Source organism: Psychrobacter arcticus 273-4 (assembly GCF_000012305.1).
Taxonomy (GTDB): domain Bacteria; phylum Pseudomonadota; class Gammaproteobacteria; order Pseudomonadales; family Moraxellaceae; genus Psychrobacter; species Psychrobacter arcticus.
Genome location: NC_007204.1, coordinates 2,076,170 through 2,133,840, shown reverse-complemented (window position 1 = coordinate 2,133,840; position 57,671 = coordinate 2,076,170). Strand labels below are relative to the sequence as shown.

The following is a 57,671-nucleotide window of genomic DNA, read 5'->3' as shown; positions in this document are numbered from 1 at the left end:
CAAGGCTATCTGTCGCCAAAATGGCATTGGGCAGCATTTTTTGTGACCTTTCCATGGCTGCTCTATCGTAAGCGTTATATGGATGCACTCGTCTACAGCGTGGCAGGATGGTCTTTTATTCAGCTTAATGTCGCGCTGGTCTTGGTAGCGGTTGAATTCTTAGCAATGCCTTATATTGACCATGCTTATCAGATGCTGATACGCGTTGGTATTGCCGCGCTGATTTGGTTGTTTTGGTCTTTTATGGTAGCACGCTGGACGGACGCTTATTACTACCGGATGGCGCGGCGTGAGATTGCCGACGCGATTAATGACTATCCACAAGATGAGCGCTTGCAACAAACGCATTTGCGCCAAGAGGGTGGGGTGAGCTTATTTGGGTTGGGGTGGGGTTTTGCATTTTTTGCCTTTACATTAATGGTAATCAAAGTGCAGTTTTTACCCATTATTGCCAAACCAAAAGAAAATGAGGTACTGTTTGATGCTTATGATACCGTCAAAACCACGCAAAACCATGTGGCGCTAGCGTATCGGCAGACAGGACAATGTCCGCTGGTCCTGCCTGTCGATAGCGGCACTGAACAAGTGCGTATTGAGATCGATCGTAGCGCAGCTGGTGTTGCAGAAACCGATTGCGCAGTGATTGCGACCATTCAAAATGTTAAGTTCCCTATACGCTACCTCAATGCTCAAACACTGGTCTTTTATCATCTGCCAAACAGTGATGATTGGAACTGCATAAGCTCACTCAATAAAAAACAAGCACCGGAAAATTGTAGCCCTAATTAGGTGGCTACAAGGATTAAGAATTCATTCTGACCAGGGTTTTTACAATATAGTCGGTGAAAAGTAATATCGATACAACACCTACTACTGGTGCAAATTTTTCTTGCTTGCTGTGCCTACGCAGACAGAGGCTGCAAAAAATTTACACCAGCAATACGGTAGCGACTTTAAAGTATTTCAACGATAGATACATTAATGTTTAGACTCAGTCGTACTATTATTTTCATCATCGACTGGTATGGCTTGACTTTTTAGCACTTCATAAAAATCGCTCAAGTCCATTTTACGAGCTTTGCCAATATCTTCATCAAATAAGCTTTCAAGCTCTGCCATTGCTGATTGAGCCGATTCAATCATACTGGCCTCATCATCATAAATGGCTTGTTGGCGTTCAATCAAATCATCATCGTAATCACGGAAGGTTTGTACCGTTTCACGTGCTTTTTCTGCTGAGATACCGAGCAGTTGTAACGATTCCCGCGACATATCTAGCGATGACAAATAGGTCTCACGCCAAATGTGACGAACCCCAACCTCACGTAATCGGTAGTAATGCTGACGATCACGTGCCCGTGCCAAGATAATCAAATCTGGATAGTTTTTACGTAAATACTGAGCCGTGGTGATAGAGCGTTCTAAATCATCGATGGCAAGGATAAAGATCCGTGCTTTTTTGATACCTGCTGCACGTAGGATTTCAGGGTTTTTTGGATCACCATAATAGACTTGGTTACCGAATTTACGGACAAAGTCAACGCGGTTTGCTGAGCGTTCAATCGCGGTAAACTCAATATTATGCATACGTAGCACACGACCGATAATCTGACCGACTCGCCCAAAGCCAGCAATAATCACCTGATGCTCGTGGTCTGGAATCGTATCGTATTCGCGACTTGGTTTGCTTTTGGCAAATAATGGCTCGCCGACTTTTTCTAACAATAAGAACGCCAAAGGAGTGAGTGCCATAGAGATGGTGACGATCAGGTTTAGCGTATTGGCAAGTTCAGGTTGTAAGACATTTTGGGCGCTTGCCACACTGAACAAGACAAAAGCAAACTCACCACCTTGGGCCAGTGTCACTCCCAACCTGATACTGGTCGGCCAACGATTACCAAAGAGTTTTGCAATCGCTGTAATTACCCCGAACTTGATAAACATCAATGCCATCGCACAGCCGATGATAAAGATGGGCTTTGCTAATATCAAATTCACATCGGTCAGCATACCGACCGACATAAAAAACAGACCTAAAAGTAGCCCTTTAAAAGGCTCAATACTGGCTTCAAGCTCATGGCGATATTCAGAATCCGCCAACAATACGCCGGTTAAAAATGCACCCAACGCCATTGAAAGACCGATTTGACCCATCAAAATCGACACGCCCATCACGATAAATAGCGCCACTGCCGTTAGTAATTCGGACGCGCCACTTGAGGCGACAAATTTAAAAAATGGACGAACGACATAGCGACTGGCAAAAATAAGCCCAGCAAAAACCGCAAAAACTTTACCAAAATAAATCAAATCATAGCTTTGTTCACGCACCCCTGATAAAAATGGAATGACCGCTAATAAAGGGATAACCGCAATGTCTTGGAATAATAAAATCGTAAAGGCTTCGCGGCCATGAGTGCTCGACAGCTGCTGTTTTTCAGTCAGGATTTGCAGAACAAAGGCAGTGGATGAGAGCGCAAGACCGAAGCCAACGATAAAAGCGGTATCGAGCTGCAAGCCAAAAATCTGATGTAACAGCCCCATCAATAAGACACCAGTCAGACCAACTTGCAAACCGCCAAGGACGAATATTGAGCGCCTGAGTGCCCAGAGCCTTGATGGCTGCAGCTCAAGCCCGATAATGAATAGCAGCATCACCACGCCAAACTCAGAAAAATGCAATAAGCTCTCAGCATCGCCTGCCACGTCCAGCACACTTGGACCCAGTATCAATCCTGTGATGAGATAACCTAAAACCGTCGCAATACCAAAACGTTTACCAAGGGGTACAAAGAGCAGGGCTGCTCCCAAGAAAATTGTCGCTTGTAACATCAAATTTGGTGAGCCGGCGGCGGCAGCGAACATCTGGAATCCTTAGCAATGATAATAAATGGGCAGTACAACAGCAGTATTAAAAATACAAAACAATTTCATAATGATTATTTTTTACGATAAATCTTCCATATGCCATTATCTGCCAGCGGATTGTTATAAGCATCGTTACGGCGCTTACGCGGTGTCTGCCGACTGTCTACGATTTTAAAATCGGGTAGGGCGTGAACGATGAGACCAGTGCGATAAAATCGTATCCGTTCAGGCTCCAGCATCTCACCCTTATTATTTCGGCAAAATACATAAGCACGCAAATCAATAAACTCACGGTGAGCGACCAAACGCGTGTCCTCATCATTATCAAATGCGGCTGTCATACGTGCAATGTCATCAGCACTATAATCGCCGCATTTATCCGTAAGTGCACCGACCGAGCCGAAGCTTTTGGATTCTTTGGCGCGGGTTTTGGTCAGATGTAGGCGCTGCACATGATAGATAAACTGCGGTATCTCAAGGCTGGCAGGCAGTGGCAAATAGTCAGGCGGTAGATTGGCAGCAGGATAAAAAGCCATGGCGCGCTCAAGTAAATTGTGCCAACGTTGCTGATAGGCTTGGACTTCTGCTAAGTTACCTTCATAAATAGGCATGTCACGAATTTGACGTAAAATATCAGGCGGAAACTGCGCCTCTCGAAAGCTAGCAATATCTTCTTGCAGCGTCGATAATAAAACTTTGGCGTGTTTTTTGCCGTCCTTTGAAATCGGGTCATCGATATAGCTTGGGGCGACAAATGGCGCCGAGCGTCTAGACATAGCAGAAGGTCATCCATTAGTGATAAATTGGGCGTTTCAGTTTTTAGTATACAGAATTTATATTAAAAATATGACAGCGAGGCTAAATTTATCATTATTTTTAACATGCAATTACATTGATAAAAATCAGTGTGACATAAATTTATTAAGGGTAAAGGTATTTGATGTATAGTCGGTGAAAAGTAATATCGATACAACAGGTACTACTGGTGCAAATTTTTCTTGCTTGCTGTGCCTACGCAGACAGAGGCTGCAAAAAATTTACACCAGTAGTACTGTAGCGACTTTAAAGTATTTCAACTACCAGCCGACAGGATCGATGTCTAAAGTAAGTTTTAGATACTTAGCGCTTGGCAGTGCAAGCACAGGTTGCCACCACTGGCTGAGTACATGGTGCAATTGTCGTCGATCTTTGGCTAAAAGCAACAGCTGCGAATGATAGCGGCTGTTCTTTTTACTCATGGGTGCATCGATAGGACCAAGAATGGCCAGATTATGTCCATTCGGTAAATTAGCAATGGCATCTTTGAGCACTTGCGTAGTGGCGGCGAGGGTTTTACCTTCACAGCGTATCAGCGCCGCGTGGCTATGCGGCGGCAGTCCCATCATTTTACGCTCTTGCAGTAGTTCGCGAGCAAATGACAAGTAACCATCTTTCACCAATTTTAATAATAACGAATTGTCTGGTTGTAACGTTTGAATCAATACCCGTCCGGCTTTATCACCGCGTCCTGCACGCCCTGCTACTTGAATCATCAGTTGCGCGGTATGCTCTGGCGAGCGAAAGTCTGCGGACAAAAAACCGCGATCAGCATTGGGTAAGCACACGAGCGTGACATTGGGAAAATGATGACCTTTGGCAACCATTTGCGTACCGACCAATATGGCAGGTTTGCCTTCATTGATACGCTGATAGATATTTTCCCAGCTGTCTTTACGCCTTGTGGTATCACGATCGATCTGAATAATGGGATAAAGCGCTTTACTGGTTTGTGGATTAGCAAAGATAGCATGCAAATTTTCGCTTAGCCTTGTTGTTCCCATACCTTTGGTATCTAGGTTTTGGCTCGCGCAATCAGGGCACACAGTAGGAATATAGGCTTGCCAGTCGCAATGATGGCATTTTAAATAAGAGTTGCTTGAATAATTGCTACGCTGGGCTTGGCTATTATAATGAACCGTTAAATGCGCATCACAACGCGGACAATCTGCTTGCCAACCACAAGCCTCGCATAATAAAACAGGCGCATAGCCGCGACGGTTTAAGAAGATTAATACCTGATCGCCAGCCTCTAGCGTTTGCTGTATCGCACCGATTAATACATCCGTCAGTCCAGTATCATAGCGCGCGCCATCATCTTGCGTTTGCTGATGGGTGCTTTGCAGGCGTGCATCAATGAGCTGCATGGGCGCAGGCTTAGCATTGCCAGGACGTGTCAGTAATAGGTACTCTACTAATTTTCCCTCATCGACCAATTTTAGATATTCAAGAGAAGGGGTAGCCGTACCAAGTACGACGGGTATCTTGGCTTGTAGTCCGCGATATAGTGCGACATCAGCGGCATGATAACGTAGTGTATCCTGCTGTTTATAGGAGCCATCATGCGCTTCATCAACGACGATAAGCCCTAAATCTGCAAACGGATATAGTACTGCTGAGCGCGTACCGATGATGATTTGTGCATGACCGGTACGACAATCTTGCCATCCTTGTAGGCGGTGGGTGTTATTGATACCTGAATGTAGCAAGACGATATGCGCAGCAAAGCGACTGGCAAAACGTGCGCGCGTCTGCGGTGTTAGTCCAATCTCAGGCACTAAAATTAAAACTTGCTTGCCAGCCTCTAATACTGCCTGCATAGCTTGTAGATAGACTTCAGTCTTGCCACTACCCGTAATACCATTTAATAAAAAGCCTGTGTAGCGTTTGGCTTCATGCGCAGCAACAATCGCTGTAACAGCAATCTGTTGTTCATCATTGAGATCAAGCGGCATTTTTGCCAATTTGACAGGAGCGGCTGCTTGTTTTGGTTGAATATAGCGCTCAATAAGACCTTTGTCTTCCAGCGTTTTTAGAAAAGATCGCTCCATACCTTCTAATAATAGTACATCTTCACTAGCGCCACGCTCGCCATATAGCTTTAGCATATCAAACTGCTGCTTTTGTTTTTTGGCGTTGGCACGAAAATCATCGTCAGTGATATGCGGTAAAATTCGCCAATGAGTAATGAGTAAATCTAGCGGTCTACCTTGACGAACCAACGTGGGCAAGATGACTGCCAATACCTCACCAAGCGGATAATGATAATAACGAGCAAGCCAATAGGCGAGTTTCAACATGCTGTCATCTAAAATCGGCTCAGCATCTAAGCACTTATTAAGGGGTTTAAGCTTATGAAGTGGTACGCTGCTGTCCGCTTGAGCAATATGAGTAACTACGATACCAATTAAGGTCTGACGACCAAATGATACTTCAACACGACTGCCAATTTGCGGTATTTGTGTTGAAGTAGTATTTGGCAAAGCACTCATATCTGCCGGTAGGCTATAGTCAAACACCCGATAAAGGGGCACGGGCAGAGCAACTTGTACCAACATAAAAAGGCTTCGCAATATGATTAGGTTAATGTGAAATGAGAATAAAGAGGCAAAGACGAATAAGCTTAGCATGAGGCTAAGCTTATGGTGATTCAATATATAATATTATTATTCAAGCACTCTTGAATATCAAACTTATTCAATATATAGAATAGACTCAATCTCGACCACACCACCTTTAGGCAATGCCGCTACTTGAACGGCTGCGCGGGCAGGGTAAGGTTCAGTCAAATTAGCCATGAATACTTCGTTTAACGCTGCAAAATCATTTAAATCAGTTAACGATACATTGAATTTCACCACATCGTTTAAGCTGCCACCAGCTGCTTCACAGATAGCTTTGATGTTTTTAAATACTTGTTTTGCTTGTGCATCAAAACCCTCTTTTAGTTCCATGGTTGTAGGGTCAAAACCTAACTGACCTGAAATATAAACAGTATTGCCAACTTTTACCGCTTGCGAGTAAGTGCCAACGGCTGCAGGTGCTTTATCAGTTTGAATGGTTTGACGGGTCATAATATATCCTTATCATATTTTTATGATGTTTGATGTGCTAAAGCTATTTTCTAAAAAATTAATAGAAGTGTTTAGCACGATTGAAAATTTTCTAAATCTCGAAATGATATATGCTTTAAGAGGCATAGATTTTAACAATTAGTATTATAAAAGTATTTACAGCTGATATAAACGCATGATATTGGGGAAACCAAGTAACGAGCGTAGTTCACGAATACCTTGGGCTAAGTGATTGCGGCTACGAACCACAATATGAATGATGGTATCGCTGCCACGTACGTCGACCTTTTCAACCCCTATATTTAACTGCCGTAGATTATAAATAACTTTACTGATTTGCTCATCGCTCATTGCTATAGACAGTTTTAAATAAGCAGGAAAACGAATTTTATTACCGTGATCTTCTGAGTCACTTTGCTTGATCGCTTTATCATTGTGCCAACGTAATTGGATGACTTGATAGGGATTGTCTTTACGAATATCGTCTAGTGAAAAGCACTTATGTCGATGCACGACCAGACCATGACGGGATAAATGTCCAACGATAGGATCACCATAAATCGGGTGACAACAATTGGCAAAATCAAGCTCAACGCCCGAAGCATTGACAATCAGCTGCTGCGGTTGGGTCATATCATCGATACGTTCTTGCGATTGGATATCACAGACTTCATCGCTAAACAAACGCGTCACCACGAGTTGCGGCAATAGCGTACCAGAGCTTATTTGCTCAAATAGCGCTGATTTCTCAGTCAGTCCACGCCATTCCGTTAGATTCTTCCAGTCACTATCGGTTAGGTCATCCAAGCTTTTTTGATAAGTTTTTAGCGCGCGATCTAGTGCTTGTCTACCATGGTGCTGCTTATCAGCCACAGATAAGTCTTTGAACCACCGCAAAATCTCTACACGGGCTTTATTAGTAACCACAAACCCAAGCCATTCTGCTTTTGGCTCAGAATGGCTATTAACCTCGATTTCTACCAACTGTCCATTTTTGACTACAGTCCCAAGCTTGGCAGGCTTTTTATCGATATTAGCACCAACAGCGACATTGCCAACCATCGGACCAACGGCATAAGCAAAGTCTAGCGCAGTCGCTCCTTGTGGTAACTCATAAGCACGACCTTGCGGGCTGTAACAGATAATTTTGCTGGAATGCAGATAGTCCATCAGCTCGTTAATGGTCGAAACCGCGGTGGCAAAGTCAGGGTTGCCCTCGCTTAAACAGTCCTCATCGACCAAATCTTTCATATTGCGCAATGACGCCTGAATGACTGATTGACTGACATCAGAGGCATGCTCTGCACCGATGACCCCAAGCCTTGCCGCACTTTGCATCTGCTTAGTCAAAATCGTCACTTTGACAAAATCATTGTCGCGCTCATAGATAAGGGTAAGCGATTGATTGCCGCCAGGCAAGGGTCTGCGAATATTATCCGCGATATGACTGTCAGCAATTTGATATTTTTTAATGAGATAGTAGGCAAGTTTGTCGCAAGCTTCGATATTATCCAGCACAATCTCAAACGCATAATGGCGTAGTAGCGCATTAATCTCGCCGCGATTACGGAAAAATTGCCGAAAGATGACAACACGATTGTCTAAGACTTTAACCATGCCATCAAGATCTAGATTATTTAGAACAATACTTAAGTAGCGATGAATGGCTTCTCTCTGAAAATTGCGCCCGAGCCCATGTTGTAGCAGTTTATCAGAGATCTTGTTATACATTTCAGAATCAAGGTTGCGATAACAAAGCACCTCAATATAATCAGCGATGTCGTTAAGACCCATGAGCCGTGCAAAGGGCACATAAAAGTCTAATGTCTCTTGCGCGGTAGCACGTTGTTTTTCAGGACGTACTGCATCTAGTGTTGACATATTGTGCAAGCGGTCAGCCAGCTTGATAATCAATACCCGCGGATCGGCGAGGGTAGCCGTCAAGATTTTGTGAAAGGTCGCTGCTTTATTTTCTTGTTTATTATGCGTGGATGATTTTAATTTGGTGACACCATCGACCAGTCTAGAAACCACTTTGCCATAACGCGTCTCAATCTGCTCGTCGCTTACTTCCGTATCTTCAACCGTATCATGCAAAATTGCAGCAATAATGGTATCTCGATCCAAGCGAAAGCCTGCCAGTATCTCAGCGACAGCAATCGGATGCGTGATATAAGGCTCCCCTGACTTGCGCTTGTCTTTAATATGCGCAACATCACCGAACTCACAGGCATCAACAATATCACGGCGTTCAGCGCCCGTGAGATAACCTACTGAACGCAGCAGGTTATATTGAGCATCATCAACTAATGGATGACTGAGTTTGGGCAAGTTTTGAATCATAAAGTCACGATCCTATGTTCTTTTACCTGCTTGAATGATGGTTTAGCAAGGTAAAGAATGGCTGAATAAGTGCTGAGCTATTAATAAAGAACTTAAGAATACAGCTGAAAAATGGGTAGACTAACCTCTAATTAATCGTAAATCGCTGCCAATGTCAACCGCTAAGCAAGTAGATAATGTAAAAAATGGAGAATTCTTACTTAAGGGTAGGTTTTAAGTGCCAAACGGTTACTAAAACAGCAAAGGCATTATCATTACAACCAAAAAACCACAGCCTATGCTGTGGTCTCTATCGTCAGTCAATACTCGTATGCTTGCTAAATTTATACTTTTTACGGTAATTTATTAGAAGCTGTGATCGCCTGACAGTGCTAAATCTAACGAGCTCGTAGCAAAGTTATGCTCTGGCTGATTTAAAATGTCACGGGTAATTTTACCAGCAGCGATTTCACGTAATGCCAATACGGTTGGCTTGTCGTTATCAACATCAACCAACGGCTCAGCGATGCCTTTAGCCAACTGACGTGCGCGCTTGCTTGCGACCAAAACCAACTCAAAGCGATTATCAACATTATCCAAACAATCTTCAATCGTCACTCGTGCCATAAATAGCTACCTCGGTTGTTTTTACTAGTTGCGGACATGGCGCGCTACTCAATAAAAATAATATCAAAAATATAAAGGGGGATAGCCAGACATTATAGCATTTTTTGCCTCTACGCGTAATTGCTTTTTGCTTGTCTGCTGATAACTATTTCCCGGATGAGGCATTAATGCCTATCAACGCTTCATTTACTTGTCTACTATGTTGCTAAGTAGGTTAGTAATCGTGCGCTGATAACGCTGCTGTTGGCGCTTTAGTGTCTGTCTATCAGCAACAATAATCGCTTTAAGCTCAGTTAAAGCAACCTCAAAATTATCGTTAATAATGACATAGTCAAAATTGATGTACTGTGCCATCTCATTGACAGCACCAGCCAAACGCTGCTCTATTACCTCCATACTATCTTGCCCACGCGTCGATAAGCGCTGACGTAAAGTGGCGATGCTTGGCGGTAAAATAAAAATCATAATGGCATCAGTAAAGATTTTTTTGACTTGCAGCGCGCCTTGCCAATCAATCTCCAAAATAACATCGACGCCGGCGTCTAGTTGCGCGCGTACGCTTTGCTCTGAAGTGCCGTAATAATTTCCAAACACTTCGGCATGTTCTAAAAATTGACTTTCGCTGATGGCTGTTACAAAATTATCGACGTCAGTAAAATGATAATGATGACCGTCAATCTCGCCTGGGCGCGGATCGCGGGTGGTGTGTGAGACACTGACCGTCAAGTCATTGGTGGTGGCAAGTAGCTGCTTAACCAGGGAGGTCTTGCCTGTACCGGAAGCGGCAGTGATAATAAATAATGAACCTGTCATACAGTGTGTCCTAGTGAAGTGTGTCCTAGTGAAGTGTGTCTTGATAAATAACTAAAGAGTGTTCGAATCAATATAAAAGGCTGGTAAAAATAAAAAACACCATCATGTATGGTGGTAAAAATATTAATCGATGCCTCATTATAAACTGCTTTAAAAGCAAATTATGCTAAAGTAGGCTATTGATTTAATCTCAACTTTTTCATCAAAGCCTTTGAACCCAAAATTTAAATATAAAGTTTGGGTGCTGTGGTTTTAACACTGTAATTTGGAATCTGTCGCTTTACACTTAAGCTTTCATATAAATTATCTAATGATAGGCCTTCTTATGCAAATTTATCTTGCCAATCCACGTGGGTTTTGTGCTGGTGTGGATCGCGCGATTGCGATTGTCAACGAAGCACTGTTACGTTTTGAGCCACCCATCTATGTCCGTCATGAAGTGGTACACAACAAGTTCGTGGTCTCCGATTTAGCCAATCGTGGCGCTGTGTTTGTCGAAGAATTGCATGAAGTACCAGACGGCTCTATTGTTATTTTTTCAGCTCACGGGGTTTCAAAAGCTGTCGAAGATGAAGCAGAGCGTCGTGATTTGACGGTATTTGATGCCACTTGTCCTTTAGTCACCAAAGTACATATCGAAGTCGCTAAATTTGCGCAGGATGGTATGGATGCGGTATTGATTGGACATGCGGGACATCCTGAAGTAGAAGGCACTATGGGACGCTTTAACCATCGTCATGGCGGACGGATTCATCTGGTCGAAAACGAGAGCGACGTTGAAGCCTTGAGCGTACAAGATGCCGAGCGTTTGGCATTTGTGACTCAAACGACCTTATCGATGGATGATACTGCTCGTGTTATCGATGCGCTGAGAGAAAAGTTCCCGCATATTCAAGGCCCGCGTAAAGACGATATCTGTTATGCCACCCAAAATCGTCAGGATGCGGTGAAGCATTTAGCCAGTCGCTGTGAGGTGGTCTTGGTCGTTGGTTCACCAAACTCATCAAACTCAAATCGTTTGCGGGAATTGGCAGAGCGTATGAATTGCCGCGCTTATTTGATTGATAATGCCACTGAAATGGATATCAATTGGTTCGATGGTATACAAAGCGTGGGTGTGACTGCTGGTGCTTCAGCGCCTGAGGTATTGATTCAAGAGGTACTACAGCAGCTGCAAGATTGGGGTGGTGATTTGCCAAGTGAGCTGTCGGGTATTGAAGAAAATGTCACTTTTAGCTTACCAAAGGCCTTACGAATTCCAATGACGCAAGTGGGTAAATAAAATAAGCGAGCTTTGTATATAGCGCCAGATAGGTAACGTAACATGAAAAAGCAGAAAAAAAGATTTGTCTTGGCAGAAGCCAGTCTTGATGAGATTAACAAGCAATTAAAAATCAATACATTTGCGATTGTCATCCTGATAGGGATGCTGATGTTAAATGCAACCCAGTTTATGAGAGACTATAGTCTGCTATATGGCGCGCTTATTGCCATTATGGTTTTTTTGCTATTTATAATGGCTAAAAGCCGCACGCTGCTGACGGTGCGAAAACAATCCCTTATACAATAAATAAAGACAGCTTACTTCATATATAAAGACAATCTATCATCAGTACCATGTCAGTACCATGTCGTTTTTAAACTTGATTCACTATGTTGAATTTACTGTATAACTTACTCTCAAAATCTTGAATGATCGTAGATGAGAGGACTGCATAAATATTAAGGACATTCATGTCAGCTTATTACACCTTTATAAAACGTGAGCAGCAAGCAGATGGCAGCAGTGTTGCTTATTATCAGCCAACCAAGCACGCACAAGGCGCTTGGAATGCGCATGAGCAACATATGGCGCCAGCAACTGGCTTACTCACTGCTGAGTTACAAAGTTTTGTACCACAAGAAAATATGCGCATTGCTCGTATCAGCTTAGATATTTTAGGACTGATACCGCTCGCTGATTTTACCGTGACCACGCGATGTATTCGTCCGGGTAGAACCATTGAGCTTATCGAAGCGGTGATGAGTAGTCGTGGTCGTGATGCAATCATTGCGCGTGCATGGCGCCTCATTACTCAAGATACCAGCGTCATTGCAGGGCTTGAGGATCAAAAATCTAAGCATAAACCTGAAGAGTTACCCGCTTGGGATGGTATGAAAGGCTGGCCCGGCGGTTTTATCGAAAGTGTACGTTTGGTGGCTGAACCGGATCGTCGTCCTGGTAAAGGTATGGTATGGATGACCAATGATATCGACATGGTAGAAGGTATGCCTACGCATGACATGGTGCATTTGTTGGGCATGGCTGATACCGCCAATGGGGTTGTACCAAGGCTTGGACTAGGTATGGCAAAATTGGAATGGATGTTTCCGAATACTGATTTGCAAATTCATATGCACCGAGCGCCGCAAGGTCGCTGGCTTGGCATTGAAGCGGTGCAGCAGTACGGTGCTGATGGTATAGGGATTAGCAGTGCAATACTCCATGATACGCAAGGAGCTTTTGGTCGCAGTGAGCAAATCTTGACCATTCGTCCGATGCCGCGCTAATGTAAAGATGTATTTAGTCGGTAGATCTTGTCGGAAGTTGCCCTATGAATTAAAGCCATTTGGATGAGTCAACTAATATAAGTATAGTCGGTGCAAAGTAATATCGATACAACACGTACTACTGGTGCAAATTTTTCTTGCTTGCTGTGCCTACGCAGACAGAGGCTGCAAAAAATTTACACCAGTAGTACTGTAGCGACTTTAAAGTATTTCAACTATAGTTCTGAAAAACAATGACACCGCCTTAGAAAACTAGGGCGGTGTTTTTTATTGAATTAAGTTTTTACGCTTGAAATTTTCTTCCGCGCCCCTATTAGTATAAACAGCTTAGCAGTGTTCAAAAATTAGCTCTCTCATATACATTTGAGTAAGTTTCGTTTGATTACCGTTATCTTATAATAAGTTTTTAACATAAATGGAAGGAGTTTTTTATGAGTGAACAGAACCCAACTGATAGCAAAAACCCAGAATTAAAAAAACATACCTTTGAGGCAGAAGTAGCCCAATTATTACATTTGGTGACTCACTCGCTATATTCTAATTCCGATATTTTCGTACGTGAGCTGGTCTCAAATGCTTCTGATGCCTGTGATAAATTGCGCTTTGAAGCCACCAATGATGACAGCTTGTATGAAGATGACGGCGAGCTGCGCATTCGTATTGCGGTCGATGAAGATGCTAAAACCATTACCTTTACCGATAATGGTATTGGTATGAATGAAGCTGATGCGATTGAAAATTTAGGTACGATTGCTAAATCTGGCACCAAAGCCTTTTTGGATAAATTATCCGACTCGCAAAAACAAGACGGTCAGCTGATTGGTCAATTTGGGGTTGGTTTTTATTCCGGCTTTATCGTCGCTGACACCATCAGCGTTGAAACTCGCAAAGCCGGTGATGCCGCAGAAAATGGTGTGCGCTGGGTATCTGATGGCACGGGCAGCTTTACTGTTGAAAACATTAGTAAAACAGAGCGCGGTAGCAGTATCACCTTGCATTTAAAAGAGCAATACTCTGAAGGTGAAGACGGTTATCTTGACCGTAGCAAAATCAAGCGTTTGGTGAATAAATACTCTGACCATATCAGTCTGCCAATTCAGATGCGTAAAGAGATTTGGCAAGAAGATGAGGTTGAAGAGGGTGATGACACACCAGCTAATGGTCAAATGGTATTGACCGACGAGTGGGAAACCATTAATAAAGCCAGTGCCTTATGGACACGTACAGCATCTGACGTTGAAGATGATGAATATGTCGATTTTTATAAAAATATCACCTATGACATGGACGCACCGCTGACGTGGACGCACAACCGTGTCGAAGGTCGCGTGCAGTATACACAACTATTATATATCCCAAAAAAAGCGCCAGTCGATTTATACACGCGTGAGCAGCAGCACGGCCTAAAGCTCTATGTGAAGCGTGTCTTTATCATGGACGACGCTGAGCAACTACTGCCGATGTATCTGCGTTTTGTCAAAGGCGTGATTGATTCAGCAGATTTACCACTCAATGTCAGCCGTGAAATCTTACAAGAATCACGTGACGTCAAATCTATCCGTGATGGTAATGCTCGTCGTATTTTGACCTTGCTAGCAAGCCTTGCCAATAGCGAAGATGCTGATAAGCAAGAAAAATTTGCGCAGTTTTATGCTGAATTTGGTGATGTCATCAAAGAAGGCGTTGGCGAAGATATGGGCAATCAAGAGCGTATTGCCAAATTGCTTCGTTATGCGACTAGTACCCAAGATGGTGAGATGACCAGCTTTGAAGACTATAAAGCTCGCATGAAAGACGGTCAAAAAGCCATTTATTATCTAACGGCTGACAATCTAGCGGCGGCAAAAAACAGCCCACAACTCGAGCTGTTTAAGAAAAAAGGCATTGAAGTTATTTTGATGACCAGTCGCGTTGACGAATGGGCAATGAACTTCTTAACTTCATTTGATGAGACACCACTGCAAAATATCGCTAAAGGTGCGGTAGATTTAGGCGACTTGCAGGATGAAGCCGAAAAAGCTGAGGCTGAAAAGGCGCAAGAAACCATGAAACCAGTCGTTGATAAGCTCAAAGCGGCATTAGGCGATCGTGCCAAAGACGTTAAAGTATCGACGCGTTTGGTCGATAGTCCTGCTTGCTTGGTCGTTGGTGAAGGTGAGCTATCGCCACAGATGATCCAAATGCTTAAGCAAATGGGACAGGATGTACCAGAGAGCAAGCCGACGCTTGAGGTAAACCCTGATCATCCACTCATTAAAAAGCTTGAGAGTAGTGAGCAGTCTGCCGAAGATTTTGATAAATTGGCGCAAGTAATTTTCGACCAAGCATTGCTTGCTGATGGTGGTCAATTAGAAGATCCAGCCGCTTATCTCAGACGTGTTAATGAGTTATTGATGAAATAATGTTTAGTATTCGATAAAAAAGGAGGTCTTAAGTTCAAGACCTCCTTTTTTAATGGGGTTTTTAAGCGAATTTTACAATTCAGCCTTATGCTCTTGACCGACAATCCGTTACAATCGCGATAAATTAGCGAGCTAAACTATTAAGTTATACTGTTTGCTTGTTAAAATCATTTTATCGTCAGTTTACTCTAAAAATAGAATTCTATTTGCCTTACAAATATACATATCTTTACTTCGATATACGGCACTGATTTCAACAAATTTAGTATGAATTTACGTTATTTCTCTCGACTGGCTAGAGGTCTAAGTCTTTGTCACTTGCGTCGTTAAAAACCGTCTCGCTTCAGCGCTTTTCGCTCAATTTCGCTGCCAATATTATTGCAACTTTGTGGATGCTAGTGGGGTCTACGCGGGCATTCTCTTGGGTCAAACCTACCTTTGTTCAATTTGCAGTTTTTGCGTTATTGGCTTTGGGTAGTAACGTCCTATTTTCTTGGCTAGCCGCTCCAGACGGCAGTATTTTCAATGAGCAAGGATTGGTCAGTTATCTAATCTGGCCAATGATTATTTTACTCGGTGGCATCATTTTGGCACGGCGCGCTGGCAATCAAGCACTGGTTTTTGTGCCTGTGGTACTGTGGCTGGTTGCTGATACTTTATCTGCATTACTGCAAAGTTTAGTACAGTTTTTAGGCAGCTATAGCTGGCTGCCTGATTGGAGCTATTCGTTTTTACCGACGCTATTTTTGGTGCTGTTTTTATGGCAGACCTTGGCATTATTATGGATATTTTCTCGTCGCCTGCGCATACCATGGTGGGAGCGGATTATCGTCATCATCGGTGCTGTGGCACTGCTGACGATTTGGCAGCGTAACGTCGCTGACCAGCCCATATTTAAGCAGATACCGGTAGAGCCTGTATTGGAAGACGCTGCATTATATGAGCAGCCGCGTTTACTGCAAGAGGCGCTGGCTCGTATAGACCCTAGTATACCGGGTAAAAGTGATTGGTACTTTATGGGTGTGGCGGGATTCTCTGATCAAAACGTTTTTCGCTCTGAGATTAATAAAGTACGTGAGCTGTTTGATGTGCGTTTTGGTACCAGCGGGCATTCATTGGCACTGATTAATAATAACTATACTTGGTTAGATGAGCCGATTGCCACCAAAACCAGTATTTTGCGCGGTTTAAAAAGAATTGGTCAGCAGATGAATGCTGATGAAGACGTACTGTTTATGACGCTATCCTCGCATGGCGATCAGGACTTTATCCATTTATCCAACCCGCCACTTGCGATGGATAATTTGGATGCGACATGGCTGCGAGAGGCTTTGGACGCGTCAGGTATTCGCTGGCGGGTCATTGTGGTATCGGCGTGTTATTCAGGCTCGTTTATTGATGAATTGGCGTCTCCCACTACAGTGGTGATTACCGCTTCGGCAACGGACAAGATGTCATTTGGCTGTACCAATAGCGCTGAGATGACCTATTTTGGTCAGGCGTTTTTTGCTGAAAGTTTACGGGAAAATACCAGTTTTTCTGCCGCCTTTAAAGACGCCGCTTATCGAGTAAAAGAGCGTGAGCTCTCTATGGGTTTTGAGCCATCAGAGCCGCAAATGGTGATCGGTAGTTTGATGGAAACGGCATTGCCAGCATTTGAGCAAGTGTTATTTGATAAAACACGACCGCCGCTTGCTAGCATTACAGATAATTCGAATGCGACAACGACTATCAATATTTCACCGGATACGGGCGCAGACACCGTTGTAAATGATAAAAACACGACGAACTGATTTTTATCCCATTTTTAATGTGACGTTTTTTTAAATAAGCATCTGTTTTAAACTATTATTATTTTATCTTAGCTAAAAAGGATACTGCTCATGAACAATTCTTATAAACACAGTCTCTCAGCCAGTACACAGCTCACGAAAAAAAGTGTCAATCGCTGTTTTGATGGTGAGCAGCATTATTACAGCCATCAATCAACGTCTACTAAGACACCGATGACCTTTAGTATTTATTTGCCTGATGAAGCACTAGCAGGGCAGCGTTGTCCAGCGATTTTATACTTATCAGGTCTCACCTGTAATGCTGATAATGTCACGCACAAAGCGCATTTTCAACAAAAATGTAGCGAGCTTGGCATGATATTTATCGCGCCGGATACCTCTCCTAGAAGTAGTGAAGGTAATGACGTAGCAAACGATGAACGCTATTTTGTTGGTCAAGGCGCAAGCTACTATGTCGATGCGACGCAAGCACCTTGGGCTGAGCACTTTAATATGCAAAGCTATATTGTCGAGGAGCTATATGACTTATTACGTTCAGAGTTCCCGATTCATAGTATTGGTATCACTGGTCACTCGATGGGTGGTCACGGCGCCTTGTTATTGGGCTTTAAATTCCCAGGTAAGTTTGTGAGTGTTTCAGCTTTATCACCTGTGTGCGCCGCTAGTGAATCAGCATGGGGTCAAGCGGCTTATACAGAGTATTTCGGCGATGATAAAGCCTTATGGTCGCAAGCAGATGCGTCGCAAGTCATTGAACAAGTTGGTCAGCAGTACTCAAGCATCTTGGTTGATCAAGGTGCTGCTGATGAGTTTTTAGCCGATGGTCAATTGCAAACGTCAAAATTACAACAAGCGTGTGCAAATGCTAAGCAGCCATTAACGTTACGATATCAAGCGGGTCACGATCATAGCTATTACTTTATCCAAACCGTGATTAATGAGCATATTGAACATCACTGGCGCATGGCACAGCTCAGCTAAAATTTAGTCTCATATTGTTTATTCGTTATAGCGTTTCAGGTTTAAAGGGTCATATCTATGGCAAGTTATCAAGATTTAAGTACCGTTACTGCCGATGCTCCATCATCAGATGTTAATGCTGTTGCTGCTACATCTACGCTTGCCACCATGCAAGCGGATATGGATACCGCTTTAAAAAATAAACAGCGAGACCATATCAATACTAGTGCAAGCTTAAATGATCCCCAAACTCATGCAGTAAAATCAAGGCCAGTTAGCGCAGCATCTAGCAATGATACGGCTACTCATGCCCTAGATGAGTCGCAAGTGTCGCGGGTGATAGAAATGGCGTGGGAAGATAGGACACCATTTGAGGCGATAGAGCATAGCTATGGTCTCAATGAGTCCGGTGTCATTACACTTATGCGTCAGGCGTTAAAACCGTCCTCTTTTCGCCTATGGCGTCAACGTGTGAGCAATCGCGCTACCAAACATGAAGCGATGCGAGGTTTTACGGTAGGTCGTGCTTATTGCAAAACCCAATATAAACCTCGCTAGTTGGCTGCATGTATCTGTATCTGCTGAGTGCAGCTATAATATTGATAGGCAGTACCCATCATAGATCCTGTTTATCCGTTATAATAGACATACGTATTATTCGTGCTATGTATACCTCTATATATCTATCTATACATCTATTAAATCCTTAGTCAAATACCCATTAGGTAGCTCAATTATGATCAGTCCCTCTAAGCCGTATCTAATCGCCCCTTCTATATTATCTGCTGACTTTGCCAAATTAGGCGAAGAGGTAGAACGTGTATTGGCGTCTGGTGCTGATGTCATCCATTTTGATGTGATGGACAACCATTATGTGCCTAATTTGACATTTGGTAGCATGATTTGTAAGGCGCTGCGTGATTATGGCATTGAGGCACCAATAGATGTGCATTTGATGGTCAGCCCTGTTGATAGCATGATTGAGCAGTTTTTGGAGGCCGGTGCCAGTATTATCACCTTTCATCCAGAAGCAAGCTCGCATATCGATCGCTCTTTGCAGTTGATTAAAGATGGCGGCGCTGAGTGTGGTTTGGTATTGAATCCAGCGACCCCATTACATTATTTAGACTATGTCATGGATAAAGTGGATCAAATCCTACTGATGAGCGTCAATCCGGGCTACGGTGGTCAGTCATTTATTGAAGGTACTCTGGAAAAGGTGCGCCAAGTTCGTCAGCGTATCATTACTAGTGGACGTGAAATCAGGTTAGAGGTCGATGGTGGTATTAAAGCCAGTAATATCCGCGCCATTGCTGAAGCAGGTGCTGATATGTTCGTCGCCGGTTCAGCGATATTTAATCAAGAAGATTACAAAGCAGCAATCGATGCCATGCGTACAGAGCTTGCCTTGGCAAATAGAGAATAACGCCCCATATAGTAAGTTATATACTATTAAAGTTACATACTATTGAGAGCTGCTGTATGACTGATTATATTAAGCGACACCTCAGCTAAAAGTGAGATATGAATATGCAAAACGCAAAATATCAAAATCAAGCTTCGCAACCACGTAGCCTAGTGCCAAAAGGTATCACCATTGGCTTAGCTGTATTCGCCCTTGTTCTAAGTCTAGCAGGTTATGGCTTTCGTTTAATGGTGGGTGATGACACAGAAGAGGTATTGCGCCACGCTGCGGTGATAGTACCAATATTTATGCTTGGTATTCCTTTTTTGTTTTGGGTCGGTTCACGCCTATTTAACAAGGTTAAAGGCATGCATATAGAAAGCTGGAACGCCATTAGTTTGGGATATTTAACCTCTTGTATATCGATGCTGTGGTTAATGGGTACGTATAGTTAATATGACCGATAATAGCGCTAAACTATTATTAGTTTCTTAGCCGTCAGTATTTTCTGGTTTAAAATTTTCTACCTACTAGATTTTAATTGTCACTTTTTGCTCATTAATAAGTCCCGCTTTATCGCGCGACTGGACACTCGCTTGTATGTCAACATCACCAAAAATTACCGATATCATTTTTCCAAAAGACTTACCAAATGGTTTATTTATCGCCCTGATTATCGCCTGTCTGCTGCTAGGGCTGTCTTCACTGCGTCATGGTACGGATTTGCAAGGCTGGCTACACGTCTTTGAAAATTGGCTGCTGATGTTATTGATACTGCCAACCGCGACTGCGACAGTAGCATTACCGTTCAAATATCGTGATCCGACATTAGAGTTAAAGCTGATGTATTACCTTGGCATGTTTGTTGCTTTCTTATTTACCCTAGCAAAATTGCGCTACTGGCGTTAACGAATATCAATTTTCTATAAAACTAAGACCATCGAACGTAGGGTGTGCAAAAGACTTATATGACAGCCCTTGAATTATAGCGCCAAAGCGTCCATTGTATGAATAAGATAGTTTTGCCCGCATGACTGTAAGATTGTGGCTTTATAAGAGTAAGGCAGCGCGTTTTTTACAGGTATAAACGGGATAATAAGGATACAATTAATGCCATACGATATCGATAATGAGATTGAAGTAGATAATGACAGTACCGATCAGTTTGCAGGGTTTGCAAAAGAGACGACCCTTGAGCTGGTTGAAGCAGAGGGTGGTAAATTGCTCTTACGTGATGCTGAACAAGATGACGCACCGCTGATGACCATAGATTTTTCTGATAAGTTAAAAGAGATACTTGGCAGTGATACCCAAGCGATGGGTCAGCATATGATTCATGCAGCGATTCAAGTCATCATGCAGAAGCAGATGAGCCAGTGGCATGCTCATGTCTATGATAAAGAACCAACACACTATAGTTGAAATACTTTAAAGTCGCTACCGTATTGCTGGTGTAAATTTTTTGCAGCCTCTGTCTGCGTAGGCACAGCAAGCAAGAAAAATTTGCACCAGTAGTACGTGTTGTATCGATATTACTTTTCACCGACTATAAATAACAAACAGTCAACATATCGACAATAAAAAAGGGTTTATCAAATCGATAAACCCTTTTTTTTGTTCAAATAAAACCATTTATAAAAATGGGAATTATTTGATTTTTGCTTCTTTAAAGATCACATGCTGGCGTACTTTTGGATCAAATTTTTTGATTTCCATTTTGCCAGGCATAGTGCGCTTGTTTTTGGTAGTGGTATAGTAATACCCAGTACCAGCAGTTGATACTAATTTAATTTTATCTCTCATGATAGCTTTCCTGTAAATGAGCGGTCTTCAATCGATAGGTACGGATCTAAAGGATTAAGTTGCTGTAGATAATAGCCAGCCATAAATATATGAGCTAGTAAATCTTCAACATGACAGCAGCCTAAATAGCGACATTCATCGATAGATTAGGCTGCCAATGTTTACTTAAACTTTTTGACCTTGTGCGCGTAGATCTACTAGCACTTTATCGATACCCAGTTTGTCAATGATGCGCATACCTTTGGTAGACACACGTAGACGTACAAAACGATTTTCAGACTCTACCCAAAAACGATGGTTGTGAAGGTTTGGTAGAAAGCGACGACGGGTTTTGTTGTTTGCGTGCGAAACATTATTACCCACCATAGGGCGCTTTCCAGTCACTTGGCAAACTCTAGACATGGCGAACTCCTAATCTATGAGGTATGAGTTTTTCTCATACCAGTCTGGGCAAGTTGCACGTATTTGCGGCATGGACACAGCAAGCGGCAGCTTTGCACCAAACAAAACTATATGAAGGTTGAGCTGATTTACTGTCATCTAAAGGCAAATAACAGGCAAACCAATTCAGAAAATTTTAAAGCCGACATTTATACCATAAAAGTAATGAATACTCAAATATTTTTGTGATAGTTGTTGGTTTAAAGGGTGGCTATTATACCCTGAAATGAGCGCCCTATGTTATTGATTATTTAATAATAAGGATTCACTTTTTAGTGGTAAGTTATAAAAAGAGTCAGTAAAGTCTCAATCATATATTTAATACAATCTGTTAATCCTACTGGCGTTATTGTAAATCTATATATCATTATCAATCTATTATGATTCTAGGTAATGATTTTGTCTATTTACTTAAATAAATGATTACCGCTGCGGAGTCCAAACATGTCATGTAGTTACAAGTTACGGCTATCTATAATGATTTAACAGTAATTACATCTGATTATTATTTTTCGCTAAAATCTATAGATGTGATATGGTTTAATCCAAATAAAACCGATACAATATTGACAACCATCTTAATTAATGAAATAAACAATGACCTATTCAATAGACTATCGCAAACAGGTACTGTCTAGTATTAATAACGGCATGACAGTGAGAGAAGCGGCTGCTTTTTACGAGCTTAGCACGAGTACCATACACAGCTGGAAGCTAACCTTAGCGCCTAAGAGTGGTAGACATAAAGCGCCAACAAAAATACCTGATGACGCATTGATTGAAGATGTAAAAAGATACCCCGATGCTTATCATTATGAGCGTGCCCGTCGACTAAATTGTAGCAAAACAGGCATTCATCATGCCCTAAAGCGCCTTGGTATCAGTCAAAAAAAAGAGCTTAGTACATCCAAAAGCGTGTCCGATCAAAAGAGACTGAATAAAAAGGCCGCCAGTATTATCATTTAATACCAGCGGACACATTTTTTAATCACGTTGCTGCTGTAAAATCGATTTTACAGCAGCATCTCCAGCACAAACTTGCTACCGACAAAACCAATGGCTAATAAAATAAAAGCATAAATGGTCATGTTGGCAGCACGTTTTCCGCGCCATCCAGCACGCCAATTACCGATGAGTAATGCGCCAAACAGCAGCCATGACAGTAGACTAAAGGCTGTTTTGTGGACAAGATGCTGCGCCATCAAGTCTTCTACGTAGATAAAACCAATCCCCAGTGCGATACTGAGCAGGACAAAGCCGACCAATAGCATATCAAATAACAGGCTCTCCATGCTTTGAAGGGACGGCAGCTTATTTACCCAGAAGCGATGAATCGATTGATGCTTAAGCTCGCGTATCTGTAGGCGTAAAAACAACGCTTGTACCGCTGCCATCAGCAGCACACAATACGCGGCAAGTGATAGTAAGATATGAGCCTCAAGCCCAATGCTAATATCCGTAATCGGACGATAAGGCGCCCGCCCAATATAGCCGATTATCATACCCGTAAGTGCAGTCGGTGCGGCGAGAATACCCAGACTGACGATAGGTCGATATAGAGAGAACATGACGTAGAAAAACAAAAAGAACAAGCTGATCAGGCTGATGATATTAAACAGATTAAAATTTAGCCCATAGAGGGTGACCACGTGCGGATAAAGTAGGGCGGCATGTGCCAACATACCCATAAACAATAAGCCTAAGCTAGTGCCTTTATGGATAGGTTTATTCTGAATCAGCGCCCAACCAATATAGATGCTGACTAAGAGGTAAGCCATCGCAGCAAGTAAGAATGCAAGTTGCAAGATAAAAAACCTCATCTCATAATGCGCGCAAAATACGCGCTTAATTTAATGCTAAAGTGGTATTATTAGAATAATTACCCAATTTATCATAAAATGGCAATCAATTGAGCACCATCTTATGTATTCCTGATAAATGCTTGGCAATGGAGCTTTAGTATTCGCCATCAGATACCAATACCCGAATCGTATTTATCAGCGCGTTAACTTACGAAGCCAATCTCTACTAAGCGCCAAGTTTCATAAAGAATTATTTTAACTGAGAGTTATTTATGTTTGATACTTTAACAGAACGATTATCGTCGAGCCTGCGCAATATCGCAGGTACAGGGCAACTGACCGAAGACAATATTAAAGACACCTTGCGTGAAGTGCGTATGGCGCTATTAGAAGCCGATGTCGCACTGCCGGTCACCCGTGATTTTGTAAAGCGTGTAAAAGAGCAAGCGCTTGGTGCTGAAGTGCTTAAAGAGTTGGCGCCAGGTCAAGCTTTTGTCAAAATTGTCCATGATGAGCTGACTGAAATGATGGGCAGTGCCAATCAGCAATTAGAGATGACGGGTAAGCCGCCTGTTGTTTATCTGCTTGCTGGTCTGCAAGGTGCGGGTAAAACCACTACTGCTGGTAAATTGGCAAAGTTTTTACAAGAGCGCCATAAGAAAAAAGTCATGCTAGTATCTGCTGACGTCTATCGTCCAGCAGCGATTGCCCAGCTTGAGCAAGTCGCTGGGCAAGTAAATGCCAAGTTCGTCAATTCAAGTAGCGACGAAAATCCAATTGATATTGCGCTACGTGCTATCGAAGAAGCCAAAATTCAATATCAAGATATTTTGATTATTGATACGGCGGGTCGTCTAGCTATCGATGAAACCATGATGGACGAAATCAAAGCGTTAACCGCTGCGGTCAATCCTTCTGAGACCTTATTCGTCGTTGATGCAATGACTGGTCAGGATGCAGCAAATACTGCCAAAGCCTTTAACGATGCGCTGCCATTAACGGGCGTTATTTTGACCAAGACCGACGGTGATGCTCGCGGCGGTGCGGCGCTTTCTGTACGTGCTATTACAGGTAAGCCGATTAAATTCTTGGGTCGCGGTGAGAAACTTGATGCATTGGAGTTGTTCCACCCTGAACGTATTGCTCAACGTATTCTTGGTATGGGTGACGTACTGAGTCTGGTTGAAGAAGTTGAGCAAAAGATTGACCGTGATAAAGCCGAAAAAATGGCGAAAAAGATGCAAAAGGGCGGCGAGTTCGACCTTGAGGATCTATTGACCCAGTTCCAGCAAATGAAGAGTATGGGCGGCATGGCAGGCTTCTTGGATAAGATGCCAGGTATGGGCGGCTCGGATATGCAAAAAGCGGTCGAAGATGCTAAGCCTGAAGAAAAAGTGCGTGAGATGGAAGCATTGATTAATTCGATGACGCCATTTGAGCGTAAAAACCCTGATAAAATCAACCCAAGTCGTAAGCGCCGTATCGCTGCAGGCTCAGGTCGTGAGATTCAAGACGTCAATCGTTTGCTTAAGCAGCACAAGCAAATGGCAAAAATGATGAAGATGATTTCTAAGCCTGAAGGCATCAGTAAAATGATGAAATCGATGCAAGGATTAATGGGCGGCGGCGCTGGAGCAGGCGGCAGTGGTCCATTATTCGGTGGTGGCGGTCAGCAACGCGGCGCGAAAGATGTGAATCCACAGCAAATGGTAAAGCAAATGGGTTTGGATCCAAACAACAGGCCAAGCAATGAAGAGATGCAAGAGCTGCAGAATAAAGCGCCAAAAAAGTTTAAAACCCGTTTTTAAACGACTTAGTGTTACTGACTTAGTGCTACTGATAGTATCTTGACAATGAAAACCTCAAAGATTATTTAGCTTTGAGGTTTTTTATGTTTATGCTATTGAGATAAATTCTCATAAAGAATACATGAAAAATATAGAAAGTCGGTAAATTAATCTGTCCTAAATGCTATGATAGGCGCTGTTTTATGATGCCAAAAGAATAAGCCGAGGTAATGATGTTTTTAGCAATGGATACCGTGTTTGATCAGTGCTCGGTTGCAATTTTAGATGCCAGTGGGCAGGTGTTATCGAGTCATACCGAGACAGGTAAGCGCCAGCAGACGCAGCAAATCTTACCGATGATTGATGCGGCTTTGTCTGAAGCGCAGTTGAAACTGGCTGATATACAAGCCCTTATCTTTAACCGAGGTCCTGGCGCCTTTAGTGGTATACGGATTAATACTGCTGTAGTACAAGCGCTATCGGTAGCGCATGATATTCCTTGTGTTGGCGTTTCAAGCTTACAGGCGATTGCGCAAGCGGCGTATCAGCAGCAGCGTTTGAGCGAAGTATATAGTGCTCTGGATGCTCGTATGCAGCAGGTGTATTTTGGGCATTATGCGGTAATAGATAATATGATGCAGCCCGTTAATCAAGACAATGGCGAAGATACTGAGCAGTTACTTGATTATGATAGCCGGACAGCGCTGGATATTTCTATCGTTGGCAATGGTGCCGGTTTATTAAGTCTGTATGACGGTCAAATCATTCATGCTGATATTCATCCTGATGCTACCGTGATAGGGCAGCTCGGCATTGCTCAGTTTATGGCGCATGGTGGCACAGAGGCGGCACAAGCTCTACCAAAATATTTACGCAATCAGGCATGGAAAACGCTCAAAGAGCAAGGTAAGGCTTAGTATAGGCTGCCTATATCAAGTGCTTATAAAGCACTCAAGCTTTGCACGCGCAAGCGATAATAACAGCATTATGAATATAACAATATAAAACAGACGCCTGTACTATTTTTGGCTTTTTGAGGAACAATGTTGTGGATATCATTTTATTAATTCAAGCTGTTATCATGGGTATCGTTGAAGGTATCACTGAGTTTTTGCCCATCTCTAGCACAGGATATTTAATTTTATCCGCTGATTTGATGGGTTTTTGGACCAAAGAAAAAGTCGATTTGTTTGTGGTAGTTGTGCAGTTTGGTGCTATTTTAGCAGTCATTTACGACTACTGGGATCGACTCTGGCAGGCATTGATGGGTCTGCTGACGGGTAAAGCAGAGGGCATGAGTAATCCGCGCCAGCTTGGACTTAGCTTAATTGTCGCCACTATTCCGGTGATGATTGTTGGTTTTACTTTTGCTGATGAGATTAAGGCTTATCTATTTGATCCTATCGTCGTTGCCATTATGCTGATTATCGGTGGTCTGCTGATATTTTATGTTGAAAATCGTCCTAAACCTATTATTGCGCAAGAAGCAGAAGACGTTGGCCTAAAGACAGCATTGATGATAGGTTTGTTCCAATGTTTGGCATTAATACCTGGTACATCGCGTTCAGGTGCGACCATTGTTGGTGCACTGTGGCTTGGCGTCTCACGCAAAGCGTCTGCTGAGTTTTCTTTCTTTTTGGGTATTCCTGTCATCGTAGGTGCGGCGTTATTAGATTTGCTAAAACACAAAGATGTTTTGACCAGTAGCGAAGATTGGTTGGTGCTAGGCATTGGTACCGTCGTGTCATTTATCGTCGCTTTGCTTTGTATTCGCTTATTGGTTGCTTGGGTCAGCCGTCGTGACTTTAAAATCTTTGCATGGCTACGTATTATCACTGGTGTACTGGTATTAATAGCCGCTTGGGGTTTTGGTTATCAAATGGCAGGCTAAGTTTTATAGCGGAATATTTTTATGGTAATTTATGATGTTGTAGATACTAGAAAGGAATAGCAGTCATGATCAATGCGAAGCAAGTACCGACCGCTGATATGAGCTGCCAACTACTTTATATTAGCGAGTCGCAGGCATGTCAAGTCTACAGCCTACAAGCGCTAATAGCTGAGCATGAGTTATCTATTATTTTGAATGTTGAACGATATGTAGATAAGTTAAATCAAAAACGTCGCCAGCAATTAAGTCAAGAATCTACTCAGCCTGTACTCCTATTAGATGATAAAAATAAACTGTCATGGCTTAGTGATGGGTTAAGCATTGCCCCTGAATGGGATAAGTTACAACGAAGAGTGGTAAGTGCAGGGCGTAAGTCTGAGCTGTTATTGCAAGCGACAAAAATGACAGCGGATAGCAAGGTAATTGATGCCACTGCTGGTTTTGGTCATGACAGTTTGATATTAGCCAGTACGGGTGCACAAGTAACCATGCTTGAGCAGCATCCTTTAATGGCGTTGCTGTTGCTTGCAGAGCAGCAGCGTATGAGTACGCTTCCAAATTGGCAAAAGTTGATGTCACGTTTGCATATTATTAATACCGATGCGCTGAGTTATTTTGCAAGATTCAATAACTATTTAGAGGCTGATAACGAGCAAGCCGTTGATGTCGTGTATCTTGATCCTATGTTTCCAGAGGATAGCTATCAAGATAGTAAGACAGGCAAGGGCGCTAAAGTCGGTAAGCATATGCAGGCATTGCATCAATTGGTGTGTCCGCCAACGTTAGATGAAGAGCAGAAATTGTTACAGAGCGCGCAAACGTTCGTCAGTCAACAGGCTCAAAAACAAGGACGTGTAATCGTTAAGCGTCCACAATTTGCGCCCTTACTTGCTCATCTAGAGCCAAGTGAGAGCTGGAGTAATGAAGCGGTGCGCTTTGACGGTTATTTTGTTTAATGATATCAAATAAGACAGCTTATAAATTTAGGAGCAAGGAATGTCTGTGTTAATCGTTTGGGTCATGGGTGCGGCGCTATTACTAATCAATATTATGCTGCGTACCAGAATTTTGAGGCTTGAAGCGCGTTTAAGAGAGCTTAGCAACCCAAAAGAGCAGTTGGTATTTTTACGTCAGCAAGCCGCACAAAGAGAAAAAGTTGCTGCGATTAAAGCTTTACGCAAACAATATCCTGAGCTATCACTTATCGAAGCACATAAGATGTGGCAACAAGTTTAGCGGTTTTTATGCTAACAACCTGCTATCTATAGTCGGTGAAAAGTAATATCGATACAACACGTATTACTGGTGCAAATTTTTCTTGCTTGCTGTGCCTACGCAGACAGAGGCTGCAAAAAATTTACACCAGTAATACGGTAGCGACTTTAAAGTATTTCAACTATATCAAGATTTTATGCCTGATATTTTATACCATGAAACCATTATGCAAAACTCGCTATCAATGATAATTAAAATGCCATGACATTTAACGACAAATTACAAGCCTATATTCAGCTGACACGCTTTGATAAACCGGTCGGTATTGAGCTGCTACTGTGGCCAACATTATGGGGCGTGTTGTTCGCTGCGATGGGGCAAGCTCAGCAACAAGGTGAGGGCGTAACAGCAGGTCTGCCGAGTCTCAGTATCTTTGTTGTTTTTGCCCTTGGTGCGATATTGATGCGGGCGGCAGGCTGTGCGATTAATGACTTTGCCGATCGAAAAGTGGACGGTCACGTTAGCCGAACCAAAGGTCGACCTTTAGCTGATGGACGTCTGTCTGCTAAAGAGGCGATTGCAGCTTTTTTAGTCTTAGTATTATTAAGCGCAAGTTTACTGCTTTTTTTACCCATTCAGGTGTTCTATTGGTCGTTTGCTGCCGTGATACTGGCATTTATTTATCCATTTATGAAACGCTATACACACTTGCCACAAGTATTTTTGGCAGCAGCTTTTGGTTGGGCGATACCGATGGCATATGTGGCGATACAAGGTGCAGCTGATATTTGGTGCTGGTTATTGTTCCTTGCTTATATGTGCTGGACGGTCGCTTATGATACCCAGTATGCGATGGCTGACCGCGATGATGACGTAAAGATTGGGGTCAAATCAACAGCGATACTATTTGGTCGCTATGATGTGATTATCATCTCGTTACTACAGATATTGTTTTTAGTTATCATGGGCGCGGTCATGTGGCATTATTTTGTGCCGACTAGCTTAGGTATTACGCCAGTATTTGGCTTGGCGTTAGTCGCTATGATGTTTGCTAAGCAAAACAGCGCCTGCGCCAGTCGTAATGCTTTAGCTTGTTTCCAAGCATTTTTAGCCAATATATGGGTAGGACGTTATGTCTTTGCTCTCATAGCAATTGCTTGTGTATGGACGACTTTTAATGGATAAGGTCAACACGTTTTCGAGATTAACAACCAAGAAATCATCTGCGCATGATATTCCTAAGATATAGTCGGTGAAAAGTAATATCGATACAACACGTACTACTGGTGAAAATTTTTCTTGCTTGCTGTGCCTACGCAGACAGAGGCTGCAAAAAAATTACACCAGCAATACGGTAGCGACTTTAAAGTATTTCAACTATATGTTGGCACAAATAAAAGATTCTACCGCCGCTTAAGCCCAAATCATCTATTAATGAGTAGGGCGGCTTAGCTCAAAGTTAGAGCGACCTTTTATGTGATTTTTGCACTTTATGTAGCCGTGCCCGATTGGGCGATAGGCGTGCCAACGTAACAGCTGATAACGGTGTAAAACAGCCTAACATCATATCTGCTAACGCTTCGGCACATATCGGTGCCAGCGCATAGCCTTTTGCACCCATCGCTGAGAGTGTCCATAGACGCTGACTTTGCGCAAGCAACCCGACCAGTGGATGATAGTCAATCGTTTGTGTACGAATGCCGGCACGCGAATGCCATGTACTGATATCATTTGGCAATACACTACTCAATTCAGGCATATCTTCAATCAATTTATCATAATTTTGTTGGTTTTCTTCACTTCGGATATCAATATTTGCATCACCATCTACAAAGCTTGCCCCAAGTAAAAACTGTGGCTGGTTCTCGCTAATATGGTTCAGTTGTGCATCACTGCTTTGTCCGATAAATGGCGCACAGTAGCCACTATATTTGAGCGGCAATTTAGGCAGCCTGCTCATTTGCTCCGCAGTTGGCGTAAACCAAGACAGTTGCCCGCGAATCGTACGGCACTTAACGATACGCTGATCTAACTGATGGCTCTCATATGCGGCGCAGATCACCACATGGTCGGTAGTTATAGCGACAGAATTTCTACTAGCACTTTCATTATTTTCGTTGCTTTCAAAACCTGTCAAAATGACGTTATCTTGAGTTTCTTCAATATTGGTAATATTGAGCTGCTGATAGGTGATATTTGGGTGCAAAAGGATAAGAGTTTTTAATGCTTGTGGATTGACCAAACCGGACTGTGGCAGATACAAATTATGGGCTAAGTCTTTATCTTTTAAACCACTTATATCGTGTGCTTTTTCAGTACTGATGGTGGTTGCCATGGTGTCTGGATAGTCTGCAATCTGCTCCGTACCAATATTGGTTTTCACCAATAAATCTAGCGTGCCAGTTTGCTCAAGTATCAATGGCGATTTTTGGATAGCGGCTTGCTGATTAAAATATCGATACAATCGACCACTGTATAAATAGCCAATAGAATGCAGATGCTCGTAGACATGATGAATAGGTGTCATATTCGGAGCAAGTAAGGCGCGCGGATTACCGGATGCACCAGCCAGCGGTGCGTCTTTATCGAGCACCGTCACGCTTATACCACGATTAGCAAGCGTCCACGCAGTCAGCAGTCCTGCCACGCCAGCACCAATAACGACTGTATTATTAGGATAGTTGGACAAAGGCGCCTTATTAGATAAGGCTGAAATAGGCTCATCTAGAGATGACATCTCGCTCATAACGGCCGTAAGCATCTCAGGCTTAGGCCCAAACCCTTTGCTCTTTTTAATGACAAAACCCTGAGACTGCAATCCACGTTTGACGATACCCGCACAGCTATAAGTTGCAGCAGTCGTGTCAGCACGTGACAAGCGCTGTATCTGGCTAAAAATACGCTCTGTCCATAATGTCTCATTGCAAGAATGCGCAAACCCATTTAGAAACCAGGCATTGATGTACGGACGCTGAGTAGTTACTACGCCATCTAAACTTGCTAAGCTATCACTAGCGTCGCCCAGCCAGATATCAAGTGTTAAATTGTCCTCAATAAAATTTAGCCGATGACAACCAGCGATAAGGGGAGGGTAGCTGGCTAACAACTGCTCAATCAACGGTGCCAGTTCAGGTGCACGCTGTGCCCATGGAGCAAGTATCTTTGCTAAGTCGCTAAAAGGCACAGGGTGTTTTTCGGTGGTAATAAAATGCAAACGGGCGTTTGCTAAGTGCGGGTGTGTTAATCGAAGCTGTCGCCATAGCTGCCAAGTCGCGAGTAAATTGAGTCCTGTACCAAAACCCAATTCGCAGATCGTAAAGCATTGCTTAGGGATAAGATTTGCCAATCGCGTGGGCAGCTGATTATGTACCAAAAACACATGGCGCGATTCTGCTAAATCATCTGCTTGCGAAAAATACACGTCGCCAAACTCGCCTGATACCGGCACTTTATTACCAGCGTCATCGGTTTGCCACTCAATGTTAGCGGGGGAAATAACGTGTACTGGTGTCATACTTTTGGTCGTATCCATAGAGATAGGTTTGGACATAAGTATTTATCAAGCAGACAATGGCAGGCAAGTATCAAGTAAGCATTAAATAGACAGACATCAAGTCAATAGATGATATCAATCAATAAAAATACTGCTACCAGCGTTCACGGCGGACAAATACCAGCCATGAGATAAAAATACCGACTAATAAGCTAAGCAAAACGGTAAATGCGCCGTATAAAAACAATTGACCTTTACTCTCATAAACCAAGACATTTGCTTGAGTTTGTAAGTCATTGACTTGGCGCTGCAGCTGGGCATTACGGCTTAGTAATTCTTGATTGGCGGCGGATAAGGCTTTATTTGATGGTTGAAGTTGTGCTGCCAAGGTGTCGTTAATATTGGTCGCAGGCTTTGCTGCGGTAGCCATTTCTATGACCGGAGCGGTTGTTTGAGTTTGAGAGGCATGGTTGGCTGCAATTAGTACAGGTGCAATTCCTGATACAGAATCAGTCTGAGCAGTGACCGTTGGCGCTGCGTGCACCGATACGGCAGCAATTAATAAGACAATTGCAAGCCCAGTGTTAGCAAAACCAGTCTTATGGACAGGCTTTTTTAATGAGAGCAACCGCTGAATCACGATGATGTTACCTCATTCGTTGTACTGACATTCACTGCTGGTAACGCCTGAATAAATGGCTTGATGTCGACATGACTGTAGACACCGTCACGCAAATACGGCTCCGCGCTTGCCCAATCTTGAGCCGCCTCAAGCGAATCGAAATCAGCGATGATAAGGCTGCCTGACATCTCATTTTTGCCGTGCTCGATAGGGGTTGGTCCTGCGATAATCAACCGCTGCTCATGATTCAATAGTTGTAAGCGTTCAACGTGCTCTGGGCGCGTCAGCTGACGTTGGGCGCTACTGCCTGCTACGTCGTGACCAATAATGGCGAATAAGGACATGTTGCTTCCCCAATTAATAATAAAAATAAAGCGTTAGAGTTAATAACTATGTTGCATCACTTTGTCTTATCGGACTTTATAAGGCATCATAGCTATGATAGTTATCATTGGTATTCAGAGATAACAGGGTATCTACTATAAATTATCAGCTGCTAGTTAACTTTTTATTTAGCAGACTTATCAGTTAATGCAGGGTTCAGATGCTTTTTTAATAACAAAAACTGAGCGACCACAAATACCAGCATAAGCGGAATCCAGCCATAAGTTTTAAAGTTAATCCAAGCCTCATCAGACATAGTAAATGCCGTGATATAATGTAGTACAGCCATGATGGCAAAAAACACCGCCCATGCGATGGTCAGTTTTTTCCAACCACTCATCGTGAGTGAGAAGACATCTTTCATTGCCAATTGCATCAGAGGCTTATTGATCGCTGCACTGACCAATAGTGTGAGCGCAAAAATACCGTTAATAATCGGTGATTTCCAGCGTAGGTAAATATCGTCACGTAACAGCAAGGTGCCACCGCAAAAAACGATGGTTAACAATAAAACGACCCATTGTTGTTTATCGAATTTACCTTTTTGACGCACAAAGTGAATCGCATAGACGACGATAGTGGCAACGAGCAATGCGCCGGCTGCCGCCAAAATACCATTGTAACGAGCAGCAATAAAAAATGCGATTAAAGGAATGAAGTCTAATAAGGCTTTCATAGCAAATAAAATATCCAACTAAAACGTATGCGCTAGTTTACACGTCTACTGCGCCAAAAAAAAGCAATCAACGCTATAATCCTCTGATATGACCTACTTTGGCGCTTTTAACCTAATTTTACTCAAGAATATTCAAAACACTAAGGCTCGCTTTATGAAAATCGATTTACATTGCCACAGTACCTGCTCTGATGGCACTTATGCGCCGGCAGAAGTGGTACAGCGCGCCCATACGGCTGGGATTAATGTATTGGCTTTGACCGATCATGATACCTTGCTCGGTATCGATGAGGCACGTGCTGCGGCGGATGCTTGCAATATACAACTGATCAATGGCGTAGAAATCAGCTGTGAACATACCTTGAGCGGCGGCTATGGTAAAAATAAATCCACCAACAAAATCATTCATGTGCTTGGGCTTGATTTTACCGACCGCGAAAAAATGCACGCAACGCTACAGCAATTGCAAGAAAGCCGTGCCACACGTGGTCAACGTATCACAGAAAAACTCAGTACGTTGCTCGGTATCGATTACGATGAGCTGTGGCAAGCTGTTCTTGCTAAAGCTGGTGGCAACCCGCAAGCAGTCGGACGCGCACATATCGGACAGGTTTTATTTGAGCGTGGTGAGGTAAAGACCGTACAAAAAGCCTTTGATAAGTATTTGGCGGATAATAAAGCGGCTTATGTGGCGATTGAGGCACTGACGATGCAGCGCGGCATTGAGCTGATACAGGAGTGCGGTGGCAAAGCTGTGCTAGCACATCCAACGCGTTATCAGCTCTCAGCGACTCACGTCCGTAAGCTTATCGAAGAGTTTGCTCTGCTTGGCGGTGATGCTTGCGAGCTACCTGCCAATAGTGAGCCTGTCAGCACACGTAAAATGGTTGACCGTAGTATTGCTGAGCACAAGCTTGCCGCATCGATAGGGAGTGACTTTCACGGTAGTAATATGCCATGGCGACGCTTGGGCGATGTACCTAAGGTGCATCTTGAGCAGCAAGGTATCTGGCAATCTTTTGCAGCTTTATCTTAAGCAGCTTTATCTTAAGCAGCTTTATCTTAAATAGACACAGGCTACATTTATTGACCGAGGACTCAATTAAATGGATTGATAAACGGATTGATAAATGGGTCAAAGATTGCCACACTCAATGATAGGTTCCGATTTAGTATCACTCACGACACCGGATATAGTTGAAATACTTTAAAGTCGCTACCGTATTGCTGGTGTAAGTTTTTTGCCGCCTCTGTCTGCGTAGGCACAGCAAGCAAGAAAAATTTGCACCAGTAGTACGTGTTGTATCGATATTACTTTTCACCGACTATAGTCAATTCAAAATAAAATCAGCACTTTAATCTTTTAAGTGTTCAATCGGTTATGACCTAGAGTATGACGAGGTAATTAATTCTTGTACCAAACTCGCCAATACACTGGTCGCAAAGCTACCGGTCGTCAAAGTAAAGTTTAATACCAGTATTTGTCCATCTTCTTTATCCTCCCATTCCCAGCTTAATGCCTCAATAGGTAAGCGCAGCGCTCTTCTTTGTGCCTTGATATCACGCTGCTCTAAGCCTACGGCTAGCTGCATCAATAATGGGCTTTGCGCTACGATATCAGTTTCCATGGCTGCCGCTTTGCCGCTAACTTTCTCATTACTCGTGCCCCATAGTACGGCAGTAGGATGAATGTCGCCCGTTTCCAGACGTGCTCGTAAAGTATGGTCTATCTCATCGCTTGCAAATATCGAGCCTGAGCCATCTAGATTGAAGACTTCACCTGCAAGTCCTGTGTTCCAACTGCCATCACGGACACGCGCTGCCAAAATTTCATTGAATATCAAACTGCGTGCTGCCGACAGCTCCATGCTATTTTGCTCTCGCGGCACGCGTTTACGTTTGCCTTTATTAGGCTGCGGACGACTTTCTGGTACGGGACGCGCAAACAATGACAAGGCTTCTCTAATATTATTACCACTGCGACCAAAGCGCTGCGGACCAAAATAATTGGGCACGCCACTTTGACTAATAGTTGTTAAGTGTTGCTCAACAGCTTGCTTAGCAGACATTGGTTGTTCAGACGCTGAAATTTGCAGTGATAAAGAAGCCTCAAAGCTTGCAAACTCAATATCACGCAAGGTGATGATAAATTGATTGGCACGGTGCGTGCCGCGATTGAGCTTTTTATTGTGCCACTGCTGCTCAAGAATAGTGACCGACTCATTGGCGCTAATATCTACGGGCGCAAACTCAGAGTCTGGCAATTGCTTTTTTGGTATGCGCAGGCTAAACCATTGCGTTGTGAGCGCATGACGGTCTTTCAGTCCTGAGAAACCGACATCACGTAATGGAATTTCTGCCCATTCAGACAACAGTTTTGCAAGGTAAGCGGTATTCATCCCTGACTTTTGGATATGTAGCCATAAATGCTCACCTTCGCCCGTGAACTCTAATGGTAGCAACTCATTGACAATAAAATCTGTGGTATGAGTCTTATAAGTGGCTTGCTTTAAAGGCGGCTGCATAGGCTGCGGTAACTTGGCAGTATCAGCGGCAGTGGTAATATCGTGGTCTTGAACTTGAACAGTCATAAAGTAGTCTTTTACATTTTATAGAACATTAATAGAGATTAAAAAGGCAGTAATTACGTTTTGCAACGCGGCAAACATACAAAAGAACAGCATAAGTAAAGGGGGCTTGCTACTATAAATACAGTCACTATAGACAAAGCCGACATTATCCGCGGCGGCATGAAATCGTACAAGCAAGATGACGATAGTATCATTTTAATTACCCGTGATGAGAACGAATTTAGCGCATTTGATGGTAAATGTCCGCATGCATTATCACGCTAGTATTTAGCAGGTGATCGGTATTATTATTAAAGCTGGCGTGGTTATCTAAGCCAACCTTTTATAATATGTCGATAAGGAAAGGACAAAAACCAAATGAATAAAGACCATATGAATAAAAATTCGGTATTTTTACGTCAAGCTGAAGCAGATGATATTGGCGCACTTGAACAGTTATTAAACCGCTGTTACCGACAAACAGAAGGCTGGACCAATGAAGCAGATTTAATCGGTGGTATTCGTATCACTCAAGATGAGCTGGCTAGTACCATCGCTAATCCAAAACACTATCTTTTCGTTTATCCAAAAACGACTACAGGCGAACGCGATGCAGATGAAACCGGTGAGTTACTAGGTTGTATCGCTGTCGATATGAAGGTCAATGCTGACTCAAGTAAAAGCGTCTGTCCTAAAAAAGCCTATATCGGCATGTTTGCGGTACATCCTACGCTACAAGGGCAGGGCGTTGGTAATGTGATATTGCAGGCAGCAGAGACTTTTGCTGAACACCATTTGCAGTCAAGTGCACAAACGCCCGATGAAAATCCTGCTCGTCTGACCATGTCGATATTAAGCCATCGTCCTGAGCTACTGTCTTATTATCAGCGCCGTGGCTATCAGTTAAATGGCAATAAAATGCCGTTTCCAGATGATGGTAATAATGGCGAGCCAAAGCGTCAGGATTTAGAGTTATTAGAGTTAGAAAAAATGGTTAATTAGAAAACGTCATGAGTGTTTAAAGGCTGGTTTTATTGACCCCAAAAATACCTAAAAGTCATGAATAGCCCCATGCTAAGCAGTAAAAATGCTACCACGATAAAGCGCTTAAACCAGTTAAATGCTGGCAAGCGTGTGGCATTATCATTAGAGGTGATATAGGCAAATAAAAATATTAGACTGACAACCAAGGTTATAATGCCAAGCCCGATCGGTAATATAAAAAAATACGCCTGCCACATGATTATCTCGCAACCATCATTATTAAACACATCATAGCAGCATCTGGATTGTGCTGTCTTAATTATCCATATCTTAAGTTTTATAAATATATAGTTGAAATACTTTAAAGTCGCTACAGTATTGCTGGTGTAAATTTTTTGCAGCCTCTGTCTGCGTAGGCACAGCAAGCAAGAAAAATTTGCACCAGTAGTACGTGTTGTATCGATATTACTTTTCACCGACTATAAATAAGCACTTCTACTGGTTGCTGATAATAAAAAAGGATGCCCAAACGGCATCCTTTTTATGTAATAGATAAGGCTATTATTAATATTACCCAGTCTATTACTAGCGCATCGTCACAAACTCTTCTGCGCCAGTTGGATGAATGGCGATGGTATTATCAAAGTCAGCCTTAGTCGCGCCCATTTTTATCGCTACCGCAAAGCCTTGAATCATCTCATCTATGCCAAAGCCAATGCCATGTAGACCGATGACTTTTTCATCATCGCCTAAACAGACCAGTTTCATCATACATTTTTGTCGATGTTGGGTCACCGCACTATACATAGGGGTAAATGTCGAGCTATAACATTTGATATTATCTTTGCCAAATTGATTGACAGCATCAATCTCAGACAAACCAATCGTGCCAATAGCAGGGTGAGTAAAGACAACCGTCGGTATCAACTCATAGTTTAGATGCTCATCAGGCTTATTATTAAACAAACGCTCCGACAAGCGGCGACCTGCGGCGATAGCCACTGGCGTCAAATCAACACTATTCTCGATAATATCGCCGACCGCATAAATCCCTTTAACATTGGTATTTTGGAACTTATCGACTTTAATTTTGCCAAACTCGGTCGTCTCTACACCCGTCACTTGCAAATTGATATTATCAGTAGAAGGCGCGCGACCAATCGCCCAAATCAAACAATCTACCGTATCTAGGCTGCCACTCTCGGTACATAAAGTCAGGCTACCGTCGTCATTTTTAACAACTTCGGTGAGCGTGGTATTAGTATGCAATTGAATACCGTCTTGCTCCATCTCTATCAGCAAAGTTTCAACGATACTGTGGTCAAATGAGCGCAGTGGCGAATGTTGACGTACGTACTGATGGACTTCAGCGCCAAGACTGTTTAACACACCAGCGATTTCAACAGCAATATATCCAGCGCCGACGATAGCGACACGTTTTGGCAACTCATTTAAAGCAAAAAAACCATCAGAATCGATACCGTGTTCTGTGCCTTTGATATCTGGGCGAATAGGGTGACCACCCGTCGCAATCAAGATATGGTCAGCGGTAATAAGTTCGCCATTGACCTCGACCGTATTGGTATCAACAAATTTAGCAAAACCTTTTATCACCTCGACGCCGTTTTTTGCCAAGTTATTGTCATACGAGCGGTGAATGTTTTCGATATATTGTTGGCGACTATTCACCAGTTTTTGAAAGTCAAAGCCTTTAAACTCGACGTCAAAGCCATAATCTGGCGCATATTTATGAATGGCTTCGGCAACTTGCGCGCCGTACCACATCACCTTTTTAGGTACGCAGCCCAAATTCACGCAAGTGCCGCCCAATTGGTTGGCTTCGATAATGGCGCATTTTTTGCCATAGCTTGCGGCGCGGTTGATCGAGGCAATACCGCCGCTACCGCCACCAATGGCGATATAGTCATAATGTTTTGTCATGGTTAAGTCTCTTTAATCAATGCGTGTTGGTGCAATTTTGCAGTCTATTATTTTTTAATTCTGTTATTTTGAACTCTATTGTAATGGGTATGATCATCAATCTTACAAGGTTTTGCTTATAAGGATATGCCAGCTATAGTTGAAATACTTTACAGTCGCTACCGTACTACTGGTGTAAATTTTTTGCAGCCTCTGTCTGCGTAGGCACAGCAAGCAAGAAAAATTTGCACCAGCAATACGTGTTGTATCGATATTACTTTTCACCGACTATAGTATTAGAATATAAAAGAATTTTGGCAGAAATAGACTGACATCTAAGCCCATCTAAACCCCTTAAACTCATCTACACAATGGCACGCCGCCTATAAAATAACAGTCCAGGAATGGACAAGCCCAGCACCAATCCTGAAGTCACAAATAAAGCCTCAAACAAATACACCATCATTTGGCTAAATAATTCGTCTGAAAAGCCAAAATAGCCAATCTGTACCATACTGACCATCGCCTTATAAGCGGCGATACCAGGCATCATACAGATGACACTTGGTGAGATTAATGCTTTGGGCGGTAGGGTATATTTTTTAGAAAAATACACGCCCAAAAAGCTGGCAAGCATCGCCCCAAAAAAGCTGGCAACCACCAGATGGATATGCTGATAGACAAGCGCCGTTTTTAGTCCAAATCCAAACGCGGTCATCAATAAACACGGCAAAATATAGCGTTTGGGAACGCTGAACATCAGCGTCCAACCAAGGGTAATGATACAGGACAGCACCACGGTTTTAATGAACCACATCTCAAAACCCCCAGTGCTGTATGCGAAGTAAGACCAGCGCCATCACGATACCAACGCACGCTGATAAGGTTAGCATATAGGTAAAAACGGCACGGCCAACGCCAATATTGACATAGCCTTTTAAAATATCTGAGAAAGAATTGATCAATGGAAAGCTTGGAACTAGTAAAAGCACGCTTGAGGCAACGGCGATATCAGCATTATTACCAATATCAAAATAGTAGGTCGTTGCCCCAATTAAAGAAGCGATAAAAGCCGTCACAATGACCGCTATAAAGGGATTAAAATGGTGTTTGGACAGGTAAATACGGGTGAACATCGCTACCATACCTGCGATAAAGGTTACGGCGGTAATTGACCAACTGCCACCATTTAGATAAGCAAACGCGGCACAAGATGCGCCAACAAACACGCCTACCAACCATGTTGGATACACCGACTTATTATCTAACTCATCAAACGCAAGGGTGGTGCGGTCAGTTAGCTCAGACTTCAGCTCAGCATTATCTATAGTAGATTCAGTTTTATTAACGATTTGCTGAATTTGTACCAATACATTGACATTGATGCTCTGATTGATCGTGTCTCTGGTGGTGGTGATACAGCGCTCATCACAGATAGTGGTCAAGGTAATGGCGTTAAAATTTAGCGAACATTCTACGCTGTTCATGCCCAAGGCAAGCCCCAAGCGTTTGGATAAGTCCACCACCACGGCAGACTCAGCGCCATATTGCATAAGGAGTAATCCGCAGCGCACGCATAATCGAGTAATGTGCTGTTGCTGTACGTAGCTGATAGAAGTCATTGATTATATACGCATGTTGGCTATTGTGATTTTTATGGATGGTATAACTATAAACACTGTGAGTGGTTATGGGGTATCGATACGGCAAGGTAACGATAGCATAACTTGCCGTGCTTATTTGCTACTATTATAAAGCGTAAACCACTGTAGTAAGGAGAATAAAATGCATATTGCCATCTTAACGCTGACTTTTTCTCTGCCCGGATGTGGCTCATTAAAGGAGAAACGCCAGCGCATGGTCGGCTTGCATGCCCGCTTTGGCAATACGCCAAGCGTCGCGGTCTGTGAAAGCGGTGAGCGTGATCGGCATGATGCCAGCGAATGGACGCTCGTTGTAGTAGGGCTGTCCAAACGTGAGGTCGAGTCGTTGTGTAGTCAAATCGAAGACAAGATAGAGCGTACAGTGGATGCGCGGGTGATGAATGTTGAAAGAGAGTTTGTTTAGTTTGGGCTTTTTGGGGAGCCAATCCCGCTTTTCGCTCATATCTGCTCATTGATACGAGGCGAGGGCTACGGTTTGTCCTGTCTCTTGCTCCGCGTAGCCAAGCCAAAATCTGGTCCTCGCAACTTGTCCAATTGAGCAGAATAACCGCTACAATCGGGGCTAAACCGCGTCTCTAGGCGACTTTCATGAATTGATGATACTGTTTGGTAAGATGCAATGATGCTTATCAGAGATTAATGTTTTTTACATCATCAATTAGCTGAATGATATCATCAGCAGTTTCAGCAACCCACTCTTTGCGACTACTCTCATTCACAATATCGAAAAAATTATCTTTAGGCTTCTTGAAATTAACTGGGCGTTGCGGATAAATAATCCCACCTAGATTTTTCTTCTTATTTTTACCTTCCCAGTTTCTACGTAATGCTATAACTTGATTATTAAATTCTTCCATTTCGCTGGGATATTCTAGTAGACGTAATCCATCTTTCTCTGCTAGTGTTATGCTATAGTACAAACGATTATTTAACTCGATATAACAATAAACGTCTACGTTATCTCTCTCAACTATTTTATAGAAAAGTCCATACGTCTTAGCTTTGCCTTTCTTACCACCTCCTGAATAGTACTGTTCTACTGCTTTTTCTTGGCTATAAGGTAAAAGCTGATTATCACAAAAGGAAAATGCTAGATTTTTTTCTTCAAAATAAGCTAATAGGTCGTTCCACATCTCTTTTTGAATATTTTTTTGAATAGTTTCAAAGTTCTGGCTCAGTTTGTATATAGTTTTAAAGTTATTGCTATCTGCTAGAAAGTCTACATATTCTTGTTTCATTTTTGCATCCCTTGTTTGCCCTGTAATCCTGGCAACGGTATTGATGTACTGCTCAATAGTTTGCTCTATATGCGGATAACCTACTACCTTTGCCTTACATAGCGTCAAAAAGTTAAAAATATCTTCCTTGTAGCTAATTACGCCATAGTCATCATTACTAATATCTCCCTGACCATAAGGCGACACATTATCCCCAAAACGATTTAAATATACTATGTAAATATTTTTATCGTCATAGCCCAATTCTTGGCAAGCTTTATAATATTTAGCCAGTTGACCTTTTTGATCAAAAGCATAAATCTTGTTTTCGACAACAATAACGTTTTTTTTGTTTTTGAGAATGATATCAGCTCTACCATGATCTGAATTACGAAAACTATATTCAATTTCACAACTGTAGTCATCTTTAGAGCTTAATTTTTCTCGATTCCATTCTTGTGTTGCTATGGCGTTATTTAATACTGTTTCAATGAATAACTGTTGAAAGTCTGCTGTTTTATGACTAGCATCTTTATTGAGTAGTTCGGCAAGAAAACGAGAGTGCAAACCAACTTCTTCGCCTATCTTACGTAAGATCGTAAATATATTAAAATCTAGTTTTGTATCATTATGATTCTTTAGAGAGGCTTGTTCCTTATCCTGTAAATTTGAAATATTTTGTTTAAAATTTTCGCCAAGCATAGTCATCTTTCCTAATAATTTTAGTGTATATTATCAAATTGATCTTAACAAGTTAACATATACACTGAGCTATGCTGAAGAAACCGTACAAGTAAACTTGGTAAACTAAGCACAACAACAGGAGTTTACCATGACCAAGAAAATCAGAACCTATAGTGCAGAATTCAAAGCAGAAGCCGTCAAGAAGATAGCGGACAACGATGGGAATATTTCAGCGACTGCAAAGCAGCTTGGTATCGCCATGCAGACCTTATCTAATTGGCACAATAAAGCCAATCAAGGCAAACTTGAGGGAACAGCTCAATATGATCCTGAACTCATAGCAGTGATCGAAGAAAACAAACGCCTCAAACGACAGCTTAAAGTTGCCGAGGAGGAACGAGAGATCCTAAAAAAGGCGACGGCGTACTTTGCAAGGCACAGTTAGTGAGGTACGCCTTTATCAAAGATAACCAGCACTTCTTTAGCATCACCACTATGTGCCGCGTGCTAAGTGTTAAGCCATCAAGCTATTACGACTGGCTAAGTCGTGATCTCAGCGACCAACAGATACATCGCAATCAGTGTGAACTACTGGTTAAAGTCGCTCATACTGAGACCAAGCAGTGCTATGGCGTAGATCGACTGCATGCCCACCTAAGTGCGCAAGGGCACGATATCAGCCAATATATGGTTAGAAGCATCAAAGAAGAACATGGCATCAAATGCCGTCGCCACAAACGCTTTAAAGTCACCACCGACTCCAATCACAACAAGCTGGTCTATCCAAACGTACTGGATCAGAAGTTTGATGCCAGTCGCCCTAACCAAGCGTGGGTCAGTGACATCACCTATATTTGGACGCTTGAGGGCTGGTTGTATTTAGCGGGGGTTAAGGACTTATACACCAAAGAGCTTGTTGGATATGCCATCAATAAGCGCATGACTGCTGATTTGGTTTGCCGTGCACTTAATATGGCAATTAAGAATAAAGGGCCAAGCCAAGGGCTGACTGTGCATTCCGATAGAGGCAGCCAGTATTGTAGCCATGCGTACCATAATATTATCAAGCAGCATCATTTTAAAGGCTCAATGAGTGGCAAAGGTAATTGTTATGACAACGCACCCATAGAAAGCTTCTGGGGCACATTAAAGAATGAGCTGGTATATCATCAAGACTATAAAACAAGGTTTACAGCCATTACCGATATCATTAGATATATCGAGCTGTATTACAATCAGACTAGGATTCAAAAGGGCTTGGGCTATAAATCGCCAAGACAGGTGTGGTTTGACTTTTATCGTCATGCTGCGTAATTAAAATCTCCCAAGTTTAACTGTACGGATTTGACAGCAGGGGTCACACGTTTTTAAAGCCTTTATAGAGTTCATTATTATGAGTCGTTCCTCTAAATATAGTTTAAGTGATTTATCTGAATATAAAGGCCCTAAAGGCTTTATGTTCGTCACTACAGGACAAAAAACAGAAAAAGTAGCCCAAAATATAGGGAAAGATAAGTTTGACAAAGCCTCTGATAACTATTTAGAGCTTGGTTGCGAAGATTTGGATTTCAAAGCAATTAGCTTAGACGTTTTACAGAGTTTGACCGAGGTCGATAGGAATGCACACCTCGAAAGTCAAAAAGTTATAGTTTTTTTAATTGAAAATGAAGCTTCCTTTGATGCTTTGTTTGCCATTCACGATGAAATAGCTTCTATTCAAGCATTAACTTGTGCAATCGTACCTTCAACTATAGATGAAATAAGTGGCTTCAAAACTGAACCAAAAAATATTTTAAAAAGTAAGATTAATACATTGTCACTTATTCCTACTTTTTCTGTACCTTTTATGACATCACAAGCCAAAAATGATTTTTTAAACGACATGCACAGTGAGAGCTATAATTTTTATTATTCCTTTGTAGATTCAGTCATAACGACAGTTTGTACCGTTTATAGGCAGGATGACTCTATGATAGGGTATGACTTTAATGATTGGAAACAAGTATTTAGTAGTAACAGATTACTAAATATACTTCCTAATATGTATGCAAGCGACAAAAATAAGAATAATTTCAAGAGTGATTATTTAGAAGGATTAAGTAAAGTTGGAATTCATCCGACTGATATTAAAGATATAATTTGTGTAATGAGTGCTAGTAGTTCTCTTAGCTTAGAACAAACACTTAAAGTAACCGAAACTATAGGGGATAGTTACGCTATTTTTTGCACTACAACTATGAAGCTTACTCAAGATTCAGCTATATTTGAAGACTCAAGCATGACAAGTGTTAATGTCATAGTGAGTAGGCAATTTAAAGGCAGGTAGTAGCGAAAATCGGGAATGGCTACATCCCATTTGTCTTCAGAAAGTCATAGATTTTTTCTTGCGTCGGGGCAAAGCAGTGATTTTCTTTATTCCTTCTCGCAAACAAAAAAAAGGCCACTCCCTAAAGAGTAGCCTTTCATCAACAATTCACTAATTTTTATTAGCTCACTTCTTTCATCGCTTGCTTAAGCATCGGCTTCAAGAACTCACCAGTATACGAGCCTTTGACTTCTGCCACTTCCTCAGGCGTACCTTCCGCGATAATCAGTCCACCACCTTTACCACCTTCAGGACCCAAATCAATCACCCAATCCGCAGTTTTAATTACGTCAAGATTGTGCTCAATGACCACGATGGTATTCCCTTTATCGCGTAGCGCATGCAGGATATGGAGTAGCTTATCGATATCATGGAAATGCAAACCAGTAGTTGGCTCATCCAAGATATACAGCGTCTGTCCGGTATCACGCTTCGCCAGCTCACGTGCTAATTTAACCCGCTGCGCTTCACCACCTGATAACGTCGGTGCAGACTGACCCAAGCGGATATAGCTTAAACCGACATCCATTAATGCTTGCAAACGACGGTAAATCGCTGGAATGGCAGAGAAAAACTCAGTGGCATCTTCAACGGTCATATCTAGGACGTCGGCGATGTTTTTACCTTTATAGTGAATCTCTAAAGTCTCGCGATTATAGCGCTTGCCTTCACAAGTATCACACGGCACATACATGTCGGGCAAAAAGTGCATCTCGACCTTGATAAGACCATCACCTTGACACATCTCGCAGCGTCCGCCTTTGACGTTGAAGCTAAAGCGACCAGCTTTATAACCACGAGCACGCGCTTCTTGCGTTTGTGCAAACATTTCACGAACAGGCGTAAACACGCCAGTATACGTCGCTGGATTTGAGCGCGGCGTACGACCAATGGGGCTTTGATCGATATCGACCATTTTGTCCAAATGCTCAAGACCGCTGATGCTGTCATGCTTATCCGCGATGAGCGTTGAGGCATTATTTAACTGCGTCGCTGCCAATGGCATTAAGGTACGGTTAATCAAGGTTGATTTACCTGAACCCGATACCCCAGTAATACAAGTCATTATGCCTATTGGCAAGGTCAAGTCAACGTCGTGTAAGTTGTTGCCTGATGCGCCTTTGAGCTCAATAGTCATCGGAACTTGTTTGGGCTTAGCTTTACCTTTGACTTCCATATCGATAGTTTTGGCTTTATGACGAATGGCTGGAATCTCGATTTTCCTCTTACCAGACATATATTGTCCAGTCAGCGATTCTTTATTCGCCATGATGTCATCGACTGTGCCTTGGGCAATAATGTGACCGCCATGTATGCCGGCGCCGACACCGATATCGATGACATGATCCGCTTGGCGAATGGCATCTTCATCGTGCTCAACGACCAGTACGGTATTACCCAAATCACGCAAGCGCGTTAAGGTTTTTAGCAAGCGATCATTATCGCGCTGATGTAGACCGATGGATGGCTCATCGAGTACATACATCACACCCATCAGACCTGCACCAATTTGGCTGGCAAGACGAATACGTTGCGCTTCACCGCCTGATAGCGTTTCAGCAGAGCGCGCAAGCGACAGGTAATCAAGTCCGACACTGACGAGGAAGTTTAGACGCTCATTAATCTCTTTAAAGATTTTTTCTGCAACTTCGCCTTTATGACCACCAATTTTTATTGTTTTATAATATTCAGCGGCATCACCGATAGATAGTTTGACAATTTCAGCAATCGTTTGATCGTCAACGCGGACATTGCGTGAGATCTCATTCAAACGTGCACCATCGCAGACGTTACAAGTAGTATCAGCCAAGTATTTAGCTAACTCGTCACGGACTAGGTTGCTTTGGGTTTTGGCATAACGGCGCTCTAAATAAGGCAGTACACCTTCAAATGGTACGGTTGTATTGGTTTTTCGACCGCGCTCATCAGTAAAGTTAAAGGTGAGCTTTTCTTTACCAGAACCCTGCATGATGATATCTTGCTGCGCTTTTGGCAGCTCTTGCCACGGTGCATCCATATCGATTTTAAAATGATTGCAGACGGTAGAGAGCAGACCAAAGTAATAGGCATGACGCTTATCCCAACCATTAATCGCACCTTGATTGAGCGATTTTTCATGATGGGTGATCAGCTTTTCAGCAGAAAAATACTGACGTTTACCGAGACCATCACAACTTGGGCAAGCACCGTACGGGTTGTTAAAACTGAACATGCGCGGCTCAAGCTCAGACACTGCGCGATCACAAACAGGACAAGAGTGCTTGGCTGACATCACTTGGTTTTCATCACCGCCTTCTTTTGGGTTGCCATCCATAAAATGTAGCGTGACCAGCCCTTGACCCAAGCGCAGTGCTGTCTCCAAGCTTTCAGCGACACGATTACCCAAGTCATCACGGACTTTAAAGCGATCAACCACGACTTCAATGGTATGTTTTTTCTTCTTATCGAGTGTCGGTAGCTCGTCGGTATCGTAGACATCACCATCGACGCGCACGCGTACAAAGCCTTGACCAATCAACTGCTCAAGTAAGACGGTATGCTCGCCTTTACGTTCACGAATCACGGGCGCAAGAATCATAATCTTCGTATCATCGGGCAACGCCATGACTTGATCGACCATTTCAGTCACCGACTGTGCGACCATTGGCTCGCCATGCTCTGGGCAATAAGGCGTGCCGATACGCGCATAGAGCAGGCGCAAGTAGTCATAAATCTCGGTAATCGTACCGACCGTTGAGCGTGGGTTATGGTTGGTCGATTTTTGCTCGATAGCAATCGCTGGTGATAAGCCCTCGATACTATCGACGTCCGGCTTCTCCATCTGCGAGAGGAACTGACGCGCATACGCCGATAAGCTCTCGACATAACGACGTTGGCCTTCAGCATAAAGGGTATCGAATGCCAATGACGATTTACCAGAACCTGATAAACCAGTAATGACCACGAATTTATCTCGTGGAATGTCTAAATCGATATTTTTTAGATTATGAGTGCGTGCGCCGCGAACCTTAATATACTCGTGTGCCATCGGTTGAGGGTTTCCTATTTGCTAAATGGTATTTTAAAAGGTATGTAAAATTTAAAAGGGTCAATCAATATGAGTCAAATGATTCATCGAAAGCGTGGATAATTTTAAAAATGCTATAGTCGATTCCAAATAAAGTAGATACATCATGTTTTGACGCGGCACTGGTATAAATTTTTCTGGCGTGCTGTGCCTGCGCAGACAGAGGCTGCAAAAAATTCATTCCAGTCCCGCTGTATCGTTTTTATACTGGGCTTACTATATTCAAATTACTATGGCTTTATAAAAAATGTGCATTTTTCACAAAGCCATAGTAATGGTTGTCTATCTTAGATCATGCCTTTAATAGTTGAAATGGATAAAGGTAATCTAAATAAAGGTTAACTAATATGAGTGGTTTGTTATAAATTTAGCCGAACAACGTCGTTTTACAAAAAGATTTATCATAAAATTTTTTTAGATAACCATGTTCAGATAACTCAGATAACCATGTTCTCAACGTCTTACTTTATTGTCATGATAGCCACATTATTCAAGGTGTAATGACCTATGAGATGCACTTGGTAACAAAATTATCGCGTAAAATTAATGGCTTAAGTCAGTGTCCGCTATGATGCTGGAGTAGGAAGGCAAAAGTCTCGGCAAGCAAACGGCGAATGTCTTATACTAGTGAGCTTAATTTGTAGGCTAAAGCCTTGATACAGTCGTAATAATACAAGCAGAGCTGCAGCAGTGATAAACCAGCAATGATGAACCAGTGAGGCAAGTATGAATAGCGTAGAAAAACGGGCAATCCTCGGGGTCGGTGGTATTTTTGCCTTGCGGATGATTGGTTTGTTTATGATTGTGCCAGTATTTTCTGTGTATGGTGATAATTATGCACATGCGACGCCGTTTCTGATCGGTTTGGCAGTCGGTATTTATGGGCTAGGGCAGGCGATATTTCAGATCCCGATGAGCCTTGCCGCTGATAAGTTTCCACGTAAACCGATTATATTTTTAGGTCTGATATTATTTGCGCTTGGTGGTATTATCGCCGCCAATGCGACGGATATTTACGAGGTCATTATTGGTCGTGCGCTGGCAGGTAGTGGTGCGGTCTCTGCGGTCTTGATGGCGCTACTAGCGGATGTGACTCGTGAAGAGATGCGCACCAAAGCGATGGCGACGATGGGTTTGACCATTGCGACCTCCATCATGCTCGCGTTTGCCTTTGGTCCCTTATTAGTCGGCTCACTTGGTATTTCTGGGCTGTTTTGGTTGACCGCAGGCTTTGCTGTTTTGGCGATGTTATTACTACTGTTCGTGCCGACACCACTACGGGTACTTAAGCATAACTTAGACAATAAATCGATTGGTCAACAGTTAGCGACAGTCTTAAAAATCGGTGATTTAAACCGATTGCATATTGGTATTTTTGCCCTGCATTTAACCATGACGGCGATATTTGTTATTTTGCCGCATCAGCTCAATGAAGTACTAGGATTGTCGGTACGTCAGCAAGGGTTGGTTTATTTGCCTTTACTGTTCATCGGTTTTGCTGTCGCGATACCTTTTATTATTATCGCCGAAAAGAAACGTAAAATGCGCCAAGTATTTTTGGGCGCGATTGCACTGATGACGGTTGCCTTAGCGTTATTGGCGCTCGGTGGTCAGGTTGGCGTCGGTATTATATTAGGCTTGTTGCTCTACTTTATGGGCTTTAATTTACTTGAAGCAACCATTCCTTCATGGATATCTAAGCGCGCGCCAGTCGCCAATAAAGCCACTGCGATGGGGCTGAATTCATCCAGTCAGTTCTTTGGTGCTTTTGTTGGTGGTGCGATGGGCGGACTATTATTAAGTCAGCCTAATTTGTTGGCATGGGGCATCTTGGCAATTATAATGGCGGCCTCTTTATTGCTGATTATTCCTATTGCCGATCCACCATATTTATCGAGCACGACTGTGACGATACCTAAGAATATCGATATTCAGGACTGGTCACGGCAAATGCTGGCAGTAGATGGTGTTGATGAGCTTGTCGTCATGGCAAAAGAACAAGTGGCTTATTTAAAATTGGACAAGACACAGCTTACAGATACTTCGCGACAGGAGCTGTCGCATTTGGCGCAAAGCCCTCTAGATATTTAACAGAAAAATGGTTAAAGTAAAAGTATATTACTGCTAAGATTAATGCTTTATATTAAAGATTCGATTTAAAGATTGTAATAAAATTATTCATAAATAAAAGGACGATATCATGCGCGGTGTTAATAAAGTTATCATCATCGGTAACCTCGGTGCAGACCCTGAGGCACGTCAATTCAATAACGGCGGTAGCGTGACCAATATCTCGGTTGCGACATCAGAGCAGTGGACAGACAAGCAAAGCGGTGAAAAAAGAGAAGCAACAGAATGGCATCGTATTTCATTGTTCAATCGCTTGGGTGAAATCGCCGCGCAGTATCTTCGTAAAGGCAGTAAAGTCTATATTGAAGGCAGCTTGCGCACCCGTAAATATCAAGATCCCAATGGACAAGACCGTTATATTACTGAAATTCGTGCTGAACAAATGCAGATGCTAGATGGTGCGACAGGTGGTAGTGGCGATGGCAGTGGCTTTGCTAGCAATAACCAACAAGGTGGCTATGGCAATCAGGGTGGCGGATTTAGTAACCAAGGTGGCCAGAACGACTATGGTCAGCAAGGAGGCAATCAGCCAGCTCATCAAGGTGGTTATAACCAAGGTGGCGGTGCAGCTCAAGGTGGCCATCAAAACATCTTTAATAATCAAAAAGCGCCTGCGCAGCAAAAACCGTTCGATCAGCCAACTCAAGCACCGGCACAGTCGAAACCGACTGCCATGCTAGATGGTCCTGTAGACGATGACATTCCTTTCTAGGATATACCTTAGCGTTATCTGTAAAGAAATAACCTTAGAGTCTTGCTAACGCAAGGCTTTTTAGTACATACAGATAATGAAAGTATAAAGAGTCATCAATATATTCGAATCACTCTGAAACCGATACAGCGCTGTTAGGAGGGATGTCTTGCAGCCTTTCTTGTGCAAAGAATGTATTATAGTTGGTGAAAAGTAATATCGATACAACACGTACTACTGGTGCAAATTTTTCTTGCTTGCTGTGCCTACGCAGACAGAGGCTGCAAAAAATTTACACCAGCAATACTGTAGCGACTTTAAAGTATTTCAACTATATCATTTGAAAAAGCATACTTATCATACCAATGATGAATTTTGGAGTTTATTGATGACGGCGACTGGCGCATCAGGTATCCATGTCGTAAGAACGGATATTTTTCCTTTGATTGATACTCATACTCATTTTGATGCTCCGGTATTTGATGAGGATAGAGATGAGCAGGCGCAATTTGCGTATGATAAAGGAGTGCGTCATTTAGTCTTGGTTGGCTATTTATACCGACATTTTGCGCGGCTTTACGAGAATCAGAAGCAGCTAAAAAAGCCTTGTCAGTTGGATACAAAAAACTATCTAAAACAAGAGAAGTTTTTTCCTAAAGTACATATTGCGCTAGGCTTGCATCCTTTTTATATTGAGCAGCATACAGAAGCCCATTTAGAAGAAATGGCGCAGATGCTAGACAAACAGCGTCCATTGGCCATTGGTGAGATTGGTTTAGATACTTTTACCGATGCCATGAAGCAGCCTGAGATGTTTGCTAAACAGCAGCGGTTTTTTAGTGCGCAGTTAGATATGGCAGTGGCGCATCAACTACCTGTTATGCTACATATTCGTAAAGCCCATGCCGAAGCGTTAGCTTTATTAAAAGCGCATGATTATGATGCTCATGAACTGGGTGGCATTGCCCATAGTTTTAGTGGCGGTGTACAAGAAGCAAAGGCATTTGCGAAATTAGGGTTTAAGCTTGGCGTGACAGGTCAAATAACCAATCCGAATGCGAAAAAGCTGCGCCTTGCTATCCAAGCGGCAGTCGATAGCTATGGTATCGACTGCTTGGTTATTGAGACAGATTGTCCAGATATGATGCCTATCCTGTGCCAGACGGTAGATAGTCATTTAGATACTGCGACATACAGTAGCGCGTCGGCGCTTGGACAAAATAAAGAGCATGAAGGGGGTGATACGTCTATGCATAGTAGAAATGTTCCTGCTAATTTGCTTTATGTGTTATATAGCTTAAGTGAGTTGCTAAATGTTCCCACCGCTATTCTCGCTCAGAAATTGTGGCTTAATAGTTGCAGTGCTTTGCAAACTAAGTGGTCCTATCCACTTTGAAGTTTTTAGCGAACATTGATTAATAAACAAACCGTTTAACAATAAAATTTTTAAAAGAGTTTCTAAATCATTATGAATGAAGATACACAGGGGCAGTCAAGCATCACCCAGCCAGAGCCTGTTGAAGAGCAGATATCGGTACCTGAAGTATTGACAACATCCGATAGGGATGCCGAGCAGTATGAGCGCCGTTTTAAAGGGACTCAGACACTGTATGGTACTTCTGCAGTAGATACATTTGCTACTGCACATGTCTACGTCATTGGTATCGGCGGTGTGGGCTCTTGGGCAGCAGAAGCTTTAGCACGCACAGCAGTCGGTAATATCACGTTAATTGATTTGGATATATTAGTGGCATCCAATGTCAATCGGCAGTTGCCCGCTTTAGATAGCACCTTTGGGCAAAGTAAAATTGAGGCGATGGCAGCACGTATCCGTGAGATAAATCCAAAAGTAACTCTGCATTTGATTGATGACTTTTTGACCACTGAAAACGTAGCGACCTTGCTACCCAGTCGTGAAGAAGCAAAAATGGCGGCTCAAACCACTCCTATTGTGATTTTAGATTGTGTCGATGATATGGATGCCAAGCTTGCTATTGCCTTGCATTGCCGCTTTAACAAACTAAAATTGGTCTGCGCTGGCGGAGCAGGTGGTAAAATAGATCCCAGTCAGATTAGAATCGGCGATTTACGTGACACCTATCAAGATCCGTTATTGGCCAAATTACGTAACAAACTGCGTCATGAAAAAGGCATCAATAGTGCCTTAAAAGAGAAATTTGGTATCAAGTGTGTCTATTCGACAGAACCACCGCGTGTAGACAAAAGCTGTCAAGTAGGTGGTTTACACTGTGGTGGTTATGGTTCGGCGGTAGTCGTCACATCAGTGGTTGCCATGCTGATGGTGAGTGAGGCATTACAATTATTGCTCAAGCAGGCGGCTGTTAAACCAAGCCTCTGATATGAATTTATGGAGTTCATCTTGTTTACATCCAACTTACCAGAACTTGGTTACCCTATCGCAATAGATGAAGTTGAGCGTATCAATAAGCTCAAAAAATATTAGGTACTTATATTCGGTATTTATATTAGATACTTAATGAAATTACCCCCATAAGTTGGACACAACTTATGGGGGTAATTTCATAGAGCGGTTAAGCTTTTTTGTTATTACAGATAGATAAAAGCGATTAGTTAACGCGCGTTTGGTAGTCACCAGTACGCGTATCCACACGTACCACTTCACCTTGCTGTACAAATAATGGTACACGAACCACGGCACCGGTTTCTAACGTTGCAGGCTTTCCGCCGCCACCTGAAGTATCACCACGTACGCCCGGATCGGTTTCGGTGATTTGCAATTCAACGAAGTTTGGCGGTGTTACTGAAAGAGGAGCACCGTTGAATAAAGTGATGGTACATAGTGCATTGCTGTTTTCTTTTAGCCACTTTGTTGAATCGCTCATCGCTGTTTTGTCCGCTTGAATCTGCTCAAAACTCTCAGGATGCATAAAATGCCAAAACTCACCATCGTTATAGAGATAGTTCATTTCAGTGTCCATGACATCAGCAGCTTCTAAGCTATCGCCTGACTTAAAAGTTTGCTCCAATACTTTACCACTACGAAGATTGCGCAATTTAACACGGTTAAAGGCCTGTCCTTTACCTGGTTTGACAAACTCGTTTTCAAGAATGGCACAAGGGTTGCCATCGAGCATAACTTTGAGACCAGCTTTAAATTCATTGGTAGAAAAACTTGCCACGGAAGACTCCTAAGGATTAAGAAAAAAGGGTTTATAAAAAAGGTGATAAATGTTATCAGGGAAAAATGAGTGCCAGATCTACTGTGCTAAAAAGCATTAGCCATTTTAGTATATAAAGGATAGGATGTATGCTTTGATAGGCGACACCCTAACAGCGTATAATATCGCCTTTTAGGCACAGGTAGTAGCTTGTCATGATAAACCATTTAATCACACAAAAAAACTGGCAAACACAATTATCCGAAGCCATTACCTCTATTGATGAGCTGCTTGAGATATTACAGCTACAGTCACTGCGCTCAGAGGTCTACGTGCCTGAGCATTTTGAGCTGCGAGTACCGCGCGCTTTTGTGGCAAAAATGACCGTTGGCGATCGTGATGACCCTTTATTAAGACAGGTATTACCCCATCAAAAAGAGCGAATTACAGTGGCGGGTTATGTGGCCGACCCATTAGCCGAAAACGCTCATAACCCCGTCAAAGGCGTGCTGCATAAATATCAATCAAGATTACTATTAACCCTTACCGGTGCTTGCGCGATTCATTGTCGTTATTGCTTTCGTCAACATTTTGACTATAGTGCCAATATGCCAACTGCCAGCGCAAAACAGGATATTATCGATTATATCAGCGCCCATCCTGAGATTAATGAGATTATCTTAAGCGGCGGTGATCCATTAAATGTGACCAATAGACGCTTATTTGCTTGGCTAGATACCTTGGAGGCGATTGAGCAATTGACAACCATCCGCATACATACTCGTCTGCCGTTAGTGATTCCAGCAAGGCTTGATGATGCGCTATTAGAGCGTTTGGCTCAAAGTTGTTGTCAAATCGTAATGGTCATTCATGGTAATCATGCAAATGAGATTGATACGTTGACAGCAGAGTATTTGCGCCGCGCGCGTGCTGCAGGAATTACTTTATTAAATCAAGCGGTACTTTTAAAAGGTATCAACGACAGCGTTAGTGCGCAAATGGCATTAAGTCAGCGTTTATTTGCCGCAGGCGTATTGCCTTATTATCTACATGTGCTGGATAAAGTGGCGGGCGCCGCTCATTTTGATCGTGATGAGCGCTCAGCAATCGAGCTTTATTGGTCCTTATTGGCTAAGTTACCTGGCTACCTAGTGCCTAAGCTAGTAAGGGAGTTGCCAAACAAACCTTTTAAAGTACCGATTAATGTTTATAATGATAAATAAAGTTTGCACTATAATAGGCTGTTTATTTTGACAACAATAACAACGATGTTGTTTCTTATATCCTGCTATTTTTCATATATAGTCGGTGAAAAGTAATATCGATACAATACAACACAACACGTACTACTGGTGCAAATTTTTCTTGCTTGCTGTGCCTACGCAGACAGAGGCTGCAAAAAATTTACACCAGCAATACGGTAGCGACTTTAAAGTATTTCAACTATATTTGACTACAGCGCAGCGGCGACTCATATTATTTTATAAGATTAAAAAGGCTTTCTATGCGTACTCAGTCCCTCTTGAAATTATTGGTTATCGATGCTGACCAGCTTTATGCTGAGCGCCTTGTACACTTGCTAGGTTCGTACTATGACAGCGTGAATTTAGGTTTTTTGGATGATAAAGATGAGTTGCTAAAATCATTACGTCAATCATGGGATGTGTTGGTTTTTGGTCAAGCGTATGATATGAAGTTTACCGACGTGGTTGCTATCATTCAAGAGCAAAATATTGACTTACCATTGGTTTGTTTGATAAATAAAGATACTGCAGGCAATGCTCATAATGAGGAAGGCTTGCCGTCTATCGTGAATGGTACGATGGTTAAGGCACTCTATGCAGAGCAAGAAATGGCAGTCATCATGGCTATTTGCTTGTTGCAAGAAAACTTGCACAGTCGCCAACAGCTCAAGACATTGCAATCTGTGCTCTCTGAGGCAGAACAGCGCGCAAATGTACTGATTAAAAACTCGAAAAGCGCAGTCGCATACATTGATCAAGGTATTCATATCTTTGCTAATGATCCGTATCTGCAGTTATTTGGTTTTGAGGCGATGAACGATATCATCGGTATACCTGTGATTGATTTGATTGCAGGCGGTGACAATGTTAAAGCCGTTAAACAGTTTTTGCGTCAGTTTGACAAAGGGAACCGTAAAGACGTTGAGTTTAATTTTGAGAGTCGACGTACGGATGGCAGTACGTTTGAAGCAAAATTACAGTTGGCAGTAGCGACATTAGAGGGTGAGCCAGTCACCCAGATTATTATTCAACAAAATAACAGCAATAGTATGGAGGTCGCTAAACGTTTGGCTGAAGCTGAGCGTAAAGACAGCTTAACGGGCATTGATAATCGCCACAGCTTTGAAGAGCAGTTAACGGCATTATATGAGCAGGCAAGAAAGGGCGCTTTGACGGCCGCGCTTTTGTATGTGCAACTCGATAATATCGGAAAAATTAGAAGCAGTTTAGGTCTGCAAGGTATTGATAGTACCGTGAAACAAGTCGCTAATACCTTAGATGAGCTGGTAGTCGATGGTCATGTCAGCCGCTTTAGTGATACGGCATTTACTATTTTGGTAGAAAATCAGACGACAGCCACGCTTGAAAAGCTGGCTGAGCAAATTGGTATGAGTATCAGTAATATGCTGATTGAAGTGGATAAGCGTACAACCAGCACGACAGCAAGTATTGCCATTGTTAAAATTGAAAAAAATACGCCTGAGCCAAGAGTACTACTTGAGCGCGCCATGGATGCTATTAATCAAATCATGATTGAGACCTCCAATCATGGCGGTCGCTATCATCTATATGATGCAAGTGAACACGCCAATAGTGACGATCATGCGCTAGCAGAGTCTCTGGTCGATGCTATTACGAATAATCGCTTTGAGTTATTGTTCCAGCCGATATATGACATTAATAATGACCGTAGTGACTTTTTTGAGGTATTCCTGCAGCTGCCACTAGCAGATGCTAATAATACTATACTGACTCCAGATCAGTTTATGGCGGTTGCCAAATCTCATCAATTGTTAGAAAAAATAGACCGCTGGGTATTGATTAACGCCTGTAAAAGAATCAATGAAGTGCGCAAAACTCATCCAGAGGCGCGGTTACTAGTACAGATGACCAATGCGTCTTTAGTCGATAAAAAACTACCCAGTGTTGCAAGCCAGCTCATCAATGCCATCGGTGGTAAAGCTGGGGCGTTGACACTTCAGTTCAATGAAAAAGACATCTCAGATTACTTAACGGTAGCAAAATTTCAATTTACCGCGCTCAGTCAGATAAACTGCCAGCTTGGCATCAATAATTTTGGCTCATCTATAAAATCTGTGGAGCTTGCCAATTTTGTTCATCCCGATGTGGTGCGCTTAGCCCATAATTATGTCGAAGGGATTGATGCCGCTGAAAATTTAGAAACGGTCAAATCAATTATCGTACGTACCAATGAGAGTAACGTTGATGTATTGATGCCTTATATTGAAGA

51 protein-coding genes (2 of these 51 running past the window's edge) are annotated in these 57,671 nt (G+C 42.6%); 30 read left to right on the top strand and 21 right to left on the bottom strand.

Annotation, left to right across the window (positions count from 1 at the left end):
- A protein-coding gene (locus PSYC_RS08960; RefSeq protein WP_011280991.1) for a DUF2628 domain-containing protein crosses the window boundary here: on the top strand, nt 1–789 show its 3' portion. Its footprint begins 141 nt before the window's first position; only the last 789 of its 930 coding nucleotides appear in the window; its start codon lies beyond the left edge, outside the window; it ends in the stop codon at nt 787–789.
- A gap of 189 nt (nt 790–978) precedes the next feature.
- On the opposite strand, the gene PSYC_RS08955 is transcribed toward PSYC_RS08960, so the two are convergent.
- The 7 genes from PSYC_RS08955 to gmk all read right to left on the bottom strand — a co-directional run bounded on the left by PSYC_RS08955 (nt 979) and on the right by gmk (nt 10,520).
- Nucleotides 979–2,865 (bottom strand): monovalent cation:proton antiporter-2 (CPA2) family protein, encoded by a 1,887-nt coding sequence (locus PSYC_RS08955; protein ID WP_011280990.1) that lies wholly within the window; start codon nt 2,863–2,865, stop codon nt 979–981.
- 74 nt (nt 2,866–2,939) lie between these two features.
- Nucleotides 2,940–3,644 carry a hypothetical protein gene (locus tag PSYC_RS08950; protein ID WP_011280989.1) on the bottom strand — a complete coding sequence of 235 codons (705 nt, stop codon included), beginning with the start codon at nt 3,642–3,644 and terminating at the stop codon, nt 2,940–2,942.
- Nucleotides 3,645–3,944: 300 nt separating this feature from the next.
- Nucleotides 3,945–6,242: a primosomal protein N' gene (locus tag PSYC_RS08945; RefSeq protein WP_227500325.1), complete on the bottom strand. Its 2,298-nt coding sequence runs from the start codon at nt 6,240–6,242 to the stop codon at nt 3,945–3,947.
- Between the two features lie 135 nt (nt 6,243–6,377).
- Nucleotides 6,378–6,758 (bottom strand): RidA family protein, encoded by a 381-nt coding sequence (locus tag PSYC_RS08940; protein WP_011280987.1) that lies wholly within the window; start codon nt 6,756–6,758, stop codon nt 6,378–6,380.
- 156 nt (nt 6,759–6,914) lie between these two features.
- Nucleotides 6,915–9,101, bottom strand: coding sequence for a RelA/SpoT family protein (locus PSYC_RS08935; protein ID WP_011280986.1), 2,187 nt, complete (start codon nt 9,099–9,101; stop codon nt 6,915–6,917).
- A 345-nt stretch (nt 9,102–9,446) separates the two neighbouring features.
- The gene (gene rpoZ / locus PSYC_RS08930; RefSeq protein WP_011280985.1) at nt 9,447–9,707 is read right to left on the bottom strand and encodes a DNA-directed RNA polymerase subunit omega; all 261 of its coding nucleotides are present in this window, start codon (nt 9,705–9,707) and stop codon (nt 9,447–9,449) included.
- A 186-nt stretch (nt 9,708–9,893) separates the two neighbouring features.
- Complete coding sequence (gene gmk / locus PSYC_RS08925) at nt 9,894–10,520, bottom strand: guanylate kinase (RefSeq protein ID WP_011280984.1); 627 nt, start codon at nt 10,518–10,520, stop codon at nt 9,894–9,896.
- 325 nt (nt 10,521–10,845) lie between these two features.
- Between gmk and ispH the strand changes: the two genes are divergently transcribed.
- The 11 genes from ispH (at nt 10,846) to PSYC_RS08870 (ending at nt 21,052) form a co-directional block, all read left to right on the top strand.
- Entirely contained in the window at nt 10,846–11,802 is a 957-nt protein-coding gene (ispH, locus tag PSYC_RS08920) for a 4-hydroxy-3-methylbut-2-enyl diphosphate reductase (RefSeq protein WP_011280983.1), read from the top strand.
- Nucleotides 11,803–11,844: 42 nt separating this feature from the next.
- Entirely contained in the window at nt 11,845–12,090 is a 246-nt protein-coding gene (locus tag PSYC_RS08915) for a hypothetical protein (RefSeq protein WP_011280982.1), read from the top strand.
- A 164-nt stretch (nt 12,091–12,254) separates the two neighbouring features.
- Nucleotides 12,255–13,070 (top strand): thioesterase family protein, encoded by an 816-nt coding sequence (locus PSYC_RS08910; protein ID WP_011280981.1) that lies wholly within the window; start codon nt 12,255–12,257, stop codon nt 13,068–13,070.
- Between the two features lie 431 nt (nt 13,071–13,501).
- On the top strand, nt 13,502–15,472 hold the full coding sequence (gene htpG / locus PSYC_RS08905) for a molecular chaperone HtpG (protein WP_011280980.1): 1,971 nt from the start codon (nt 13,502–13,504) through the stop codon (nt 15,470–15,472).
- A 311-nt stretch (nt 15,473–15,783) separates the two neighbouring features.
- A complete protein-coding gene (locus tag PSYC_RS08900; RefSeq protein WP_041757757.1) occupies nt 15,784–17,265 on the top strand; it encodes a C13 family peptidase in 1,482 nt (493 codons plus the stop codon).
- 90 nt (nt 17,266–17,355) lie between these two features.
- The gene (gene fghA / locus PSYC_RS08895; protein ID WP_011280978.1) at nt 17,356–18,246 is read left to right on the top strand and encodes an S-formylglutathione hydrolase; all 891 of its coding nucleotides are present in this window, start codon (nt 17,356–17,358) and stop codon (nt 18,244–18,246) included.
- Nucleotides 18,247–18,552: 306 nt separating this feature from the next.
- On the top strand, nt 18,553–18,783 hold the full coding sequence (locus PSYC_RS11975) for a TIGR03643 family protein (RefSeq protein ID WP_319795834.1): 231 nt from the start codon (nt 18,553–18,555) through the stop codon (nt 18,781–18,783).
- 178 nt (nt 18,784–18,961) lie between these two features.
- Nucleotides 18,962–19,651, top strand: a complete 690-nt coding sequence (gene rpe, locus PSYC_RS08885) for a ribulose-phosphate 3-epimerase (RefSeq protein WP_011280976.1) — start codon at nt 18,962–18,964, stop codon at nt 19,649–19,651.
- A gap of 98 nt (nt 19,652–19,749) precedes the next feature.
- Complete coding sequence (locus PSYC_RS08880; protein ID WP_011280975.1) at nt 19,750–20,085, top strand: hypothetical protein; 336 nt, start codon at nt 19,750–19,752, stop codon at nt 20,083–20,085.
- A 145-nt stretch (nt 20,086–20,230) separates the two neighbouring features.
- Nucleotides 20,231–20,539 (top strand): hypothetical protein, encoded by a 309-nt coding sequence (locus PSYC_RS08875; RefSeq protein ID WP_011280974.1) that lies wholly within the window; start codon nt 20,231–20,233, stop codon nt 20,537–20,539.
- A 201-nt stretch (nt 20,540–20,740) separates the two neighbouring features.
- The gene (locus tag PSYC_RS08870) at nt 20,741–21,052 is read left to right on the top strand and encodes a hypothetical protein (protein WP_011280973.1); all 312 of its coding nucleotides are present in this window, start codon (nt 20,741–20,743) and stop codon (nt 21,050–21,052) included.
- Between the two features lie 225 nt (nt 21,053–21,277).
- Here the strand turns inward: PSYC_RS08870 and rpmG are convergent, their stop codons facing one another.
- A complete protein-coding gene (rpmG, locus tag PSYC_RS08865) occupies nt 21,278–21,433 on the bottom strand; it encodes a 50S ribosomal protein L33 (RefSeq protein ID WP_010201403.1) in 156 nt (51 codons plus the stop codon).
- Nucleotides 21,434–21,598: 165 nt separating this feature from the next.
- Nucleotides 21,599–21,835: a 50S ribosomal protein L28 gene (gene rpmB, locus PSYC_RS08860; protein WP_011280972.1), complete on the bottom strand. Its 237-nt coding sequence runs from the start codon at nt 21,833–21,835 to the stop codon at nt 21,599–21,601.
- Between the two features lie 636 nt (nt 21,836–22,471).
- Between rpmB and PSYC_RS08855 the strand changes: the two genes are divergently transcribed.
- Nucleotides 22,472–22,840 carry an IS630 transposase-related protein gene (locus PSYC_RS08855; RefSeq protein WP_011280971.1) on the top strand — a complete coding sequence of 123 codons (369 nt, stop codon included), beginning with the start codon at nt 22,472–22,474 and terminating at the stop codon, nt 22,838–22,840.
- A gap of 47 nt (nt 22,841–22,887) precedes the next feature.
- On the opposite strand, the gene PSYC_RS08850 is transcribed toward PSYC_RS08855, so the two are convergent.
- The gene (locus PSYC_RS08850) at nt 22,888–23,694 is read right to left on the bottom strand and encodes a cytochrome C assembly family protein (RefSeq protein ID WP_011280970.1); all 807 of its coding nucleotides are present in this window, start codon (nt 23,692–23,694) and stop codon (nt 22,888–22,890) included.
- Nucleotides 23,695–23,948: 254 nt separating this feature from the next.
- Between PSYC_RS08850 and ffh the strand changes: the two genes are divergently transcribed.
- The 6 genes from ffh (at nt 23,949) to ubiA (ending at nt 29,754) form a co-directional block, all read left to right on the top strand.
- Complete coding sequence (gene ffh / locus PSYC_RS08845) at nt 23,949–25,484, top strand: signal recognition particle protein (protein WP_011280969.1); 1,536 nt, start codon at nt 23,949–23,951, stop codon at nt 25,482–25,484.
- Between the two features lie 212 nt (nt 25,485–25,696).
- The gene (gene tsaB, locus PSYC_RS08840) at nt 25,697–26,380 is read left to right on the top strand and encodes a tRNA (adenosine(37)-N6)-threonylcarbamoyltransferase complex dimerization subunit type 1 TsaB (protein WP_011280968.1); all 684 of its coding nucleotides are present in this window, start codon (nt 25,697–25,699) and stop codon (nt 26,378–26,380) included.
- Nucleotides 26,381–26,511: 131 nt separating this feature from the next.
- Nucleotides 26,512–27,354, top strand: a complete 843-nt coding sequence (locus tag PSYC_RS08835; protein ID WP_011280967.1) for an undecaprenyl-diphosphate phosphatase — start codon at nt 26,512–26,514, stop codon at nt 27,352–27,354.
- Nucleotides 27,355–27,419: 65 nt separating this feature from the next.
- Entirely contained in the window at nt 27,420–28,310 is an 891-nt protein-coding gene (locus PSYC_RS08830; RefSeq protein ID WP_011280966.1) for a class I SAM-dependent methyltransferase, read from the top strand.
- Between the two features lie 40 nt (nt 28,311–28,350).
- The gene (locus PSYC_RS08825; protein WP_011280965.1) at nt 28,351–28,590 is read left to right on the top strand and encodes a hypothetical protein; all 240 of its coding nucleotides are present in this window, start codon (nt 28,351–28,353) and stop codon (nt 28,588–28,590) included.
- 240 nt (nt 28,591–28,830) lie between these two features.
- Complete coding sequence (gene ubiA, locus PSYC_RS08820) at nt 28,831–29,754, top strand: 4-hydroxybenzoate octaprenyltransferase (RefSeq protein ID WP_011280964.1); 924 nt, start codon at nt 28,831–28,833, stop codon at nt 29,752–29,754.
- A 274-nt stretch (nt 29,755–30,028) separates the two neighbouring features.
- Here the strand turns inward: ubiA and mnmD are convergent, their stop codons facing one another.
- The 4 genes from mnmD to ispZ form a co-directional block, all read right to left on the bottom strand.
- Nucleotides 30,029–32,119: a tRNA (5-methylaminomethyl-2-thiouridine)(34)-methyltransferase MnmD gene (gene mnmD, locus PSYC_RS08815; protein WP_011280963.1), complete on the bottom strand. Its 2,091-nt coding sequence runs from the start codon at nt 32,117–32,119 to the stop codon at nt 30,029–30,031.
- A gap of 97 nt (nt 32,120–32,216) precedes the next feature.
- On the bottom strand, nt 32,217–32,702 hold the full coding sequence (locus PSYC_RS08810) for a hypothetical protein (protein WP_011280962.1): 486 nt from the start codon (nt 32,700–32,702) through the stop codon (nt 32,217–32,219).
- Nucleotides 32,699–33,028 carry a YciI family protein gene (locus PSYC_RS08805; protein ID WP_011280961.1) on the bottom strand — a complete coding sequence of 110 codons (330 nt, stop codon included), beginning with the start codon at nt 33,026–33,028 and terminating at the stop codon, nt 32,699–32,701. The genes PSYC_RS08810 and PSYC_RS08805 overlap by 4 nt, the downstream gene beginning before the upstream one ends.
- Before the next feature lie 164 nt (nt 33,029–33,192).
- The gene (ispZ, locus tag PSYC_RS08800; protein ID WP_011280960.1) at nt 33,193–33,744 is read right to left on the bottom strand and encodes a septation protein IspZ; all 552 of its coding nucleotides are present in this window, start codon (nt 33,742–33,744) and stop codon (nt 33,193–33,195) included.
- A 154-nt stretch (nt 33,745–33,898) separates the two neighbouring features.
- On the opposite strand from ispZ, the gene PSYC_RS08795 reads away from it, so the two are divergent.
- Nucleotides 33,899–34,780, top strand: a complete 882-nt coding sequence (locus PSYC_RS08795; protein WP_011280959.1) for a PHP domain-containing protein — start codon at nt 33,899–33,901, stop codon at nt 34,778–34,780.
- A 343-nt stretch (nt 34,781–35,123) separates the two neighbouring features.
- Here the strand turns inward: PSYC_RS08795 and truD are convergent, their stop codons facing one another.
- Nucleotides 35,124–36,335: a tRNA pseudouridine(13) synthase TruD gene (gene truD / locus PSYC_RS08790; RefSeq protein ID WP_011280958.1), complete on the bottom strand. Its 1,212-nt coding sequence runs from the start codon at nt 36,333–36,335 to the stop codon at nt 35,124–35,126.
- Nucleotides 36,336–36,692: 357 nt separating this feature from the next.
- Between truD and PSYC_RS08785 the strand changes: the two genes are divergently transcribed.
- Nucleotides 36,693–37,316 carry a GNAT family N-acetyltransferase gene (locus PSYC_RS08785; RefSeq protein ID WP_011280957.1) on the top strand — a complete coding sequence of 208 codons (624 nt, stop codon included), beginning with the start codon at nt 36,693–36,695 and terminating at the stop codon, nt 37,314–37,316.
- Between the two features lie 567 nt (nt 37,317–37,883).
- Here the strand turns inward: PSYC_RS08785 and gorA are convergent.
- From gorA to PSYC_RS08765, 3 genes are all read right to left on the bottom strand, one after another.
- A complete protein-coding gene (gene gorA, locus PSYC_RS08775; RefSeq protein ID WP_011280955.1) occupies nt 37,884–39,239 on the bottom strand; it encodes a glutathione-disulfide reductase in 1,356 nt (451 codons plus the stop codon).
- Between the two features lie 343 nt (nt 39,240–39,582).
- Complete coding sequence (locus PSYC_RS08770) at nt 39,583–40,035, bottom strand: threonine/serine exporter family protein (protein ID WP_011280954.1); 453 nt, start codon at nt 40,033–40,035, stop codon at nt 39,583–39,585.
- A 1-nt stretch (nt 40,036) separates the two neighbouring features.
- On the bottom strand, nt 40,037–40,840 hold the full coding sequence (locus PSYC_RS08765; protein ID WP_011280953.1) for a threonine/serine ThrE exporter family protein: 804 nt from the start codon (nt 40,838–40,840) through the stop codon (nt 40,037–40,039).
- Between the two features lie 163 nt (nt 40,841–41,003).
- On the opposite strand from PSYC_RS08765, the gene PSYC_RS08760 reads away from it, so the two are divergent.
- Entirely contained in the window at nt 41,004–41,285 is a 282-nt protein-coding gene (locus PSYC_RS08760) for a DUF503 domain-containing protein (RefSeq protein WP_011280952.1), read from the top strand.
- A 226-nt stretch (nt 41,286–41,511) separates the two neighbouring features.
- Here the strand turns inward: PSYC_RS08760 and PSYC_RS08755 are convergent, their stop codons facing one another.
- On the bottom strand, nt 41,512–42,801 hold the full coding sequence (locus tag PSYC_RS08755; RefSeq protein ID WP_011280951.1) for a PD-(D/E)XK nuclease family protein: 1,290 nt from the start codon (nt 42,799–42,801) through the stop codon (nt 41,512–41,514).
- A gap of 130 nt (nt 42,802–42,931) precedes the next feature.
- Between PSYC_RS08755 and PSYC_RS08745 the strand changes: the two genes are divergently transcribed.
- Both PSYC_RS08745 and PSYC_RS08740 read left to right on the top strand, forming a co-directional pair.
- Nucleotides 42,932–44,097, top strand: a protein-coding gene (locus PSYC_RS08745) for an IS3-like element ISPar1 family transposase (protein WP_148201634.1) whose coding sequence is annotated in 2 segments (ribosomal slippage) — nt 42,932–43,190 and nt 43,190–44,097 — 1,167 coding nt in all. Because the reading frame shifts where the segments join, the coding sequence is not laid out codon by codon here.
- A gap of 79 nt (nt 44,098–44,176) precedes the next feature.
- Nucleotides 44,177–45,109 carry a hypothetical protein gene (locus PSYC_RS08740; RefSeq protein ID WP_011280950.1) on the top strand — a complete coding sequence of 311 codons (933 nt, stop codon included), beginning with the start codon at nt 44,177–44,179 and terminating at the stop codon, nt 45,107–45,109.
- Between the two features lie 160 nt (nt 45,110–45,269).
- Here PSYC_RS08740 and uvrA read toward each other — a convergent pair whose 3' ends face one another.
- The gene (uvrA, locus tag PSYC_RS08735) at nt 45,270–48,176 is read right to left on the bottom strand and encodes an excinuclease ABC subunit UvrA (RefSeq protein ID WP_011280949.1); all 2,907 of its coding nucleotides are present in this window, start codon (nt 48,174–48,176) and stop codon (nt 45,270–45,272) included.
- 765 nt (nt 48,177–48,941) lie between these two features.
- Here uvrA and PSYC_RS08730 point away from each other — a divergent pair.
- The 4 genes from PSYC_RS08730 to PSYC_RS08715 all read left to right on the top strand — a co-directional run bounded on the left by PSYC_RS08730 (nt 48,942) and on the right by PSYC_RS08715 (nt 53,395).
- The gene (locus PSYC_RS08730; RefSeq protein ID WP_011280948.1) at nt 48,942–50,306 is read left to right on the top strand and encodes an MFS transporter; all 1,365 of its coding nucleotides are present in this window, start codon (nt 48,942–48,944) and stop codon (nt 50,304–50,306) included.
- A gap of 109 nt (nt 50,307–50,415) precedes the next feature.
- Nucleotides 50,416–51,057: a single-stranded DNA-binding protein gene (gene ssb / locus PSYC_RS08725; protein WP_011280947.1), complete on the top strand. Its 642-nt coding sequence runs from the start codon at nt 50,416–50,418 to the stop codon at nt 51,055–51,057.
- Between the two features lie 367 nt (nt 51,058–51,424).
- Nucleotides 51,425–52,432 (top strand): TatD family hydrolase, encoded by a 1,008-nt coding sequence (locus PSYC_RS08720; protein ID WP_011280946.1) that lies wholly within the window; start codon nt 51,425–51,427, stop codon nt 52,430–52,432.
- A gap of 72 nt (nt 52,433–52,504) precedes the next feature.
- A complete protein-coding gene (locus PSYC_RS08715) occupies nt 52,505–53,395 on the top strand; it encodes a tRNA threonylcarbamoyladenosine dehydratase (RefSeq protein WP_011280945.1) in 891 nt (296 codons plus the stop codon).
- A 229-nt stretch (nt 53,396–53,624) separates the two neighbouring features.
- Here the strand turns inward: PSYC_RS08715 and efp are convergent, their stop codons facing one another.
- Nucleotides 53,625–54,197 (bottom strand): elongation factor P, encoded by a 573-nt coding sequence (efp, locus tag PSYC_RS08710; RefSeq protein WP_011280944.1) that lies wholly within the window; start codon nt 54,195–54,197, stop codon nt 53,625–53,627.
- Nucleotides 54,198–54,391: 194 nt separating this feature from the next.
- On the opposite strand from efp, the gene epmB reads away from it, so the two are divergent.
- Together epmB and PSYC_RS08700 are read left to right on the top strand one after the other, a co-directional pair.
- Nucleotides 54,392–55,399 (top strand): EF-P beta-lysylation protein EpmB, encoded by a 1,008-nt coding sequence (gene epmB, locus PSYC_RS08705; RefSeq protein WP_011280943.1) that lies wholly within the window; start codon nt 54,392–54,394, stop codon nt 55,397–55,399.
- Between the two features lie 281 nt (nt 55,400–55,680).
- Nucleotides 55,681–57,671, top strand: partial view of an EAL domain-containing protein gene (locus PSYC_RS08700; RefSeq protein WP_011280942.1) — the 5' portion only. It continues 103 nt past the right edge of the window; only the first 1,991 of its 2,094 coding nucleotides appear in the window; its start codon is at nt 55,681–55,683; its stop codon lies beyond the right edge, outside the window.

Bases quoted from the DNA above. Each gene is read 5' to 3' on its own strand.
- PSYC_RS08755 (WP_011280951.1), bottom strand. From the start codon at position 42,801: ATGCTTGGCGAAAATTTTAAACAAAATATTTCAAATTTACAGGATAAG.
- PSYC_RS08720 (WP_011280946.1), top strand. From the start codon at position 51,425: ATGACGGCGACTGGCGCATCAGGTATCCATGTCGTAAGAACGGATATT.
- fghA (WP_011280978.1), top strand. From the start codon at position 17,356: ATGAACAATTCTTATAAACACAGTCTCTCAGCCAGTACACAGCTCACG.
- PSYC_RS08935 (WP_011280986.1), bottom strand. From the start codon at position 9,101: ATGATTCAAAACTTGCCCAAACTCAGTCATCCATTAGTTGATGATGCT.
- PSYC_RS08945 (WP_227500325.1), bottom strand. From the start codon at position 6,242: ATGTTGGTACAAGTTGCTCTGCCCGTGCCCCTTTATCGGGTGTTTGAC.
- PSYC_RS08915 (WP_011280982.1), top strand. From the start codon at position 11,845: ATGAAAAAGCAGAAAAAAAGATTTGTCTTGGCAGAAGCCAGTCTTGAT.
- PSYC_RS08760 (WP_011280952.1), top strand. From the start codon at position 41,004: ATGCATATTGCCATCTTAACGCTGACTTTTTCTCTGCCCGGATGTGGC.
- PSYC_RS08940 (WP_011280987.1), bottom strand. From the start codon at position 6,758: ATGACCCGTCAAACCATTCAAACTGATAAAGCACCTGCAGCCGTTGGC.
- rpmG (WP_010201403.1), bottom strand. From the start codon at position 21,433: ATGAGAGATAAAATTAAATTAGTATCAACTGCTGGTACTGGGTATTAC.
- tsaB (WP_011280968.1), top strand. From the start codon at position 25,697: ATGTTTTTAGCAATGGATACCGTGTTTGATCAGTGCTCGGTTGCAATT.
- rpoZ (WP_011280985.1), bottom strand. From the start codon at position 9,707: ATGGCACGAGTGACGATTGAAGATTGTTTGGATAATGTTGATAATCGC.
- ispZ (WP_011280960.1), bottom strand. From the start codon at position 33,744: ATGAAAGCCTTATTAGACTTCATTCCTTTAATCGCATTTTTTATTGCT.
- ssb (WP_011280947.1), top strand. From the start codon at position 50,416: ATGCGCGGTGTTAATAAAGTTATCATCATCGGTAACCTCGGTGCAGAC.
- truD (WP_011280958.1), bottom strand. From the start codon at position 36,335: ATGACTGTTCAAGTTCAAGACCACGATATTACCACTGCCGCTGATACT.
- PSYC_RS08765 (WP_011280953.1), bottom strand. From the start codon at position 40,840: ATGACTTCTATCAGCTACGTACAGCAACAGCACATTACTCGATTATGC.
- uvrA (WP_011280949.1), bottom strand. From the start codon at position 48,176: ATGGCACACGAGTATATTAAGGTTCGCGGCGCACGCACTCATAATCTA.
- gorA (WP_011280955.1), bottom strand. From the start codon at position 39,239: ATGACAAAACATTATGACTATATCGCCATTGGTGGCGGTAGCGGCGGT.
- gmk (WP_011280984.1), bottom strand. From the start codon at position 10,520: ATGACAGGTTCATTATTTATTATCACTGCCGCTTCCGGTACAGGCAAG.
- PSYC_RS08825 (WP_011280965.1), top strand. From the start codon at position 28,351: ATGTCTGTGTTAATCGTTTGGGTCATGGGTGCGGCGCTATTACTAATC.
- PSYC_RS08855 (WP_011280971.1), top strand. From the start codon at position 22,472: ATGACCTATTCAATAGACTATCGCAAACAGGTACTGTCTAGTATTAAT.
- PSYC_RS08910 (WP_011280981.1), top strand. From the start codon at position 12,255: ATGTCAGCTTATTACACCTTTATAAAACGTGAGCAGCAAGCAGATGGC.
- epmB (WP_011280943.1), top strand. From the start codon at position 54,392: ATGATAAACCATTTAATCACACAAAAAAACTGGCAAACACAATTATCC.
- rpmB (WP_011280972.1), bottom strand. From the start codon at position 21,835: ATGTCTAGAGTTTGCCAAGTGACTGGAAAGCGCCCTATGGTGGGTAAT.
- PSYC_RS08870 (WP_011280973.1), top strand. From the start codon at position 20,741: ATGCCATACGATATCGATAATGAGATTGAAGTAGATAATGACAGTACC.
- PSYC_RS08830 (WP_011280966.1), top strand. From the start codon at position 27,420: ATGATCAATGCGAAGCAAGTACCGACCGCTGATATGAGCTGCCAACTA.
- PSYC_RS08785 (WP_011280957.1), top strand. From the start codon at position 36,693: ATGAATAAAGACCATATGAATAAAAATTCGGTATTTTTACGTCAAGCT.
- mnmD (WP_011280963.1), bottom strand. From the start codon at position 32,119: ATGTCCAAACCTATCTCTATGGATACGACCAAAAGTATGACACCAGTA.
- PSYC_RS08715 (WP_011280945.1), top strand. From the start codon at position 52,505: ATGAATGAAGATACACAGGGGCAGTCAAGCATCACCCAGCCAGAGCCT.
- PSYC_RS08955 (WP_011280990.1), bottom strand. From the start codon at position 2,865: ATGTTCGCTGCCGCCGCCGGCTCACCAAATTTGATGTTACAAGCGACA.
- PSYC_RS08950 (WP_011280989.1), bottom strand. From the start codon at position 3,644: ATGTCTAGACGCTCGGCGCCATTTGTCGCCCCAAGCTATATCGATGAC.
- PSYC_RS08850 (WP_011280970.1), bottom strand. From the start codon at position 23,694: ATGAGGTTTTTTATCTTGCAACTTGCATTCTTACTTGCTGCGATGGCT.
- htpG (WP_011280980.1), top strand. From the start codon at position 13,502: ATGAGTGAACAGAACCCAACTGATAGCAAAAACCCAGAATTAAAAAAA.
- PSYC_RS08875 (WP_011280974.1), top strand. From the start codon at position 20,231: ATGTCAACATCACCAAAAATTACCGATATCATTTTTCCAAAAGACTTA.
- PSYC_RS08795 (WP_011280959.1), top strand. From the start codon at position 33,899: ATGAAAATCGATTTACATTGCCACAGTACCTGCTCTGATGGCACTTAT.
- PSYC_RS08770 (WP_011280954.1), bottom strand. From the start codon at position 40,035: ATGTGGTTCATTAAAACCGTGGTGCTGTCCTGTATCATTACCCTTGGT.
- PSYC_RS08805 (WP_011280961.1), bottom strand. From the start codon at position 33,028: ATGTCCTTATTCGCCATTATTGGTCACGACGTAGCAGGCAGTAGCGCC.
- PSYC_RS08730 (WP_011280948.1), top strand. From the start codon at position 48,942: ATGAATAGCGTAGAAAAACGGGCAATCCTCGGGGTCGGTGGTATTTTT.
- PSYC_RS08740 (WP_011280950.1), top strand. From the start codon at position 44,177: ATGAGTCGTTCCTCTAAATATAGTTTAAGTGATTTATCTGAATATAAA.
- rpe (WP_011280976.1), top strand. From the start codon at position 18,962: ATGATCAGTCCCTCTAAGCCGTATCTAATCGCCCCTTCTATATTATCT.
- ispH (WP_011280983.1), top strand. From the start codon at position 10,846: ATGCAAATTTATCTTGCCAATCCACGTGGGTTTTGTGCTGGTGTGGAT.
- ffh (WP_011280969.1), top strand. From the start codon at position 23,949: ATGTTTGATACTTTAACAGAACGATTATCGTCGAGCCTGCGCAATATC.
- PSYC_RS08880 (WP_011280975.1), top strand. From the start codon at position 19,750: ATGAATATGCAAAACGCAAAATATCAAAATCAAGCTTCGCAACCACGT.
- ubiA (WP_011280964.1), top strand. From the start codon at position 28,831: ATGACATTTAACGACAAATTACAAGCCTATATTCAGCTGACACGCTTT.